Source organism: Vibrio sp. MACH09, from assembly GCF_033238805.1.
In the GTDB taxonomy this organism is placed as follows: domain Bacteria; phylum Pseudomonadota; class Gammaproteobacteria; order Enterobacterales; family Vibrionaceae; genus Vibrio.
On the sequence record NZ_BSFZ01000002.1, the window covers coordinates 1 to 56,743 of the forward strand.

Consider the following 56,743-nt stretch of genomic DNA (forward strand, 5'->3'; position numbering starts at 1 on the left):
AACGGTGATGCCAAAAATTTGGTTTATTATAAGGACAGGCGGTTAAACAAGCACCGCAGCTGGTGTTACTTTCATCCCAGTACAGCAGGCAACTCCGAGTATCGCAGTACCATTTTTCAATGCCTACCGCATGGGGTTCTCTATCGTGCCCTTCAGGTGGATACATTGATGGTTCAACATCTTTCGATATCGACTTAGACGGGCAGGCATCAGCGCAACGCTGGCATAGTTTACAGAAGTTCCTAACACCAAACGTCTTAGGTTTGTCGTACTCAACAAAGTCAATGTCTGTGTAGATCTTGGCCAAACGGATTCGCGGCCCTAGGCTATAATTGACCAAGATCCCCATACGGGAGCCTTCACCTAATCCGGCCGCAATAGCATAAGGGATCGACATACCTAAATCGTTACCAGCCGCAACAGCGTTATATCCAAGATTTTGTAAAAAGCCGGCTAACTGATACCCCGTATAGACCATTTTGTTGTAGCCTTCACCACAAGTAGCATCAGAGATATAAGTCGGGGCAGCACTATGGGCTTCATAGTCCATACCAAACCCGATTACGATGACACTTTTTGGTTTAAACGGAAAATCATCCCAAGTTTTGCTCTCATCCTTAAAAGCGTCATACAGGGCGGCGTAATCCCAGCGAGGATCCTGTTTGGTTATACCAACAACTTCAGCACCGTATAGTCTCGCAGCACGTTTAATGGCACTCGCTGCATCTTGTGGTGATTGAAACTGATAGGGTTCACCTTTCGCTTCTCTCTTCCAAGTCGTAAAGCCAACATCGTAACCGGTTCGAGAGGTATTGCCTGCAATCTCACGTTGCATATGCCACGCGCCGTTCGCCAGCGCCATATCCAGACGACCCATGCCGGGTGTTTTCTCATCGATGGTTTTACGCAGTGAAATCTTTTCTCTGTTACGAATAAAGCGACTGAATTCAGTATTTCTCTGGTCAAAAGGTTTATAGTCATTTGCCATAGGAATTGGGAAATCGTCATGCTCTTCTATCGTAACAGCATGTTCATTGGCTTCTGCTTTTCCAGAAGAAAAAAAGCCAGTACCCGCGGAAACGGCGCCGAAAGTACCTGCTATACCTGACATGGAACCAACTTTTAAAAAAGTTCTTCGCTTCAGGTCAACACTTCCGGTCATTTCCAGATTTTCTGATTCTTTGTTACTCATAGGCTGTCCATTTGTTTAAACAATTGAGTTCATGTGAATACACACATGAATTGTATGGATAATAACCATTCTAGATAGCGTGAAAAATTACAGTGGCAGGTGTTGAAGATCACAGCTTAACAAGTTAAATCACCTCCAAGGATTTAAACTCATTGTCGATAAGTCCTAGCTCTTTGCATATGCATATCAACTCCAGTCTGTTGTTTACTCTTAACTTCATAGAAAGTTGTTCGATATGGTAATCCACCCCTCGAGGGCTAATTGATAACAGCTCTGCGATTTCATTTCGTCGCACTCCTCTCGCAACCAAATTAACAATATTAATCGCCTTTGTATTTATCGCATTAGTATGAAGAAAAGGATTAAAAGTTTGATAATAATCTTGCTGCAGCTCGGTATGAATCATAAGAATCAAGCTGTAAATTCGATGTTGAATTTGTGGCAGATACTTTTGTATTTCCGAACTTTTCATATCGCTGTTCATTCGAAACAAGCCAACCCAATGGCGATTCGAGGCGATCATCACAGGCCAGTTCAAAATTGAGTTGATACCATGACAAGAAAAGTAGTCAGACACGGTAGTCAGATCGGATCCTTTGCTGCGGCTAAAGCTATGAATAAAAGGGCGTTGCAACTTAGTGCTTTGAGTAAAGTTTGTATCTATCGCAGCATAGTTGTTGTAATAAGATTTGAGAACTCGCTTTTCCTCACGATTAGAGAATATCGCCGTGCTACATCTGGCAAGGTGTTTAAACTTAAACAGCTGTTGTGATTGTGGCGCTTGCATATCAAACCGCATACGCAGGGGGGCGCCTTGATAAACAAACGAATCAAAGCCCATCAACTTGAGCTGTTCACTGAGCTCGGTAATGATGGTACCAATTTCTCGTTTTTGATCTGGCTGAACAAACCAGTCTGATACAGGAAGCTCTTGCATAACACTCTCTCTAAACAAATTCAGCAATCGGACATACTCGGTTGCACTCGCCATCATATCGTCCAACCTTCTTCATAATAGTGTGAAAAGTATCAGTGTTAATTCATTAGAACAAACTAGAATCTATCTATAAAATCGATGGTATAACCGTCGACAAATGTCATTATTGTCATGATTTCACTAACCTGCCGATCTAAGTGAGCAATGAATGAGTAATTTGAATATCAAGTATCTGGAAGCATTTGTGTTTACTGCCGAATATGGGACTTTCAGCGATGCAGCGCGAAAACTTGGCAAAGTTCAGAGTGTGATCAGCACTGCTATAGCCAACCTGGAAATTGATATTGGTCAGCAACTGTTTGACCGTAAAGGTCGCTATCCGGTGCTAACTGAAGCAGGACGATTATTACTCCCAGAAGCTAAACTGATATTGTCTAAATGTCAGCAGTTTGAGACCGCCGCCTTTTCTCTAAATCAAACACTTGAATCACAGGTCACGATTGCGATTGATGAACACCTGAGTGCGGGGGCGCTTACCCAAAGATTTGCCGAGTTCAGTGAAAAATACCCTTTAGTGCAGCTTAACCTTGTGCACCCTATTCGCCAAGGGGTAGCAGAAGTGGTTCGTTCTGGTGACGCTCATCTTGGCATTATTCAAAAAGGCACCAACATATTTAACGAGTTAAGAACGCTTCCTCATAGCAAGCAAAACATGAACATTCTTGTTCATAAATCCCATGCTCTGGTAGACAAAGAGTCTGTGGATTTGGATGATTTGGCAATGTTTCGGCAAGTGGTACTAAACCGTTCGGAAGAAGCCAAAAGGGACCCGATGGTCATCGCCAGCAAAGTATGGTTTACCGAAAGTGCTTTTACCGCAGCGAATATGATTTTGTCCGGTTGCTGTTGGGGCATTATGCCGGAGTTTATCTATACCAACTGGGCAAAAGCCGATCAGTTAACCTTACTTAATGTAAAAGAGACCATGTCTAGCTGGAATATGGATATCGACGTCATCTGGCATCGCAGTAGTAAAATAGGCCCTGCAACGAGTTGGTGGATTAACTCCCTGTCGCAAAAAAATTAAAACAGTTCAAAAGTCATTTGAGTCTGGGATAACTGTGTCATTCGCGCATTCACCTTTTCCGGATGACTCTCATTGTTGCTAATTACTGTGTGTATCGCATGTAATATCGCGCTCTTTAATTCCGGTCTACCACAAACATAGATGTGCAAATCTTCTTGCATAAGCCACTTTGATAACTTATCAGATTGCTCTTCTAACACATTCTGCACATACACTTTCTTCTGTTCATCACGAGAAAAAGCCGTATCAAGTTGCTCTAAAACACCCGTGTCCCGATAATGCTGGAGCTTAGATTTATAGTAGTAATCCCCCTGACTGTATCTGTTGCCAAAAATCAGCCAGTTATTACCTGTATGATGTTGTGCAACCCGCTCTTGCAGCATACTCATCATAGGAGCAATACCCGCTCCCGTTGCAATAAGTAAAAGTGGGCTATCCGCTTTTGGTAAGGATAAACCGCCTCCGACTCTAACTTCAGCCTTCAGTGTGCCGTCGACGTTAAGCTGTTGGGTCAAATAATTAGAGCAATGCCCATCACTCCATTGTCCATCAATACAAAAACGGTGCCGGGAGACACAGAGCTTGATGTGATTAGGACTCTCTGTCGGAGACGAAGCAACAGAATAGAGTCTCGGTCTATCTGATCCCGGAGGGGTAATCGCTAACAGACTATTCACTTGATAAGACGTTACCGCCGGCTTTACAACTTCAAGCAGCAACTCATAGGCTTCGCCCACTTGCGCATAACCGGTATTAAAAAGAGGTTTTTTATCAATGAGCTTAAGTTCAGTCTGAGTATTTATATTGGGAACCTCACCAAGATCCAACGATTGTTCAAGGTGACTCTCAAGCCACTGTGTCCAGACCTTGATCGGATTGCCGTTAACCAGAGTAAGATCTTCTCGTGAGCAACTGCCGATACGACAGAGTTGTTGGTGGAATAGCTTTCCAGCTAAACAGAACTGCCGATAGCTCTTATCACCCAGCGCTAATATCTGAACCTGAGCGGTAAGACGTTCAGTTCGTTCAAGATGCTTGAAAAAGGCCTCACCATTATCCGGTATTTTCCCTTCACCACAGGTGCTAACAATCATGAGAGTTAACGAGTATTGGTTTAGGTCTTCAGGAGAAAGGCGCTCAAGAGCTTCAACATCCGTTGCAATACCAGCGGAACTTGCCAGCTTACCTGACTCTTTTGCTAGGTGCATAGCGGTGCCTGTCTGGCTGGCATAACAGATCAATAACTGTTTATTTTCATTAACTGGCGTAAACAGAATACTCATAAGCATGTGTTTAAGGTTCATCATCTTTACTCCACCCTATGACAAATAATTGTTCGCGGAATCAACTAGAAACGCAACGATGACCATGGTTGCAAGCAGAATTATCGCTGATGCTAGCCACTCTTTAGTGGAGATTGCTGCTGACTTCATGATTTAACTTCCTTAACCTGAATAGATTGACTTGATTCTTTCCTAGTGGGTACTGCTGATACTAACCAGTTTCTTAACCGGATTAACTGCGTCAGCATCTCTCCTGCGGGGCAAAAAAAGCGACAGAACATGTCCGGAATAAAGAAGCAGCCAATGATGATGGCAGGAAGTATGTACCACTGAATACCTTCGCCCTGAAGGGAAAATATCATCGAAAATGGCTCGTATGATCCAGCGCTTGGTTTGGTGGTCAAAAAGCTGATCATTAATGCTGCCCATAAGCCTATTTTAGGGAAATAACCAAGATAACGAAGTAAGCGCGGAGGGATGGGCAACGTAATACCACTCAGTTTCTTAAGTAATAGCTGGATACCATGAAACGGGCAGACATTGCCGCAGTAGATATTTTTGCCCACGACCACAATGGCAAAGATTACCGATCCAAATAGCAACCAGAATCCGAGGTTTTCATGCGGAGCTGGAATATACCCCATCAAAATCCCCGCAAAACCACCACTGTTGATCATCTGATTAGCGGTGAAGCCTAGAACCCCAACGCTAGCATAGGTATATATCAGTTTTAACTTACTGCTTTTTAGCCAGATATTGATAAATGAAAGCACTATCAATGCAATCAAAGCCAAATGTAACCAACTAAAAGCGATTTGAGTCTGCATAGGCGCCGGATTAAGCTGAAACTGATCAATGGCTAAAGTGTGAGAAGCTTTGGTATAAGCTCGAAGAATAGCGTTAGAACTAATGGTTGCACCACTGACTGAATCCCACTGCTGATTTGATGTTAACGTAGTACCAATATCCTGCTTTTCAAATTGACGAAAATAACCCGCATTTCTCAGTTTCTGAATGTATGCCGGTGTATCTCCATGAGACAAGAGATGAACTTGTTTCACTTTTCCCTCAGAAGAACTGACACTGGCCAGAGTTAAAGGGCCACCAAAACTGGTATCTGAAGCGACGGACGCGAACAACTTATCTGCATCATGAGTTAATTGGAATTGCAGTCCATTGCTATCAATCTGCTGAATCTGATGGGCCGGATAGATCACTTTTAGCTGCTGATACCAATCTGGTTGATTCATCTTCTGTCCCAGATACCAAGCAAATAACAAACTAATTAGAGCTAACAGGCGAAACAGCTTCGTAAAGTCAAACCTCCACCTCACCTTGTGTAAAGAGTTTTCGTTTTTGCAGCGGGTTACACCACAACGTCTACAGCTCATAGAGCAATCCTCAAGAATAAATAACGGAATTATTCTTGCTCTACAAAGATAAGTCACTGTGAGACATCACAGTGCCCTCTGCGGAGAGTTCAAAGACAATGACCATTATAGAGAGTCTGTCCGTATAGAGGCGCAGGTGAGTAGACAACAAAAGTTAACGATTAAGAGCGTCTGTTGGCCTCATCCCTGTACCACTCTTTGGATTAGCCGTTCCCACCTTTAGAGCTTGATTGGCTCTTCCCAAGAAATGATAGAGAGATAATTGATGAACGAAGCTGATGTTTTATCCCTACCTGAGTTTAAACAAGCGGTAAGCCTTGTTTATTCCGAAGACTATTTGCAAGCGTCTCAAGTGTTAACTGAGCTATTAAACGTTTATCCGCAAAGTAGCTCTCTTTTATATAATCTGGCTATTTGCAACACCCAACTAGGCGCTTATGACATGGCGGCAGAGTTATTTGCAAATGTGTTGGAGATAGAGCCAGATTTTACTACTGCTATTATTAACTTCGGCAAAATGGAGTGCCAGAGAGGAAACGCGGAACAAGGGCTTGCCTTGTTTGAAAGAGCTTACAAGATAGAACCCGATAATCTCGATGCACGACTAGCCCGTGCGATGGCGTATCATAGTTGCGGACACATTAGCGATGCTCTGCAAGAGTTTGACGTCTTATTAACAGAAGAGAAATGCCGTGAGTTCGTATTGTACTTCCACATAAGCTGTTTGGTGCAATTGCAGTACTTCACCCGCGCACTGAATCAGATAGCCAAACTAGAAGCCAAAGGAGAGATCTCTTCAGAACTCATCGAAATCAAAGAGCTGTGCCAACAACACCTTGAGCATGATCAAGGTAGTATTGGACAGCACTCAACCAGCGACAAACAAGACAGAGTGATATTTCAACATGCCGTGTAATACCTGCACCTTTTCACCTAAATGCAGACTCGACTTAAAGTGAACCAAAACAACCAATAGCGACATAGGTAAATCAAATTGCCCAAATATTGTTACTAACCTTTAGCTGCAATTCTTAAATCGAGTGCGCGCTGGTTTTTCTTTTTTGCTGGGTGACGTAAAGCGTGTCTAATGACCCATTTAACCTCAGACGATACGCCTTGCTTAAGCCAATCTTCACACAACGAAAACACCAGTTCAGGATGGTCTTTTGCGATATCTCCAAGGTGATTGGCAACACTTCTTCTAACGTAAAGGGATTCATCGTTTTTAAGTGCATTAAGGAAAGGAATTGTTGGTTCAGGATCTTGAACGAAACACTGAAGTCTCTTACCCCAAGGAAGCTTAGGCCGCGTACCTTCAGAGCAGAGTCTTCTTACGTGAGGGCACTCATCATCAAGCCTCTTCTCAAGATAGCTAAGCGTACGCTCTGGTTGTTGGATGATAAAGTCTCGGATAGCAAACTCAGCGGTAAATCGCTTCGTCAGTTTGAACATGGCATCCATAGAAACCTCAAATGGGTCTTCTCCATCGTTGTGCGACTTATCCAACCCAAACTCTGAGATAAAAAATCCATGGGGCAAATAGAAAAAGCCAGCAAGACCAAACTCTTCGCTGTAAGCCCCTTCCGGGGTAAGCGAGTTCATCAATATGGTAACGGCTTTGGAATAATTTGTTGGCAAATAAGTTCTCAAAGCCATTGCAACATGCCTCCCTCTCTCCATTAAAGAGAGTGATTGCAAGCCTTGCTGAGCTGTTTTACAAAAGTCATCAACTTTGAACTGACGATAGTCATAGAAAATATTTAGTGCCAAACACTCAATGGCACTCTCATCTATCAGCAGTTTTAGAGGTACGCCTTTTTGAATCGATCGTGGAGCATCAGGAACCATAGGCGCTCTAACCTTCTTAGATTGGCTCATCGCTGGTAAGTCTCTAAAGAGACATACGTTTCCATCTCTTCTTCTGGATCAAAATTAGACAAATCCATTACCGAAAAGAAAGCAGAAGCCGCTTCAGAGCACTGCTCTTTTTCAAGGACATCTAGCATCTCCTGTTGACTGCTAAATTGCACAATATCCAAATACGTTCCATCAGGCTTACGCACCAGTTCACGACGCACTATGCCGGGTTGATTGACGACAAAATCACGTTGAAAGTTCTGAGAGGCGGCAAGCAAATCCTGTTCAGTATATCCTTTGGCAAGTGTGATGGGTGCAAGAATCGTTATTGCAGACATAGTATTTGTGGACATAGTACTTGTAGACATAGTAATAACCTAATAATCAGTGAATGTAGCAACTAGTCTATTCATAAACATGACAATTTATGTCATATTAAATCAATGACCAATGCAAATAATCGAATTAAACGGCTAGAAAAACTGTCTGCTGACCTCAAGCAGGATCGGCTGTGTACCTTAAAGGAACTGGCTTCCCTTCATGGTGTGAGCGAGCGAACCATAGCGAGAGACATCCAACTATTGCGAGAGCAAGGAGTCCCTATAGACGCAGATCGCGGCCGAGGTGGAGGGACACAAATCAACCGTAATTGGGGAGTTGGTCGCTTAAATCTCAGCTACATCGAAGCGGTAGAGTTGATGATAAGTATGGCAGTAGCTGAACAGATGGGTTCGCCGTTATTTTTAACTAATTTAGCGGCGATTAAGCGGCAGCTAGAAGCTTCCATGTCACCGGAAAAACGGCGAAAAGTCAGTGGGTTAAAATCCAGAATCCTTATCGGAGAGACGGCCTCAACCGACGTTCAAGGAGCCGTTTCAACCACTGATTTAGATGTGCAGCAACAGTTACAGCAGAGCTTTCTAGAAAGAACCACATTGTGCATTGAGTACCGCGCTGAAAATGGCGACATTACTCAGCGAGAAATCGAGCCTCACTTCTTATTACTAAATTACCCCGTTTGGTACGTATTAGCTTATGACCGCTTACGAGAAGCGCCTCGTACCTTCCGCTGTGATCGGATTTTAAGCACCTCATTAACAGGCAACCCGTTCAAACTGTTAGATAAGAGTTACTTTGAAGAAATCTTACAGTGGTATGCCTCTGCCAAGTGACGTGCCGGGCTCAAATACAGTAGATAAAATGCAGTAGATTAAATACAACGAAAACTATTCAACGCCCGACTTCTATTTATTTTTTCTTTACTAACACTCTATACCCCCAAAACAAAAATCATTAAAACACCTTTAATTACAAACAGTTAAAATTTCATTTCTATTTTACAAAAGCCATTAATAATAATGAACACACAATTCATTATTGACACGAAATAATAATGAATGCTAAGTTCACTATTAAGCACTAACCAGAAGAAAGAGATGATCATGGCTCAGATATTAAAAGAGAGTGTAAGAGAACTGATATTGGACGCAGCGACAAAGCTCTTTGCTCGTCTCTCCTATAAACAAGCAACGATGGGTATGATTGCCAAGGAAGCAGGAATAGCAACAGGAAACATTTATAAGTATTTTCCAAATAAAGATGATCTGTTTTACTCGATAGTGACGCCTAAGTTTGTTGAAGAACTAAGAAGCTTAACATCGGATCGAGTCTATGCATTAAATCAGCCTGAAAGGTTATCGGAACTAGACTCCATTACCGATCAAGAAGCAGGTAAATTATTGCAATTTTGGATAGAAAACCGCTTAAAAGTCATCATTCTTTTATCAGGTTCGCAAGGTTCAGATTATGAAAATTTTCGTAAAGAATATATTCAATCAATGTTTAACCAATCGATCACTCTCATTCCTCAGTTACAGCCCCATTTGCAAGACAACCAGTTGTTTCGCTTCACATTTAAAAACCAGCTTTTAGACACAGTAAATGGTGTCGTATCTATTTTAAAAGAATTTGAGAATGGCGATGACATTGCAAAAGCATTTTCATCCAGTTGGGCCTATCACCATGCTGGTATACAGGCGTTGATTCAATGGCATAGCAACGGTAATCAATAATGAAACAGATAAAACTTCTTCCTAGTGAATCTGAGCTTCACTGCAATGATGCAACAATAACATTAGCGACCATATTTGTCGGTGAAGCGCCTATTAATCACATAACTGAACGCCTACACCAAATAGTCGCCAAAAACCCTTGGTTAGCCTCGCGCTTAACTTCTAGCGATGCGAATAAACTAAGTCTTAGTGTCCCGTCTTATGACTCATTACAATCGCTGTTTAGCGTTCAAGAAATAGCCGACATTTGTGATGGCAGCAATATCGGTTCTTTGATTCAAGAGATCTATACTCCGCCACTAAAGCCTTCACTTGCAAAGCTATTCTCTAAACAGGGTTTCAAATGTATTGATAATGATGAACCGCTGTTTAAGGTAAACCTGTGCATCAGTGACGACAATACTTTTCTGCTCTTGCTATCAATGAGTCACATACTCGGTGACGGTGCAACTCTGTATCGAGTTTACCAAATGTTGTCTCAAGCAGAAGAGGTGATCTCCCTGTGTCCAGATCGAGTGATGGAGCATCACCACTTCCTAAGCGAAAGTGGATATATTGCTGGCAGTTGCTGGCTACCAGAAACATCAACATCAGACAGTGCTCAGATTGAAGCACTAATAAACTCTAGAGCGATGCGTTCAACACCTAACTCACGCTTTATCACCGGATTTAACAAAACACTAAATTCTTGCGATGGTCACGAGCGAGCGCTTTCATACTCTGGCGGTATGTTCCGCATCAACCCGGATAAAATAGAAAGTATCAAACAACAGCATCTGCCTACAGAGAAAGCTCCTTGGCTATCAACCAACGATATACTGAGCTCTTGGTTTTTAGATCTAAGTAATCCGAGCCTTGGTGTTATTGCTGTGGATGCGAGAAACCATAACGATCAACTAACTGCGATTCATGCCGGAAACTATCAAGTCGCCCTGCTGCAAAACAAAGATGAGTACTCAACACCTGCATCCGTTCGCGAAAGTGTTTCTCAGTTTCCAAACAAAAAACCGTCGGTTCCAGTTGCGGAAGCCGTAGAGACAGTGGCTTTAGTCAGTAATTGGGCAAGTTTTTACACCCAGATTGATATAGGCAGTACCTGTCAACAGATCACTCACTTCCCTATTGTGCCACCAGAGTTGGAGACACCAACCGTATTAGACGCAACCATGATCATTTTTAAACCAAACTTAAACGATCTAGCGGTAGCTATTGGTGTTAACGGTATAGAAAAATACATCCGTGATGGCATTCTTGGTGCGCCTCTTCTGCAATAGAAATAAATAGCATCGAAGATGGTTAGCCTTTTGAATTAAGAGAGAACTTAAGGCTAACCCGTTTATTAACAGTTCGAGAAGAAATCAATGAAAAAATGCCCGTTTTGTGGAAGTAGAATGCTCACTCTGCAATCCAAATTTTCTGCCTGGAATGATAAAAACCGTGAGTTACACATAATCTGTCAAGACTGCGCATGCTCCGCACCTGTTTATATCTGGAACAAAAGAACAGTAGAAAAGAGCCTAACGGCTTTGCAAAATGTTTCATTATCCAACAGATAAAAAATGTGTTTTTAAAACTTGGAGTCGCATCATGAATCTATTTGATATATTAGCTGAGAACCAAATAGCGTCTTGGGAAAAAAGAAAAGCAGAAGGTAAAATTCGACCGTCACGTAAAGATAATAAAGAACGAAAAGTCAGCTCGTTCGAGAGTCAAATGTGTGTCGATATTGAAAATATTTATGTTCAAATGAGTCAGCTCGATAGTTCGAGTGAAGAGTGGAAAAACTTAGAAGCAAAATCAAATGAGTTTAAAACGCACCTGATGATAGCAATGGAGCGTCAGGGGCTATTTATCTTAAGCAAAACCATATCAAACAAGCTTTCAATGTCACGTCAAAGAATCCTTGGCGATCAACTGACCTATTAACAGATATGTCTGGTACATTATCAGGCATTACAGTTTAAATATAACCCATTGTTTATTAAGCGAAATAATTAAAACCTTTTAGGCGACAGCCTCAAATTGATACCCCGTCAGAGAAGAACATCTGTCTACATTAGCACCGCTTGTAACTCATAGTAAGAAACCGTTATTAGTGTGACTGATGTCAATTATTCCTCTCCTATTAAATAAAATTATTGGTAACAACTTGCGCATAAATAAAAAATATGAAAACCTTACCACACTCAAACATGAAAACCTTTTCACATTTGAATGAAAATCTTTTCTTATAACCAAGGTAGAAATAGAATGAACCAGAAAATTGCCTCTAATTTACTTACTGCTTTAGGTGGTAAAGATAACATACGCGCACTTGAGCACTGTGCTACTCGTCTACGTGTCGTTGTTAAAGATGACAGTAAAATCAGTCCAGAATCTATCAAATCAACAGCTCAAGTAGCTGGGTATTTCTTTCAATCCGGGCAACATCAGATAGTACTTGGGACTGGATTAGTTAATAAAATTCATGCCCTTATAAGCAGCGAACTCGATGACACTTTAGAAAGTGCAAAAGGGGCTGCCTATGAAAACATGAGTGTATTCCAAAAAGCTTTACGATCTCTAGCGGACGTTTTTATCCCATTAATTCCCGTTCTTGTCGCGACAGGATTGTTTATGGGGTTGCGAGGGTTTGCACAGCAACTTGGCGTAACATTCTCACCAGATCTGCTTGTCATGACACAAGTAGTCACTGATACCGTCTTTATTTTCCTACCAGCTCTGGTTGTTTGGTCTGCGTTTAAACGTTTTGGCGGAACCCCTGTCGTTGGTATCGTTTTAGGCTTAATGCTTGTGGCACCCATGTTGCCAAATGCTTGGGCTGTAGCTGGCGGTGATGCTCAGGCTCTAACATTCGGAATATTCAAAGTCCAAGGTTTCCAAGGCACAATTATTCCTGCACTAATTGTTGGTATTTTAGGTGCAAACCTAGAGCGATGGATCACATCATGGATGCCGTCTGTAGTAGCACTCATATTTACGCCTTTTTTAACCATTACGATTGGAATGTTGGCTGGTCTTTTGATTATTGGCCCAATTTTCAACATCGTCGAACATGGTGTAATGATATCGTCAGAAACATTAATTAACTTACCTGCAGGTATTGGTGGCGCCATTTTCGGTGCATTACAACAAGTACTTACAGTAACGGGCCTGCATCATAGTTTAATGATTGTGGAACTTAATTTCCTATCAACACTTAAAGTGAATCCACTTAATGCTCTAATCACAGCCTCAATGGCTGGCCAAGCGGGTGCCGCAATTGCGTATACCATGTCTTTAAAAAATAAAGAGCAGAAAGCACTAAATTACTCTTCCATTGTTCCTTGTTTCTTCGGTATTACTGAGCCATTACTATTCGGTGTCACTCTCACCAATAGCAAAGTTTTTGCATCAGGTATGATTGGTGGTGCAGTAGCGGGGGCTTTTGCTACCATCATGCATATCGCTCCATCAGTAATGGGAGTCACCTTCATTCCGGCAATTCCTGCATATCTTGGCAATGGATTAGGTATGTACCTAGCTATGATTGTTATCGCAATGACTACGGCAATGGTTCTAACAAGAGTGCTCATTCGCCCTAACACGGTAAACGGAAGTGAAGCTATTTCAGCTAGTTAGCCTTATGAATTCGTAAGTACACGCGGAGCTTTAAAACAATAAGGCTCCGCATTTAACATTTCAATAATTGATTGAAATTGTGCGACCTACCCTTGTTAAACAATAAGCATTTATAATGACCTCATTACTCCATAAAGCCGACACAGTTATCGTTAATTCAGCACCTGACACAGAATGTCATTTGCGTCCTAAATTTCACATTTCTCCACCTAAAGGGTTACTCAATGATCCTAATGGATTTATAGAACACAACGACCAATATCATCTATTTTTCCAATGGAATCCTTTTGCGTGTAAGCACGGTGCAAAATATTGGGCGCACTGTGTCAGTACCGACTTAGTGCACTGGGAGTACCATCCAACAGCGCTGGCACCAGATCAGGATTATGATTTACACGGCTGTTACTCTGGCAGCGCATTTGATATTAATGGCGAGTTATACCTGTTTTATACCGGCAACTTAAAGAATGACCAAGGGGAGCGTTTTTCTACTCAATGTTTAGCAAAAGCAACGAACACCACGAATAAAGTTTTCACAAAACTGGGCCCCGTCATATATCAACAGCCTAAAGGTTATACCGCGCATTTCAGGGACCCAAAAATCTGGCAACACGACCAGAAGTGGTACTGTGTTTTCGGGGCCCAAACTATTGATTTGCATGGGCAAGTACTATTGTATAGCTCTGACAATGCCTACGACTGGGAGTGTTTAGGGCCAATCGCAGGTGATAACATCAATGGATTAAGCGACTTCGCCTATATGTTTGAGTGCCCAGATCTGTTTTCTCTTAACGACAGAGATGTCTTAATAGGTTGCCCCCAGCGCAATGAGCAACATGAAAATCGCATCAAAACTACACATAACAATGGTTATTTTATTGGAGATTTTGACTACCAAAAAAAAGACTACATACATGGGAGTTTTAGAACACTCGATCAAGGTTTTGAATTCTATGCCCCGCAAACAACAGAAGACAGTAAAGGTAGACGTTTGCTTAGTGCATGGGTCGGTATTCCAGACGAAAATGAACAACCAACGGTTGAAACTGGCTGGCTGCATACTCTAAGCCTAGTGAGAGAACTTAAACTTAAGAATAACAAGATTTACCAGTTACCAGCGGATGAACATAAAGTTCTACGTAAAAACAGACATAAGTTTAAGCTACCCGAAAGCAACAATATTGTTCTAGAAACAAACAATTGTTATGAGTTAGAGGTTTGTGCCAAAAACATTCAAAAACAGTTTAAAGTTCGGCTGGCTGAAGAGAATGACAACTACCTATCTATCGTATTTGATGCAGATACTCACACTCTAACGGTAGAGAGAGTTTGCTCCCAGCAAAAGACTAAATGCCGAAGCTTTCCATTGATAAAGGCCGAAGAGTTAAAACTTCAGGTCTTCTTTGATCACTCCATAATAGAAGTTTTTATTAATAATGGTGAAGAAGTCTTCACTAGTCGAGTCTTTCCCAAAGAGAACAAGTCAAAAGTGGCTATAAAAACGGATAACTCATGTATAATCACTCGTTTAGTGATATATGACTATTAATAGGAACAAGGTTGATGCCAACGATTAAAGAGATTGCAGGTTTAGCTAGCACTTCAATTTCGAGTGTTTCTCGTGTCATTAATAACTCTGGTTATGTCAGAGAAGAAGTGCGTGTTCGCATTCAAAAAGTACTCGACGAAACAGGGTACAGACCTAACGCTCTGGCAAAAGCTTTACACTCAAAAAGAAGTCAGACTATAGGTGTCATTCTACCTAAGATTAACGCAACATCTTCCAGCGAGAATGTTGCCGGTATTGACCAATATTTTAATGATAAAGGCTATAGCATCATCCTTGGCAACACCAATCACAGTGTTGATAAAGAGTTAAAATATTTAGATCTTTTTGCAGAAAAACAAGTCGATGGCATCATTCTAATAGCAACCTCACTGACAGCAGAACATGAGAAAAAACTCAAAAACAGTGGTAAACCTTTTGTTGTTATGGGGCAACGCACCAATAACTCAATTCCCTGTGTTCTGTTTGATGAGATTAAAGCAGCAGAAGAGATCACCAGTCACCTCGCAGAATGGAATCACAAGTCCATTGCTTTGATTAGTGTCCCTGAAAGCGATATTGCCGTTGGAGTTGATCGTAAGCAAGGGTATTTTAATGCGCTAGAAAAATACGGTTTAAGTAAAGATATGTCTCTTGTTGAGGTGGGTAACTTTACTGTAGAAAGCGGTTATGAGGCATGTAAAAGACTACTGAAAAAAGGTAAACAAACGCCTGACGCCATTTTTGCTGTCAATGACAAAATGGCAATAGGAGCGATTAATTATCTGATAGAACATGGATATAAAGTGCCTGATGATATCAGCGTATGTGGTGTAGGCGGAGGAACAGCATCAGCACACTACAACCCTAAAATCACGTCTTTAGTTTACGATTTCAGCGAATCAGGGCGAACTTGTGCTGAAAGACTGCATCATTTGATAGAAGGAAAAAACACAACTCAAACAGATGCTGTGAGTTTTATTCCATACCACCTCGCGGTTCGCGAAAGTACAAAAAAGAGATAGTTAACCATATTTAAAAGCATGGCTATTTACCACCGCTGTTAATCTACGCGACTTAATTCAAATCATTCTGCATACTTCATTTAAAACACCACCTATCGAAACGGTGGTGTTTAACGATTCGTCTTTATAAACATTACCCGCAAAGTAAAAACCTCAGAAATCTACGGCAAGTTTTATCTTTTTTGTACTAAATCATCTAGACACTAATCAGTAATACTGTTAAGTTAACGCTATTAACTTAATGGTGTTAACTTAATACCAGTAACCTAAAGTGATCTCTCAATTATGACAACTAAAAACAATAAAGGGCGACCAGCTCAGATTACCGAAACAGATATTATAGAGTGTGCATTAGAAATAGGATTACCCAATATTTCTATGAACTCCATTGGCAAATCGTTAGGTGTTAGCGCAACTGCACTTTATCGCCACGTTAGTTCGAAAGAAGATCTAATTGCTTCTTGCTGTGAGCATGTCATGAAAGAGATCACTGTTCCGAAAGATACCGACTGGGAGCAGTACCTCTATACTTTTGCCCGAAATTTTAGAACAGCACTTCTTTCAAAACCAAACTCTGTTGATTTCATTCGTCATTATCAAAACTTTACGCCTTCATCTAGTGTATTGGCTAATGACGTGTTAGGCATATTTCGCGAAGCTCAGTTCGACGCAGAAGTCGGTTTTATGGCGTTCGCTACTGTATTTACCCGAGTTACGGATATCGTCCAGCATCAAGAACAAGCCGGTAGAACAATCAAAAGTTCAGCAGAACAAAAAGCCCCGTCTATAGAAACAGAAAAGCTTCCCCATCTGGAATGGCTATTGAAACAGTCTAAAGAAGTAGATTACGAGAAGTATTTTGAGGACGGGATAAGAATAACGATCGAAGGTTTAAAAGTAGTTTATAACCAATCAGATAACTAAAGAATAGAGAGCTTAAGATGTCAATTTTCATAGATAATGCTATTGCCGGTTGGATTCGTAACGCAGAAAAAAGTGGCGAATTAAAAAACAACACATACAAAGGAAAAAAAATCGATTTAGAAGATTACTTTAATACTCCAGCCGAACATCGACTTGGAATGAAGATTTTGAAGGACGCAAATTGCCTTCCTCCAGCAGTACAACTGATGAAAGATATTGAAAAGAAAAAAGAACAGTGTGACAGCACTGTAGACCCAGCTAAACGAGAAGAATTAAGGCAAGAGATAATAAAACTTGAGTTAAAAAGAGATCTTCTTTTGGAAAACCTATAACCAAAAACCTAAGCATATTAACCGTGGATTTACCCTATGCTCTCCCCCTCAATAACCACGTTATTTTGGGGCAGAAGCATGTTAGTTCATTTGCTAAGTTGGCAATTCACCAATTAACTCTGTTGCAGAAAACTCACTTAATTAAATATCGAATATCTATATCAACACTTTCAAGCAGTTTATTATATACTTCCGAAGACTCAATATGAGATATCCAGCAATATAAGGTGTCTGTGTTGAAAATCGCCGATATGTAGTAGAATTCCACCGACAAATATCTGATTTACCTGTATATTATTTACTTTATAACCCTATGGCCGTAGTCATTGAATGAATCAATCAAAATTACTACTTGATGTAAGTACCCACGCCTTATTGCACCTGCAATTCAAAGCGCTAGAAAAACGGCTAAACGTATCAGAACGGAATCAGCTACTGGTTCAATTCTTAAAACGAATAATAAGATCCAGTCGATATCGCAGTATAAAAAAACAGACGAAGCAGTGGCTCCTCTCGGCGCGTCAGCAAGGGGTGAACTTTGAATCTATGCTCACACAAGAGCAGAGCCAGCTATTTCGACAATGCTCTACTGATCTTCATCATTTTGTTGAGTTAGTGAGCAAAATAGAAAGCAAACTTAGGACTAAAGTTCAGTATTCACTAGCAAAAGAGTTGGATCTCAACTCTAGGTATGGGGATGTTTTAATTTGCATCATCGATAAAGACTTGTCATCAAGGTTTGACGAAGAAGGCTTGATGTTAAACTCAACCCAGATTTTAATCGTTGGGGATAATGAACAGCAAATGGCGTTTTCTAGCTTATTAGACAGTAGCGGTTATTTTCAGTCGGTAGTCGCGTATCAGGACGAAGGCCACCTACGCGTAGAAATGTTTCGATTGTAGTTAATACTCTTTTGTTGTTTAGCTATGCTCACGCCGGTTTGGGACAAAACGATTTATGAACACTGCATGAAAAGGAAACTAAAGGCTCTGAACTCACAATTGGCACTTTAGGTAAGTTATCCAAACTCAGCTTATTTTTCATTGTTTCTATGCCTGTTTAAAAACCCCAGTTTCATACTGAACAAATTCTTATATCTGATGGATTTTGTTATTTTAATTAGTTGGTCGAATATTATGAATGTATTATCAATAAGCCTATAAAAACATCGAATACCATGACCACTTAGTTCAACCATCAACAAATCTTCTTGAGTGGCTTTTGTTGATTTTTTAGCACTAGGAAAAGGCATAGTAATTGATTTATATTTGTGCTTTCTTATATTACTATGTTTTTTAGTCATTAAATTAATCCTTAAATCATAATCTAGCCAAATAAAAAACCAAGTATTTAGGGTGAATTTTTATGTATTGACAATAATTATCTTACAAGATAATTTTATTTCATCAATAAAACGAAATTAAAAGGCCATTTCATGAATAAAAAGGAAGTTAACTGGAATGACTTGCAGCTTTTTTTAGTCGTAGCTAGAGAAGGAGGATTAAGTTCTGCCTCGAAAATGACTAAGCAAAGCCCTGCTACACTTGGCCGTAGGATGCATAAGCTGGAAAGAGATTTAGGCAAAGAACTGTTTATTCGGCATGATCGTGGTTATCAATTAACGTCCGAAGGAATGAAACTCTTTGACGAGCTTGCATTAATTGAAGATCAAATATTACAGATGGCGTCATTACGTGATGAAGAAGAAAAGCGTTTAGTTAAAATATCTGCAGGAACGTGGACAACTTTATTCTTAATTTTGAATATGGAGAAATTGCTGGGTGATTCTTTGGATATTCGTTTACGTTTTATTTCAACTGAACGAATACTTGATATTACTCATAGAGAGGTTGTTATTGGGTTTAGAAATAAACGTCCAACAAAAGAATCGCTTGTTTGTCGCCGAATGACAAAAGTTGAATTTGCAGCATATTCAACGATAAATGCCCCACAAATATGGATAAAGGTCATCGCAGATACTCCTTCTGCTTTATGGGTGAATAAACATATTAATTCAGAAAGTTTTTACGAGGTAAATGAACCTAGAAATAGTTTAGACCTAGTGCTATCTGGCAAAGGAATAGCTGTACTGCCTACTTTCATTGGAGACACGCAAGAAAGCCTCGTCCGTCAAGGAAATATAATCGAAGAATTGAGTCATGACCAATGGCTAGTTACTCATCAAGTAGATAGATTTCTTCCTGAAGTACGATTATTAATTGATAGATTAGAGGGTGTATTTTCAAAACGGATTATTTGACATTAGCATGCCACCGTATAAAAACTCTAAGAAGGAATTATACAAATGATAGGACATTTATCTAATAATCTGAGTCACCTTTAGAGTCGGTTTGCTAATAACTATTTGTATGTACGTTATTAGCAATGAGAAACCAATCATTTCTCCATAATTTTAGTAGGTTATTGAGCTTACTCTCCACTTAAAAGCTGAGAATTAAAGGGCATGCTTTTGAGCTGAGATAGCACCCAATCGGCCCTTTGCTCAATGCTTCCCCAAGGCACATCGACCACTTCGTAACTCAACTCACGATAGGTCTTTACCAGTTGGCGATGGATCTCCATGGATTCAGCAAAAGTGTGTGGCCGCTCTTCATCTTGGACATAAATATCAGCATGTGGTGCACAAACAAACACCGTAGGGAAATAACCCTTGGCCATTGTCTGGTAATGAGCATCAACCGCCACTCCTCCAATCGTTAGATAGGCGCAGATATCTCCAATAGCCCTGTCGACAAATGCAGGTATGGTTCCCCGTAGAGCCTGCTCACGCTGGCTACTCATTGAATCAAGGCACATAGCAGCAAACCTAGGTAAATCAGTCCAAGGCAGGATACCATCAGGCATCGCCGCTTGTTCACGGATTAACGTTCGAGACACCTCGGGAAAGGTCATATACCCACGCCGGGCTAGCGCATCAACCAACGAGGTTTTTCCCGCACCAGCGCCACCGGAAATAATAATAGGTTTCATAGTCGTTTTTCTATCTTGTAGGGTTCGGTCATAACCAACCGCTATGGTAACACCGATGAGCAAGCTGAAAACAAAAATGAGTAACTCTTAGTAAGGAAAATTCACATAAACAGGCGCTAAATGATAAGGAGGCATAACCTTGAACAGTTTTCTACTTATTGGTAGCAGCATCAGAAGCTTCGTCCAACAACGGTAAAATCTCTCCGTCTGTGTAAACAAATCCTACTTGAGCATTGTTTTCATTGACGTAACTAAGCTGAATGTAGTTAGGCTCAACTTTCTCAATATTGATTTCATTAGGATTACAAGATACTAGCTCTGAAACTTTATCTAGCGCTTCTTTTACTTGAAACCTCATCGTTGCCTCGTCCAGTACACAAAACCATAATTAGCAGTTTATTCATTATATTGTCCATGTGTAAAGTATTAATAAAACAGGACTGAAGGCAGAAAATTGTTAGCGTAAAACATAAAGCTATCTTCTAACAAAGTGCGGCTGATGTTATATAACCTCAGCTTGGGTTAATTTGGGAATAACGGCAAATCCACCTTTCACATCGTTGATCCAGTTGCCATCCTAAAAAGCACCGAAAATTACCTCTTCGGTGCTTTACCTATTCAGACCTACTCTAGATCTTGCTGCTTATAGTGATTCAATAACGTCAACAAAAACAAGCGGATCTCGTTTTCTGTGGCGTTATCTAGGTTACTGTTGGTGCTGGCGTTTAAGATAAAGTCTTCGACTTGCAGGTAAAAATCAGGTTCTGAAAGGAGTTTCGTTAATTGGGTCATGGAGACCTCCGTCGTTGATTTTTTCAGGAGTTCACCATCGAGTGAGATTTCGGGTGGTGAACTGAACAAGGATCTCACTACCGCATCAACGAAACGGCCAACCAAAGGTTGCCTCGCCCAGCCCACCATTATTGTCACGTAGTCTGCTAAATAGACTAATGTACAGGTGTGCCGAAGCCGCACATAAAAAACCAGCAAAATGCTAGCATCAATATGCCGTTGATAATATCTGGGGAGTGAGAAGCCCACTGACACTGGATTTTGCCAGTGCGGGGTAAGCATATGTTTTATTTACTTGAAGTGTCAATGTGTTAATAAAAAGTTTGGCGATACTATTTGTCAACAGTTCAATAAGAAGCAGCAACTAGGATAGCGTCACCTCGTCTTTCTCTATACTGAACCTTACACATTAACTGGTCGGTCACGATGAGGTCTGAAGTGAACAGCTGCTTTCTTTCTACTTGGGGAGCATGCTGGCCTGATTTATAAATGAGAACTAACTTCAAAATACTTATGCAATTTTCTTTAGGTTTGTGAACAACGTTAATCTGCGTAGCACTAGGAGCAAATTATCGCTTTTAAAGAATTATTTCTGATTACGTTTTCTCATTAGAGAGTTGAGTCCCTTAGCAAAGCGAAGCAAGTTATTGCCCCCTACAAGGTAAGACAGCTCACTTCTTAGTTCACTCTCGTGTTTTTCGTATGCTTCACAGCTGTTTTCGGCATGTATTGTTCCTCCAATACGCTCAAACCCCTGAGATAACAATTGGTCTTTTTCTTCACCGTAGGCTTTACTGTCTATGTCTAAATGGGTCTTTGTATCTCCCTTGATAAAAAAATGAAATCTACTCATCTATACTCCTTAACTCTACGCCTAATTATAACCATACATATCATAAGGTTAGATAAATTCACAATGGCTGAACTACAAGCGCTCGTCAAGTAATATTGAAGATAATTTAGAGTATTCTGAGTTACGTGAGTTTTTCATCATCGTTCTCCGTTTTACTTAGTTTAAACGGAAGAACTCTAAATCGGAATACACCTATTTTAGGGGATGGTTACATTTCCGCACGCCACCTTAATCACTAGAATAAACGCATAGTGAAAATGCCACGCGTTGCGAATCACTCTTTAAGCGTTTGTTATACATTTCTTACCCACACGGATCCGACAACCCAGAACTCCATGCTTCAATAACATTTCCGGGATTCTCTATTTTGTAGCAAGCCATAAGACTTGAAGGAGATTTGATGCCTAGCACAATCCCTTTACCCTCTACTTTCCCGAAGCTGTCTCGATAAACCGATAAAGCAGGTTGAATTATATTTTTCCTGTAAACATCGACCAGCTCGCTTTCACTCGTATATTTAAGGCTTTCGGATAACTTACTGGAACAAAATAACGTGTAAAATGTTACACCACCAGATGACATAACCGATGACTCTAGGGAGCAATTAAGAAGATTACTTTCACCTACTGAAGTCAAAAATGGTTCCAACTCACTTCCAGCGGCACTTAGCTCTAGCTGAATATAGGTAAAAGGTAATAGTGTCGTGACAACTAAGAGCAAACCCATACGAAGCTTATTGCCAGAGTAATTTTTAAACGCGTGATAATAAGTGAAAGGAAATAAGAACAGCCCTAAGAAACCCAACCATATTTTTTGCTTAAACATGTCTACAACGACTGTAAAATACAAAACTATCCCTATAAAAATCAGCAAAATAGACAAAGTTAACATAATTGTGATTCACTTCCTTTTTAATGTATAACGCCTCAAGAAGGGGCGCCGATTACGGCGTCCCGCTTGCTCGAATTGTTATATTTTTATAATTACCATTAAACTATTATAAAAATTCAATTTTATCAATAAGTTGGGTTAGTTCTTTAATTTCTAGCTCAGACGAATAGGTTAAAACAAAGCTCAATACATAGCCCTTAATTCTTGTTGCGTAATATTCCTGAGATACAGTCATAGCACCCATACTAATTTCGGCGGGCATTACATCAAATGAAACACCTGATATTTCTTTGGTGTATGTCTCTTGGGGGAATGTATATCTTACTTGCCCAGCCTGAAGTATCCTTTTGACATGAAATAGATAGTCAGAACCTCTTTTTATACCTGGCATGTAAGTTACACGCTCTGCTACAGCTATAATGCTTGGGTTAAACTCTACGGGAGAACCTTGTTCATACTTGAAGAATGCAAATAAATTGACAGTTTGTTTTTCTGCTTCTTTAATGGCGAGTTGTAAATTTTTATCTTCGCCAGCAATCAAGTCACCACCACGATCGGATATTTCTTCTATTGCAGCTTGACTTTGAACAGCCCATCCCTTAGGAACCGATATTGACATATTGAAATATTCATTTACATATACATCGCCTGTTATTTCACCAAAACCAATATCATTAGCAAAAACCTGATTACTCCCGAACACAAAAAAAACAATTAATGTGGTAAATGTAAATATTTTTTTCATTATTAGGCCCTCTATAATTTGTAGATAAATATAACGCCAAATTAAGGTGTGAACAACGCGAACCACCTAACCTAAACCATTGTGCCATAAACACAAAACTGACTTGAAATGAGGGCGCCAAGCGTTGTGAATCACTCTTAAATTTCTTGTTATACGTTTTTGTTAAGATACTCTCTAACGCCCCTTGCAGCTTCCTCAGATAAGCCTTGAGAAAACTTCTTCGGATCGACAATACCATTACAACCTCTAGCTGCATTGAATGCCCTAACTATTCGCTCCAGCTCTGATTGAACTGATTCTGTTCTAGGCTGTAAAACTAGGACTAGATGGTCATTATTGGAGATAGAAACTTCAATATGCGCATTCATATCCGCACTAGCCGAAAGGCGATATTTAGTTCGAGTGAAGTAACCTTTGTCACGGTATTGAAGAAACTCAGCTAACTCCATATTTAGTAGTTCCTGCCTTTCATGGCCAATAGCTTCAAGGAGCAACTCAATATTGTCATCTAAAGGCAGTTCTACCTGTATCATTATTACCTCAAACGTATAACATTCTTACTATACGCTTTACTCGAACTCGTATGCAACGGTTCCATCAGATCTGATGAACACAGTTATAACTTCTGGTGTATTACCGTCCTTACCATTTAATTTCATTAACTCATGCGCCGCATTAGGTGGACCAAAAACATTGTTTGTTTGGAACTTAACCCATTCGTTATCAGCAAGCTTGGCTTCGTACAATGACTGCTTTTTAGTACGCCCATCGTTCGTTGTCACTGAGAATTTAGCGATTATATGTTGCCAGCCTTCCGGTGCGTCAACAGTTACATTTTCGTATATGAAGACTAACAAGTCTTGAGAAGTGTAATTATTAGACATGGCCAAATTACTCCAGAGTAAAAGAAATAAAACTAATGTCTTTTTGAGCATAATTTTCTCCTATGCACATAACATTCTTAATAACAGGCAGTCTCGTTTTTCTGTCTACTTGACTTTCCATCAACTTATCATAACTCACTAAAAATTAAAGCAAATACATCGAACTATGTATTCTGTCATCACATAAAAACGCGCCAGCGTGTTATCACTTTTTAACAGTGCGTGTTATCTAAGGTATGATCATCACCAAATCTTCTAATGAACAATGACTTATTAAATCCTCTATCTACAAAGCGAGACTAAGCACTCAACAAAACAAGCCATCTTTCATATTCAAACCAGATTCAAACCTAATAAACTGTACGGATATACAGAAAGGGATTTACGCAATGATGATGTATTAAAAGTGATATGAGAAGCAGTACTAAACTGAAAAGGGGCAAAAGTAAGCTAACCCTAGCAGCTAGCTCACTATTGAACAGAAGCAACATAAATGAGATTAAAAGCTTTATTTGCCAATCTGAAAGTGATGGCTTAGCTCTTGATAACCTTTAGGCGTAATCATTACTTCACGGTATCCCGGTACGCGTTCTATCCAATTATAGGTTTCAAGAAATTCGAGTAACGATGATCCTAAAAATCCACCAAGGTGATACTTTCGCTCACTCCAGTCTAAACATGGGCAACATTTTTTACGTTTAGTTTTTACGTCGAGGCGAATACCGAGCTTTAGAAACTTGGCTTTCCCTTGCAGGGTTAGATCACTACCATCATTTTCAAGCCAACCGTTTAAAACTAGTGAGTCGTATAATTTTACGGCTATGTCTCCGGCTAAGTGGTCGTAGCAAGTTCTTGCTGTCAGTAGTTCTTGAGGAACTTTCGAGCGCGCAGGATTATTTGCCTGAAAAGTCACTCCCATCATACCTTCCAACAAGGAGGCTATGTTGTTGTTAGACAAACGAAAATATCGATGCCGTCCCTGAGATAAGCATATCAAGAGGTTCGCTTTTACCAAACGTGATAGGTGAGAACTGGCTGTCGATGCTGCAATACCAGCAACAGCGCTTAACTCCGTTGCTGTCCAAGCTCTTCCATCCATAAGGGCACATAGAATCTTCATCCTTGAAGTATCAGACATGGCTGCCGCTAGTGCTGCCATATCGGCTTCTTGACTGTAGTTTTCTAGCTCACCTGAAAGGTTATCTTGCTTGCTCAAATTTAGGGCGCCTATGTCTCTATGGTAGATGCAGTCAATGTATAGTGACTGGTGACAATGATCAATTTCGTTATATCATCCATGCGCGTCGACACTATCTTTAGGGGCTTCAGAGCGATGGTTCATGCCATAATCTCTTATAACGCCCGCCACCCTCAATCTATAGTCTTTAAATACGCCACCGCGCCCTTTAGTTTGTGCAAATCTATGCGACTCTAATGCACGCCACTCTTGAATCGCGTCTTCATTTTCCCAAAACGATAAGGAAAGCACCTTTCCATCATTGGTCAGGCTTTGAAAGCGTTCAACGGAGATAAAACCATCAATGTCTGCTAATTGTGATTTTATTTCATTGGCAATAGCTAAGTATTCTGCTGTTTTACCCTCAGCAATCTGAACTTCAAAAATGACAGCAATCATATTTTATTTCTCTTTGGTCTGGCTCAACTGATTTGGTCATATTAGCAGACGGATTTCTTGATACTTCGTTGGTGGTCGAAGTATGGCTGTATTTAGCTCTACGTCCTGAGACTTTCATCTTTAGCAACTAAATCTCTACTACGTTCTGCTCCTGATAATGATAGAATCTCCGCATCAGAATTACCGAGAAACTCTATGTTTATCCATCATGTAAACGGTATCGACTGGCTGGTGATTACAGCTTTTGAAGAACTGAAAACTCTATTTATCGAAGATGCCGGTGCGATTCCCTTATGCTTCTCTACCGCCAGCGAATTGAACTTGATTGATCAAGCCAAGCGCACTTATGGATATTTGCCTACACTCAGCGGCGTAATCACCGATACTGGCACTTTTCAAAGCCCGGATAATGAAGAAGATTTGAATCCACAACTTGCCTGCCTAGTTGAGGGGCGTGGTCGAGTGTTTATCTATTGCGACGGTTTTGTGGCTTTTGTGGATGACGAGCAAACCTTTATTACTCGAATAGACTGAAAACTATTCAGTAAGTTGAAATCGGCGAATTGGCCTCCCTAGTAAGGAATGGGGCAATTCCTCGTTAAAAACGCCAACTGTTATGGTTCAACAAAAAATGCAATCTAACACCAAACAGATTCAACATTAGGCAAAACTTGTTAGGTGTCGAACGTAAACTGATGCTATGCATATGAACCAAGAAGATAGAAAATACCATCCGCTTCCTGTATTGGCTGTAATACTTGACTGCGTTCTATAGATAATTCACCTCGAATAATGAATAGACTGAGCACAGCAATTCATTAAAATACAAAACAAATTAACCAGTAGAAGTCACCAATAATGTCATTTCCTCCTTGTCCCAATTGCCGCTCTGAGTATGTTTATCAAGATCAAGCTCACCTCGTTTGCCCTGAATGTGCCTATGAGTGGAACCCAATTGAAGAAGCTGAAAATCAATTTACGGTACATGATGTCAACGGAAAGCAGCTCGAACAGGGTGATAAAATTACGCTAGTGAAAGATCTCAAAGTAAAAGGCAGTTCACTCAACCTTAAAATAGGCACCAAAGGCGTAATAAAACGTATTATCGAAGGAAAGGACCACCAATTAGATTGCAAATTGGATGGTGCTGGTGAGATGTTGGTCACCGCAAAATATGTTAAAAAAGCTTAGTCGATAAGGTTACGCAAGTTGTTCGATATGGGTTGCATGAGAATAAGACTTAACTCAAAAACTTGTGGCTTGTAGGTTGAGTGAACAATTGTACGCTGATATTCTAGCGTACAACTGTTCACTCAAATGGCATATGGAAAATGGATTCGAGTAGTAAACCACCTTTAATTTGGTTAAATGTTATTGTTTTTCTGTCGGTCGCGTTGCTGGCATTGGTCGCCGCTCCTATATATGGCTACTACAATGGTTACGGATGGTCTCACGCGATTTGGTTCTTTATAACCTTTAGCTTTTGCAACCTTTCTATAACCGCTGGCTACCACCGGTTATGGGCTCACAAAGCCTATGAAGCTCATGCCTCTCTGCGTTGGATCTACGCAATTGGCGGTGCATTCGCTTTGCAAAATAGTGCCTTGCACTGGTCTTCCGACCATAGGCCACACCACAAATTTGTCGATGATAACCATAAAGACCCCTACTCTGCGAAAATGGGATTTTGGTACTCGCATATTGGTTGGATGCTTCGTAACTATAACCACGCCACTTACTCCGACTATAGAAACTGCCGAGATCTGCAAAAAGATCATATTGTTATGTGGCAGCACAAATACTATTTGGCACTGGCGGTATTAACCAACATCGGCATCCCTCTTGCGCTGGGAATAATCTACAACGATATTATCGGTATGCTACTCATTGTCGGAGCCGTTCGACTGTTCCTTAGCCACCACTCTACTTTTTTCATCAACTCACTCGCTCACATTTGGGGAACGCAGCCTTATACGGTAAAAAATACCGCTAGAGATAACGGCATTCTCGCGATTTTCACCTTTGGAGAGGGGTACCATAACTTCCATCATATTTTTGAGGGAGATTACCGAAACGGCATCTTATGGTGGCAGTACGATCCAACCAAATGGCTAATTAAAAGTTGTCACTGGCTAGGTTTGGCAAAAAACTTGCGGGTAACGCCTAAGCTTAAAATTGAAAAAGCGAAAGCACTTGTTTTATTAAGCAAAGCGAAAAACAATTTGCAAGCTCGTCCTAACCAACAACTGATAGTCACCAAGCTACAAGAGGAATTTGATACGCTCTTTTCTCACATGAGTGAGTACTATTCAGTTAAGAAAAAGCTACTTTCATACAACAAAGAGAAACTATCTCAACGTTATGAACACAGCGTTGCTAAGCTTGAGTACCAGCAAATCAAGTTGCGTGTTCAACAACAACGTATCCTGTGGAATCAACTGGTTAAGCAGTACGCATAGTTAAATGTAAAGTGCAAAATGCTCACTCCATTTTGCACTTTTTCCTCCCTTCTTCTCTCAACGTCAAATAGCAATGAGATAAAGATTCTGTCAGTAAGCTGTATCTCTTAATATATTAAGTTTATTATTTCCTCAGTTAAACAAACACTTTAATACCTGTATAGGAAATACTGATGACAGCATTAACCATAGTGGCAAACATCATTGCCAATGAAGACAAAGTTGAATTCGTTAAAGCAGAGCTGCTTAAGCTGATTGACATTACTCGCGCAGAAAAAGGTTGTATCACTTACGACCTTCACCAAAACAATGAGAATCCAGCACATTTTGTTTTTTATGAAAACTGGGAATCTCGCGAGTTATTACAAGCTCACTTAGAGAGTGCCCACATAGCAAAATACGTAGCGGCAACCGAGGGGCTGGTGAAGGAATTTACTCTCAATGAAATGACCAAAGTGGGTTAACACTGGGCAGATGATGCCGGTAGCAGCTTTAGATCAATGCACTATTATCTAAAGCTGACTTACTTTATGGGCGTTATGGCTTTCTCTTTCTCTAGCAACTCTTTTTTTCTTTCCTGCCCCCAACGATAACCACCCAAACTGCCATCGCCTCTTAGCACACGATGACACGGGATTAGAACAGCAATTCTGTTTTTTCCACAAGCAGAAGCCGCCGCTCTAACTGCTCTAGGTTTATCTATTCCAACTGCAACATCCGCATAGCTGACGGTACTTCCATCTTGAATGCTTAATAGAAAACGCCACACCTGAATCTGAAATACCGTTCCGCGAATATCCAGAGGCAGCTCAGGTCTTGGTGCCCCTTGATCAATATGTTGCTCTAGAGCGTCAATCCAATGGTCTAGCTCAACACTATCTTTGGCTAAAGAGAGCGTAAGTTGGGCTTTAGGAAACTCCACTTGCAGTTGAGTGAGCAACGCCGGTTCATCATCAGCAAACTGCACAAAGCAGACTCCTTTCTCTGTTGCGGCCATTAGCATAAAACCCAACTGAGTTTGACGGACAGCATAATGAATGACCTCTCCTGTCCCTCCGTCTTTATACGCTTTTGGAGACATACCTATATTTCGCGTTGCTTCGCCGTAAACTCGGCTTATGGACCCAAATCCAGCAGCAAAAATAGCTTCTGTTACACCGTCACCTTCTTTTAGCGATCTTTTGAAATGTCCCATCCGAACTGCATCTTGATAATGCTTTGGAGAGACTCCGAATGCTTGTTTAAACTTTCTCTGTAAAGTAGATGAGGACAAATCAAACATCTCAGCCAGCGATGCTAAAGTCATCTGCTCATCACCATGGTTCTCAATATATCTGGCCACTTTAATCAGGCAGTCCATTTTCTCATCGCGTCCAGCGGGACAACACCGTTTGCATGGTCGATACCCGGCTAACATGGCCTGCTCTACCTCATAGAAAAATCGTAAGTTCTCCGTTTTAGCTGGCTTAGATGAACATGAAGGTCGACAAAAAATCGATGTTGTCACTACGCCATAAACAAATCGTCCATCAGCCGATTTATCACGTTTAGCAATAGCCTGTTCCATTTCGATTTCAGATAACATATTTATCAGCCCGTTTTCATGTTTCGTACTGTCATTAAACCTCAGGTTACACTCTTGTTCCATCCGATTCTGGTCAACCTAATTTAAAATAGTCGGCTTTAAATGCGCTATGTTGCAAAAATCAGATGTTACTACCAATAAAAATCCACTAGCATAATAAGAATTAACACCAGCAAATAAACACTCATTATGAATGATGAAACGCTTCGCCAAGGTATGACTGCGCTATGTAATGTCGATGAAGACATTGCCAACGCATATAAAGAGATCGGACTGCCACCACTACGTACTCGACCTCCAGGCTTTGAAACCTTTCTTTCCACCATTATCAGCCAGCAATTATCAATAAAAGTTGCCGCGGCAATACAGCAACGCGTTGAGTTATTGCTTGGGGATGTTACCGCTCAAAACCTCTTAGCAGTGTCAGATCAGCAGTTAAGAGAGGCCGGATTATCTTGGAGAAAAGTAGAATATGCCAAAGGCTTAGCAGAAGCAGTAGTCAGTGGCACATTTAATATTGAGGAGCTTGAACAACTCAGTGACGAAGAGGCGATTGCGTCTATCATTCAATTAAAAGGGTTTGGGCGTTGGAGCGCAGAAATCTACCTACTCTTCTCCCTCTCCAGACAAAACATCTTTCCCGCTGACGATTTAGGGTTGCTGATTGCACTGGGGGAGTTAAAAGGGCTCGAAGCTAAACCCACTGCAAAACAGGCAAGAGAGCTCATTAAGCATTGGTCCCCTTGGCAAAGTGCTGGGGCACTATTTCTTTGGCAGTATTATCATCGTGATAAATAGTTACTGCTTTTAACAGGCAACACATATTCATACATACGCTGTAAACAAGATCTCGATTAGCGCAGTTAGCTAGCCTTATACAATTAAATGAAAGCGCGGTTTCTAGTACGCGCTTTATCACTTAGCGAATCTTCAGGCCACTTAGTTAATCTTCAGGTCACTTGGTTAATCTGCAGAATGATTGAGATACGACAACATCTCCTCAACAGGAACCATTCCTCCTCCGGTTGCCCAAACCAGATGCGTAGCATGCTTCATTTTGTCCGGTTCAAGCCCTAAACGCTCTTTGTATTCTCGGGCTTGCTCCACTTTTATCGGCCCGACTAACCCTGCTAGGGCAGAAGGTTCCAGTTGAATATCTTCCAACTCACTCAGTTGTGCAAGGTGCTGATACATACGCTCATCGGTTATGGTGTAGTAGCCATCAAGCAAACGTTCCATCGCACGCCCCACAAACCCTGAAGCGCGTCCAACCGCTAAACCATCCGCCGCAGTGATATTATCAATGCCAATTTCTTGTACTGAGATGCCATCATGTAAACCAGTGTGCACACCAAGCAACATACAAGGAGAGTGTGTCGGCTCAGCAAAAATACAGTGCACGTGATCGCCAAATGCCATCTTTAATCCAAACGCCACCCCTCCGGGACCACCACCCACACCACAAGGCAAATACACAAATAGCGGATGCTCACTATCTACTTTGATGTTTAAATCCTCAAACTGCTGCTTTACTCGTTCTCCGGCCACGGCATAACCGAGAAAAAGTGTTTGCGAGTTTTCGTCATCAATAAAGAAACAGTTCGGATCACTTTCCGCCTCCTTACGGCCTTGTTCAACGGCAACGCCATAATCTTCATCATACTCAATGACATTGACACCATGTTTTCGGAGTGTTCTTTTTTTCCACTCTCGCGCATCGGAAGACATATGAACCGAAACAGAAAAGCCCAACTTAGCACTCATAATACCAATTGACATACCAAGGTTACCTGTTGAACCAACCGCGATGCTATGTTGTTTAAAAAACGCTTTGCATTCATCCGTCGCCAGCTTGCTGTAGTCGTCCGTTATGGTGAGCAAATTCGCTTCTATTGCCAGTTTCTCTGCATGCGTGAGTACTTCATAGATACCCCCACGGGCTTTAATTGAGCCAGAAATAGGCAAATGGCTATCCTTTTTCAGCATCAATCGTCCCGAAATGGCAGTATCGTACTGCTGCTCCAAGCTGGTTTGCATTAATGGAATGTCTACAACGTCAGACTCAATAATCCCCTGACTTTCCATCGTTTCAGGAAACGTTTTTGCTATAAATGGAGCAAATCGCATTAATCGATCACTTGCCTGTTGGATATCAGTTGCGTCCAAGCCTACATAGGGCAGCCCCTCTTTAAGACAGGTGATATTTGGATTAAACCAACTCACTTCTTCAAGTGCGATAAGCTGATTAATGATGGGAAATGTCTGGGAAAGTTTTTGGATGTCTGGCATTACCATTACTCTACTTAAGCTCAATTGAGACTATGTCCATTCGTTTAGTTAATGTAAGGCATATTCAGAAAAAGTGAAGAGCGTTATTTAACAATAAAGTTAAGATGAAGCTTCTACGCATTTTCTAAAGCAATGCAGTAGAAATCCAACGGGCCTTTTAACATTTCAATATTCAGCGATAGTGACTCACCATTGCAATTAAGTGCAAGCGCGTAACCGTGCAGATAATCCACGAGTAAATCCAACGCATTTTTTGCCGATGGTTTATCCAGATCTAGAGGCTCAACAACCAAATGAAACCTATCAATAAAGACTTCTGCAGGGCTTTCTGAGTTCATAGCGAGGAGCGTTTCTAACAGACCGGGATAGTTGCTTAACAGAGTTAAATAACTGATACACAGCTCATGCAATTCTGCTTTCCACTCTTTGCTCACCTTAGGTTCGTAGATATCTTCGATTAATGAGGTAGTGATAGATTCTAATAGTTTGGACTTATTATCAAAGTAATAATAAATCGCCATAGCATCCACTTGTAAACTGGACGCGAGTTTACGAATGCTGGGGATTTTTCCCTCTTCTTGCATTAATTTCTTCGCCATCATCATGATAGCTTCAGAACTTAACTGACTCCCCGATCCTTTAGGGCGACCTCGTTTTTTCTCCTTGACAGACATTGACTCTCCTAGCTAGACTAATATCAATTTCTACAGTGTAGAATAGTCTAGCTTATATCTCACCTTAAACAAAGAGAAATCATATGAAATGTTCTGTATTTATCGCCACCAGTGTTGATGGATTTATTGCAAAAACAGATGGCAGTGTTGATTGGTTGCATACGGCAGGAAATCCGGAGGCAGAAATGGGGAATCAAGCTGATATGGGTTGGGCAGAATACATGGCCTCGGTTGACTGTCTTATCATGGGCCGAAAGTGCATGGAAGTGATTTCAGCCATGAACCTCACTCCTGAACAGTGGCCTTACGGGGATATGAGAATCGTGGTTCTCAGCAATACCCTTACCGAAGCGCCAGACAATATGAAAGAGAGAGTAGAGCTCTACTCTGGTGATCTCAATGACCTCGTCACCATGCTTGAAGGCGATGGACATAAGCATGCCTATATTGACGGAGGTAAAACCGTTCAGGCTTTCATTAATCTAAAACTGATCAATGAGATCATCATTACTCGTGCCCCTATATTACTAGGAGAAGGTATTCCCTTGTTTGGCAAAGTTGCGCATGACATCAAGCTGGAAAACGTAACAGCAACTGCATTTGCCAATAACTTTGTTCAAGTTAAGTACACAGTCACCTATCAGTAATAAGGTCACCGCTCACTAAATTCTAGTTCAGCGAAACCGAAAAAGTTCACTTGTATCGCCCGATATACAAGTTGAAACCTGTGAATGCATCTAGTAAGATGATAATGATTATCATTTACAGAAAGAATATGATGCACTCTCTTATTCACCAAGACTTATGGGTTGAACCTGAACTAACGCTTCTTGATGGCACAACACCAGTAACGTTTACTCTACAGGACTGTTTTAATTACCACGGCTACGATGCCGTGGGTGGTGTAGTTCTTGGGTTTCGCTTACTGCAACTCTTCCAAAGCCTAATATCCGATGAGCAATTAGTGCAAAGACGAGATATTGCATTATTCACCTCTTTTCCGGGGTTAGGTGCACGAGATGTGTTTGAGCTTTGTACCAGAATGTACACTGAGCATCGCTATCACTTGGATGAGAATTATCATCACCCCGACGCCAACGAAGGCGTGACCGGTGATCTCTATTTCAAATTTTACTGCCTAAATACAAACACACCAAACACCAGCTACCAACTGACGGCGTTAGCGGGCAGCCCTAGTAACGATTTTATTCAAACGGGAAGAGCAACTAAAAGGCCGAATACCGACGACGCGGTATTAAAACAGTGGACCGCTCTAAAATATCAATTGGCAAACACACTGCTGCAAAACAGAGCTCAAGATGTGCTCCGCCAGATATGAAAAACAAAGTCAAAATCATAGCTACTCCAGTCCTTATCTTAATCTACTGGCAACTGGTTTCTAGTTCAGGGCTGGTCTCATCGTACCTTCTTCCACCGCCTTATATGGTGGCAACAGCTGCTCAAAACATGCTGGAAAATGGTGTTCTAATAAATCATATTTTGACTTCATTAGAACGAGTATTTCAGGGTTTTCTAATTAGCTGTTTTCTTGCTTTTAATGTTGCATTGTTAACACACTGGTCCAGCACCCTTGAGCATCTGGTATCGGCACCACTAGCGCTACTGCGCATGATTCCACCTTTGGCCATGACACCACTATTAATTTTGTGGTTAGGCATAGGCAATGCTACCCAGCTTTCGATTATTGTTCTCGCGTCTGTATTTCCCATATATCTCAATATACGTGACGGTCTGCAACGGGTGCGCCCTGAATACAGGGAACTTGCTTCATCATTAGGTTTATCACCGCTACGATTTTTTACCTTCATTATGATTCCAAGTGCGGTGCCCTCTATCGTTACGGGGGTACGGCTAGGGTTTGGTTATAGTTGGCGTGCATTAATTGGTGCTGAACTTATTGCGGCGTCTGCAGGGTTGGGGTTCTTAATTATTGATTCTCAAGAGATGATGAGAACCGATGATGTCATGGTGGGAATTCTAACAATAGGGCTTATCGGTTGGTTGTTAGATACTCTGTTTTACCGTGTTGTTTGTGGTCGAATTACCCACCGATTTCCAGAGGTGGCGAAGTAATGGCTAGCTTAAATAAAATATGTAAACGTCTAGGTAATCAAGATGTTATCAACAACCTTAGCCTTGATCTCTCTACCTACTCCATCACCTCACTAGTCGGTCTTTCCGGTTGCGGAAAATCAACATTACTTCGCATAGTTGCAGGTTTGTTACCTTTAGACAGTGGTTCCGTTGATATAAATGATACCTCTCAAAGCGTCGTTTTTCAGGATCCTCGGTTACTTCCATGGCTTACTGTCGAAGAAAACCTATCCCTTGCTTTACCTTTTCGAGATGCCCAAAAGAAAAAACGTATTTCAGACGCTCTACATAAAGTCCGACTTGATGGTATCGAACATCAGTTCCCCAGAGAATTGTCTGGAGGCATGGCACAGCGTGTCGCCATTGCTCGCGCATTGATGCGAGATGCAAAACTGCTGTTAATGGATGAGCCTTTTGCCGCTCTAGACGTTAATACGAGATCAGAATTACAAAAAATGTTGGTCAAGCTAATAAAAGAGAACCAACTTAACTGTCTATTTGTTACCCACGATTTGCGAGAAGCAAAATTGATAAGCGATCAACTTGCCGTCATGCAAGGTGGAAAAATTATAACGACATTTATTAAAAAACCATCCGGATATCCAGAAAACATGGTTCCGGAAGTCCAAAAATATTTTGAAATGAGGTAAAAAATGAATAAAAAATTGGTCTCTATTGCACTCTGTGCACTGGCATTTAGTTCACAGGCTCTCTCTGAAACATTAAATATCAGTTATGTGCGTTCACCATTTAATCTTCAGATGATGGTAATGAAAGAGCACGGAATTCTCGACAAAGAGATGGCGAAACAAAATGTTGATGTGCAGTGGCATGAAATAACATCAGGTGCAAAACAAGCTCAAGCCTTAGCCAGCGGTGATCTGCATATTGCCGGTGTGATGAACACTGCATCGGTACTAATGGCAAATGGCGCAAATAACCCCGTAAGAGTGATTGCGGGTGTATCTCGACCTACGGACACATTTGCTATTGTTGGAGCAAAAGGAGGACCAAAATCAGTAGCGGATTTAAAAGGTAAAAAAATCGCTGGGCCAAAAGGTACTGTGCTACACCAAACTTTGGTGGCTGCGTTGGTAAAAGAAAATATGACCATTCAGGATGTGGAATTTATCCAAATGGGTCTGCCTCAGGCATTTGCAGCGCTTCAGTCTGGACAAATTGATGCGGCTCTTCTAGCCGCGGGTTTTGTAATTAATGCGGAGAAAGATGGAGCCAATGTCATTACCACAGCAACAGGGTTAGTTGTTCCCAAATTAGTTATGGCATCCAGCGAAACTATCATCAACCAACACCCTAATTGGATTGAGGCAGCCCGAAAAGCACACGATGATGCGGCTAAATGGATAAAAAACAATCCACAGGAAGCGATTGAACTTGGTGCTAAGCTTCAACAAATAAGCATTGAGGACGCAAAGAAACTGTATGATTGGGCGCACTTTACTCAACGACTCAATGAAGAAGACATGAAAAGCCTAGCTCTAGATATGCAATTTATGTTGGAAAATGACATGATGCGTCAACCTGTTGATATTAAGAAAATAGTACAAGTCAAAGCGTTGGAGGAGTAATGATGACAACACATTACTTTGAGGTTAGTGATCAAGATGGCGTCATCACTCTGAATAACCAAGACCTTCTTAAATATACCGGGCCTGCCAATGTTATCGCCGCAGCTTTGATGACAAGGCTGTGCAAACATGCATTTGCGCTTTTATCTCCAGATGAACCCGTGATGAGACGGAAACTATACTGGACTTTGGGGTTCCCTGGGCCGGGCATTGTGGATTGCGTTGAAATGATTAGCATGGCAGTTAGAGAAGGCCGATGTTTGCAGAAGCCAATGAGCAACCACCCTGATGCACCGATGTCCATAGGTGGGCAGTTTGTTTTTGATATTCATTACTCCGATAGGGCACTACGTATATGGCCTTCTGCCGATATCTTTGATGATGAATTTCGTCAACAAGTGTCTAAGTGGCAAGAAGCAGACCATACACACGAACGTCAACATTATCTGCAGTATAAGCAAGCAAAGGTAGAACAAATACTATCAGAGCCAGAGTCTCGCCTGTTTAATACTCAATGGATAAAGTAAAGTCACTAACCAAGGCGCATAATTCTATGCGCCTTTTAATTTGGATTACCAGACATATTGTTCTATTGACTTAGCGTTAACACTCTTCAACTGCGCGCTCTTCTTTGCGAAGGCGGCCAATAGTAATGCACAAAACCGTGGCATTGAAAAAGTCGTTCATAAGCCCGCCATATGAACCAACAATAACAGCATTGATCATCCAGATCAGGGTGCAAATTAAGAAGGCGAATCGCATCCGCTTCCCTTCAGCACAAAACAGCGCATAGCAGCTAAACAAAGATGCAATTGCCGGCAAAACATCTCTAGGTTCACTGTAGAAATAAGCGCTCATAACCAGTTGAATTACAACAAATACAAAAAAGACCTTGGTGCCTTTGAACCTCAAAGAAACAAATGCTCTAAATGAGTTCACAAACAGATTCATCCCCGCCACAAATGCCCCCAATAAGGTGTAGTGGATAGAAAAGGTTAAGCATGACAAGCAGATAATGGCTCTCATGCGATTATCATTTGTGGTTGAAGCGGCAAGAATATTAAAACCGAATGCCAGAAAGCCTAGTGCTTGGATACCATACTCATTCATTACTGCCTGCCTATTTCTGTGATTTTTTATAAGATGTGTCAACAATTCAGATGTAAATGTCCGCAATTCACAAAGCCAGTTTAGTAACTGAAAGTGATTCCGTATAATGAAATAAAATCTCAATCTGAGTCTTAATTGGAATGGAAATAGATCAACTTAGAGCATTTTGCCAACTGGCTCACGACAAAAACTATCGCATTGCATCGGAGCACCTTTGCATTACTCAATCGGCGCTAACTAAGAAAATAAAAAGGTTGGAGCAACAGCTCAATGTGGTTCTTTTTGAACGAGGAAGGCAAGGAACGGATTTGACTCAAGTAGGAAGAACTTTACTGCCTGAAGCTTGGCGTATGATAGAAAACGTTGACTCTTTTCGGACATTATCAAGTTTTGTCGCAGAAGGGACATACGGCTATCTAAATATCGCTTTTGGTATATCTACTTACCACGAAGCACCAAAATACATCGCCATGTTTAAACAACAATACCCTAATGTCCACGTGACTCTTAACGACATGCCTTCTCACAAGCAGATAGATGAACTACTAGCCGGCGGCATACAACTGGGCTTTGATAGAATCCCAATAGAATCTTCACTGGCGGCTTTACCTCTTTTTTCAGACCAACTGGCAATCGCAATAAATTACAGTGAAGATATTGATGAAAATAACCTTTGGGCGTCACTCAGCCAGTTAAATTACTTGAGTTTAAGCACACGAAAAAACCCAACGATAACTCGACAGATACATACTTACCTGCACAATATTCAGCAAAAACCACACACCATACAAGAGACAGATCATATTCTAACTCTACTTGCTCTCGTCTCTGCTCGCCTTGGCTATTCCATTGTTCCTGCAAGTGTAGCTCGTATCAGCCAAGGCCAAATTCGATTTATTCCTTTAAAAGGGTCATACGCTAAATGGAGTATAGGGTTACTATGGAACCCACAAAGGCCGGATCCCGTAAAAGAGAAGTTTATTGAAACTGTTGACCTAACTGTCACCAAAAATGACGTTTGTTAATCACTAAATTTCTTGCTCTTTAGGCTCCTAACAGAGGTAAATGATTCACTCTTTTATAGGTCAAGGCGAGTGTTAAACAGTGACGAAGCTCTTTTTCTGGCAAAGGTTGCGTAATATTCATCACTATGGCTCTGTTGCCTTGAAACTCTAATTCAGATTCATACAGCTGCCGAAACGTATCCACCAGCTTTGTTTGGCAATTAAAGTAGAGATAACAGTGATTAGGCGTCTTCAGCTTCCAATCCATCCGCACTGGACTACCGGTTTTAACGTGATAACTAGGGTCTGTTGACCTTTCGCGACTATTTTTGCAGCTTTTTGTTGGTGCTTTATACAAGGCAGCACCTGTGAAGTGTAGTCATCTACACAAATCAGGTGATAACGCAGTAGAAAGTGCCAACAAACGCTGCCCGAAGGGTTCATCTGAAAACGCCTTGAGCTGTGTTATGAGTCGTTTACATAGAATAACTATGCTGCTCTCCTCATGCCTTACTCAAACCGCTTTCAGATTGAACAAAATCTGTTCTCGAAAGGTCAACAGACCCTGAGCTCTCCCCATTTTGTCGTCTCGGTAACGTCCCCGAGTGCCAATTCTGACGCTAGCTCAAAAATCAACTCTCTTAACTGCACCATAAATGGTTGAACATCTTGCGGATAATCGTTAAACCTCTGTTGAACTGCCTTGTCCATTCTCTTCCCCTTATAGCTCACGCTTATCCATGGTGACAATACACCCTTTAGCTTCGGCGTTGTTTTCCAGCTTACATACCCAGCCATAACTCTGGCATATTCGCTCTACAATAAGCAGCCCTAAACCATGCTCTGTTTCTGGTTTATCTGTCAATCCAGTTCCAGTATCAACCACTTGAATTCTGGTAGAACTAATGAAAATATTGATGCGGCCTGTTTTGGTAAAACGAATCGCATTTTCGACCAGATTATTGATCACCATCCGCAATACGCTATCAGGTAAGTTTATCTGCGTGTTCTCTTCAACCGTTAATTGCAGCTCTACATTTTCCGCTAACTTGTTTTGATAACTCGACAGGTCAAATGACTGGTGCGTGACAGGAAAAAGTCCCTGTCTACTGCTGGCATTCTCCTGTTTAACAATATTAAGAAGCACCTCGACTGTCTCATGCATACCCGTCGCGGCGGTTAATATTCGTTGTCGCTGCTTCTCCTGAAAGTCTTTATCTTGCTTCATCGGTTGCAGATTAGCAGCGCCAAGCACCACAGCAATCGGCGTTTTTAGCTCATGACTGGCATACTTTGCAAACATTAACTCCTGTTTAGCCACTCGCTCTTTCATCTGTCGATATTGGTTCAGATGAGAGGTTAACTGTTTTAACTCGTCAATAGCGCGATCGGATACTGAGAATTCGGCGTCTTGAGAACGAACTAATTGGCCATTCAGTTCTGATACTGGTGACATTAATCCATCAAATACCCGTCGAAGAGAGAATCGCAAGACCAGAATCAAAAACACCATCAATAACATGGATACACCCATCAAATCTGCCCAACTGTCATCACCAAACTCAATGGCTCTAGAGTCAATCGTTAAGTACATCGGAACCGTTTTATCTCCGAAGTTGAATTCACGATGAAAGACCATATAGCCATCGCTGTTATACGAACGAAATCGGCTTACTTCATCTAAAGCATATGGGTAATGATTCATGAATTTTTCTGGCAATGCCTCTGCACCATAATACGCGGTAACATGCGCACTTAATGAGGCTTTCTTCACTGGATTAAGTTGATAATAATCGACAGCAATATCTTGAAATGAGGTTAAATGGCTTTCTATCTGGCTATCTTCAAAGACGACTAATCGAATTGAAAATGCGAAAAATACGATAAATGAAGTCGTTAAAGCGATAAACGAAAAAGTAATCAGCAAGCGAGCCTTAACATCTTTGATGGAGCTGCCCCGATACGCTTTAAACACCTTTTTTAACGCTATCATTGTGCCACCAATTTAAAACCAAATTTAGGCACCGTGATTAACATAGGAAAATCAAAAGGCTTATCCAGCACATTTCTCAGCAAGTAAATATGGCTTCGTAACACATCTTTATCCGGAATCTCTTCTCCCCAGAGCTGGTATGTTAGAGTCTCTCGAGAAACGACCTCTCCCTGTGCTTTCACCAACTCGAGTAAAATCTGATACATCGCAGGCGTCGTTTCTAATAGAACATTAGCCCTTTTTACAGTATGAGTTTTCGCATCAATCGACAGCTCACCATAAGTTAACCGAGTCTGTGCCACTTGCCCTTTGTAACGCTTTATCAAGGAAACCAATCTCACCTCAAGTTCTGGAAACTGAAAAGGCTTGCTTATAAAGTCATCGACACCGGATTCAAACCCAGACAACAGATCTTCCTGCCCATTCAATGCTGTCAACATTAAGATCGGCGTTGTACAACCGTTTTCTCTTAGTTCCTTAGCCACTTGCATACCATCTTTTCTTGGCAGCATCACATCAAGAACAATGGCATCAAAGTCATTTGCTAGCGCTAAATCCAGCCCAAGGACACCATTACCGGCAAAATCTACATCGGCACCTTTCACTTCCAAAAAGTCAGCCAAGATACCTTGTAACTCTTCATTGTCTTCTACTACCAGAATTCGGCTACCTTCAATCATCTTCTACCCCTGTAACGGCCTATCACCCATGCTGAAACAACGCTTGTCGAATAAATGTCAAATTGAGTGTGAGGCAATTTTTTTCTTCTGTCGAACCCAATTCGACAAAAACTCGACATCCTCCAAGACAAACTTGCTTCATCAGATAAGAGGAAAATGCCATGCAAATAAAAACACTTAGCATCTTTGTTGCAAGTTTGGTCATCACTTTACCCACCTTAGCGATTGACCTTTTGGGACAAGTTGAAAGCAAAAATAAACAGAGCGTCGTAGCAGAAGTTAACGGCGTTATTGATCTTGCCCATATGGAGACAGGAGATGTTGTAAACAAACACGACATACTTGTCAGCATCAAAACCGAGGATTTCGACTTCGATGTTGCAAAAAAACAAGCAAGTTTGTCATTAGCACAAGCGGATTTACAGTTAAAACAAGCAACATATCAACGCTATACAGAGCTTGTTAGCAAAAAAAGCCTATCTGAAAATGATTTAGATATTGCTAAAGCTGAATATCTCAATGCCAAAGCGAGTTTAGAGCTTGCTCAAATTGAACTAAAAGAAGCAAAGAAAAAAAGAAACAATACTCAAGTGGCCGCCAATATTGAAGGGGTCGTTGTGACTCGAAATGCAGAAAATGGAGCATGGGTTAATCAAGGTGACCTTCTCTATCAACTGGTCAATATCGATACCTTAACTATTCGCTTGCTGGCAAGTGAACACGATATCACTAAATTATCCATTAATCAGCCTATCGAACTATGGTCTGAAACGGCGCCAGAAAACAAAATCCAGTCCACCATTAAACGAATTGGTGTTGAGATGGAAAACACCACCCATGCCTATCCTATAGAAGTCGAAATACCCAACGCAGACCATACGTTAAAACCCGGGATGTCTATTTACGCTTCTACTGACGTTAGCCACAACTCGAGTTCTAATCAAAGTCACTAATAGGAACACAATATGTCATCATTCATTGCATATTTCGCCAAACGGCGCTTTTTAGCACGTATTATTACCGTTATGGTGCTTATTACGGGTATCGCTTCACTATGGACTCTAAAACTGCAAGAGTATCCGGATGTCGCGTTTGAATCTGCCGACATTCAAACCTTCTACCCGGGAGCAACCGCACAAGATATTGAGCTAAACATTACCAACCCGATAGAAAAAGAGCTTCGTAGCGTTCAAGGAATAAACTTTTACTCTTCAGAGTCAAGTGATGGTGCTTCTTTCATTTCGCTTGAATTCCTACCGGGAGAAGACTCTGTCAAAGTTATGCGTGATATCCAGCAAGCAGTAGATCGAGTAAGTGGCCTGCCTAAAGATATCACGGCTCCTCCTGTTGTGACTCAACGACAAACATCCTCATTTGAGGTGTTCACATTTGGCGTCAGTCTGATCGATAGCAACGGTGATCAATCCATTTTGCAACAATACGCACGGCAGTTAGAGAAGAAATTACTCAATGTTTCGGGAGTCAGTACGGTCAGTATGAGCGGCTATAACGAACGTGAGTTCTGGGTAGAAATTGATCCAGACAAAGCCAGCCGCTACCTTGTCACACTGCAAGATATTAGTTCTGCGATTGAACAACACAGTTTGTCACAATCAGGAGGTGTCGTTGAATCTTGGAGTAATGAGCAAAAAATCGTCACCATGACTCAGGTTCAGTCAACCAGCGATATTGGTAACATTGTAATAAAGGCGTTGGATAACGGCACAATTGTTAAGATCTCTGATGTGGCCAAGATTGAAGACACCTTCGCTAAGGCAACTCAGCAAGGGGTTATTAATGGTCAGTCCGCCATACTATTTTCTGTGACTAATTCTGGAAATGCAGACATCATTACCACCGTGGACAACATCAAGGCACTAATTAATGAGATGCAAGATGAAACCGATCTCTATCAGTTTGAGCTAGGATTAAACCTTGCTGATGATATGAACAGCAAGTTCTCCATCGTATCTACAAATGGCATGATCGGCCTTATCTTAGTGTTGCTCGTTCTCAGCTTAATTTTAAAGCGCCAAATTGCATTTTGGGTCTCTCTATCCATCCCTTTCTGTATTTTAGGTGTGATGATTGTATTGCCTTTGGCTGGCCTTAATCTGGATAGTGTTACCCTGGCGGCTTTGTTGTTGGTTATTGGCATTATTGTTGATGACTCGGTGATTGTTGCTGAAAGTATTTACCAGCAAAAAGAGCGAGGAGAAACAGGCGTTGATGCGGCAATATCTGGCACCAAAAAGGTTATCAAACCGATTCTTGCGAGTTTAACCACAACCGCTCTCGTATTTATTCCAATGATGTTTATTCCCGGCTCTATGGGAAAAGTTGTCATGGTTATCCCTATAACCGTTATTGCCGCTCTGCTCTTCTCTCTAGCGGAGTGTACATTTACCCTGCCTGCGCATTTATCCAGTTCATTAGAAAGCAAAAACAACAGCCATGATGAAGACCGCTTAAAAGTTGTCAGTGAGTGGTATCAGAGAACATTACGTCTCTGTTTAAGTTATAAAAAATCCGTGGTCATGATTGCGCTTATCAGCAGTGCAGCAAGCGTTGGTATGATTACAAACTTAAAGTTAGACATATTTCCAGTTGAAGCCGCAAAATACATAGAGATAGTTAGCGAAGTGAAACCGGGAACACCATTATCTCATGTAAGAGAAGCTCACAATAAGATCGAAGAAGCGATAAAAGCATTACCAGACAATGAACTGGTCAGCTATCAAATGGCCTACTCTTCTCCTATCAGTTCGGGACAAATAAACCTTACCGATTATCAACAGAGAGAGCGCACAGCAGAAGAGATAATTGCTCAACTGAATAGCCAAATTGGCCAGTTAAGTGATGATATGTTTGTTCGATTCTCAGTGGATGCGGGTGGACCTCCTCCCGGTGACCCCATTGCAATCCGAGTATTGGGTGGAACGACGGCAGAGCGAGACAGCGCTGTCATGTTAGTCACACAATGGCTTGAACAACAAGATGGCATTAGTGATATTACAAATAACGAAGCACTTAAAGACCCACAGCTCAATGTCGTGCCTCAATATGATTGGCTAGCAAAATATGGGTTATCTGTTTCTGACTTAGCCTCTACTCTACGAATTGCTTTTGATGGTAATAGCGTGAGTTCCACTTGGTTAGGTGATCAAGAAGTCGATATTCGTGTTATTTTGGATGAACCATTCCGAGAGATAAATAAGCTTAAAGTTACCAAAATTTACACCAGTGATGGTCGTCAGGTTCCATTAAGTCGCTTAGCAAAAGTGGAACAGATCGAAGCACCTCGATTAATAAAACATTACAACGGCGAAAGAGAAGTGACGGTGACGGCACAGATAACAGATGACGCCATCTCTTCCGTGACTTTGTCAAACGACTTAATTGACAGTATCAAAGGTAAATACGCACAAAACGTCACCATTGATATTGGCGGAGAAGCAGAAAGCACAAATGAAACTATGAGTGGTTTCTTGGTGGCATTCCCTTCCGCTATGGTCGCCATCTATTTCGTATTGGCAATAATGTTTAACTCACTGCTGCAACCATTACTTGTTATGGCGGTTATTCCATTTGCTGTCATTGCGGCGCTAATGTCTCTGGTTGTTCACATACAAGCGCTTTCTATGTTTGCTCTTATTGGCGTTCTTGGTATGACCGGGGTAGTTGTGAATAACTCGCTGGTTCTCATCAACCGAATAAATGAGCTACGAGCAAATGGTATTGCCCCGTTAGAGGCGGTTATTGAAGCGTCAGTAAGCCGGTTAAGGCCAATTCTTCTTACTTCCATTACCACAGTAGTAGGGTTACTACCTTTGGCTTATGGCTTTGGTGGAACCGATGTCTATATGGGTCCTATGTCGTTAACGTTGGGCTATGGGTTACTCTTTTCATTACCTGTGGTGCTCTTGGTTATACCTGCGCTGTATGCATTGTGCTTTGCTCGTAAACAGACACCTACGAGCTAGCGTCATAGTAATATTAGCGCCATAGTAATAAATGGCATACCATAAAAATAAGCCCTCAATAGTGCATTTAACTATTGAGGGCTTTTTAGGTTGTCTTAAAGTGTTTTAAGCTGACCGGTTATTAGTTTTCTTCTTGTAGCGTTAATACTTCTTCTTGCTCAGCCGTTTGCTCATGTACATCATCAGGGTTATTAATCCACTTAAAGAAACCATAAAGCATGATAAAAATAACCACCATCAGCGGAAGCGAAGTCACAATCGCCAGTGTTTGAATCGTACTTAACGGCGCATCAATGAACATCATGGTTAATGGAACCGCAGCCAAGATCACACACCAGAACAGACGTAGGAATGTCGGTGGGTTAGCATCTTCATCAAGCTGGTTTGCCGCCGTGGCCGCCAACGTAAACGAGGCAGAATCTAATGTTGTGGCGAGGAACAGCGTTGACATCACAGCAAATATTACAATAAACAGTGAACTCATTGGTAAGGTACGAAGTACCTCTATTACTGTTGCGGCGCCCCCAGATTCGGACAACATCCCGGTGACATCCACCAGATCATTTAGGTGAGTACTCATGCTGTAGCTACCCAAAACACCGAAGAAGATAAAGCAACCCGCACTTCCACCAAGAACCATACTGATGATCACTTCTTTCAGCGTACGTCCTTTAGATACTTTTGTTACAAACAGAGCCATAAACGGAACGTATGTCATCCAGTAAGCCCAGTAGAATACTGTCCATGAAGTCGGGAAAGAACCACCTTCAATAGGGTCAGTCCACAAGCTCATGCGAATGAAATTTTGTAGCATCAGTCCGTAGCCATTGGTCATTTGGTCAATAATAAATGACGTAGGACCAACAATCAGAACCAGAAGAACAAACACAACAGCCAGCTTGGTGTTCATATCACTTAGCTTAGCCATTCCTTTTTCAATACCAACGTAAGAACTGACAGTAAATAGCGCAGTAATTGCCAGCATTAAACCTACGTTCATACCAAAGCTGTTTTCGACACCAAGAAGTGAAGCAATCCCGGCAGAAACCATAGGAACACTTAAACCAAGTGTAATTCCCATCGCGCCAACACAGCTAAAGATAAAGATGGTATCGATCAGTTTACCAATGGCATTGTTGTAAAAACGCCCCATTATGCTTTCACATACTGCACTCAATTTAAGCTGAGGGTTTTTGCGAACATGGAATGAGTAAGCAACAGGTAATGATGCAATGCAATATAGCGACCAGGCTGAGATACCCCAGTGGAACATGTTGTAGCTTGTCGCCCACTCCGCAGCAGTAGCACTGTATGGTTCAATACCCATTGGTGGACCCATATAGTAGTAAGCCCACTCTACAAATGCCCAGTAAACTGTGGCAGAACCTAAACCAGCGCAGATCATCATGGCAAGATAGTTAAAAAATGAGTATTGAGGTGCGCCTTCACCAAATTTTATGCTGCCATGTTTTCCAAAGCCTAACCAGGCAAGAATGATGACGCTAAAGAAACCAAACAGAAGGAAAAGTTCTCCAAACTGCTCCGTTAAAATGGTGAATAGTGTTTTAGCTATCGCATTCCCCTGTTCAGGAAATAACGACAACCCAGCAACAATACCGAAGATAGTAGATAAACTTATTACCATCAACGGCTTGTCTATTTGTCGATTATTTTGTTTCATGTTAATTATTCTCTGTGTAATTATACGCGAAGGGTCATCAGACCCTAAGCATCAACGCGGAACTGCTCAATGATGGAATCGCTAAGTTCTATCCCCAGTCCAGGTTTATCCGGAACAGGCACAAAACCGTTATCAAATAGCAGTCGATTAGTGACAAGGTCAGTAAATAGAGGGCTTTGGCTTTGCGAATACTCCATAAGAGTGCCGTGCTCACAAGCAGCCAAAAAGTGAACGGAAGCAGCCAATAAAATACCCGTGCTGAAACCGTGGGGAACAAGTTGGACACCGTGAAGCTGGGCCAAATCGTAGATTTTTTTCATCTCAGTGATACCACCACAACGTGTAATATCCGGTTGTACAATATCCACCTGAGAATGTTCCAAGAAGGATTGGAACTCATAACGAGTGGTTAATGACTCACCACCAGCCAGTTTTGCATCCACCTTATTTGATAGTTTTGCGTAGCCGGATAAGTCATCAGCTAGAACAGGCTCTTCTACCCAATTGAGGTTAAACTCAGCCAGTTCTTTACACATGTAAGCAGAGTGACCAGACGTACGCCACTTGGATGCAAGGTCAATTTGGACTTCAATATCATTGCCCACCGCTTCGCGAACATGCTTAACGATTTGATAATCCGTTTCAGGGTCATCCCCAAAAACACCGCCACCAAACTTAATACTGGTAAAGCCTTGCTCAACCAAGCCTTTAGCAATTTGACGGTTATCTTCTGGTTTACTGGCAGGAATAAAGGTGCCGTATGCACGAATCTTATCGCGATACTTTCCACCCAGTAGTGTGTGGACAGGAACGCCATAATACTGACCGGCGATATCCCACAAGGCGATATCAATAGCACTGATGGCGTGAATGCCCGCGCCACGGCGACCAAAGTAGTTTGATGCCCAATACATTTTGTTCCATAGCTTTTCAATTTCTAATGGGTTCTCACCCATAATCAGTTGCTTTAGGCCATAGCAATATAAATTTGAATTGGTCGTTTCAATACATGCTCTTACTACTTCTGGTGAACTGTCCGCTTCACCAATTCCAATAATTCCTTGGTCGGTATGAACCTTGACAATAACGGCGTCTTCGCCCCATTCACACTCTTCATTTGCCGCCGGAACTCGAAGACAAATCACTTCTACATCGGTAATACGCATATCTTTATCTCTCACGATACAACGGTGAGAGCTCCATAGAGTTAGGAAATAAAATTTATAATGATTCTTTACAGATCAACTGCTCTAAACGTTGGTCTTTTTGATACAGGGAACAGAAGGCATAACCGATATCTTCAATAACGGTTTTTTCGCCTTGGATAATGGTGTCTAAACAACGTAATACTGCTTTGCCACCATCAACAACACTCAGTTCTGCCGACATAATGCCGCTTACATCAACATCAATGTCTTCGGTGATTTGGCTAGCATTACCGCTAACACGAATGACAGGAACAATTGGGTTGTTGAAGCCAGCACCGCCTGTTGTCCACAAGATAATATGTGCACCTAAAGCAGCGAAATGCATTCCTGAACCGCCACATAGGTGGGTAACTTCAGACAGATAAAAACCAGTTGCTGAGGGCTTTTGAATACCTTGAGGGTTAATTTCCAGCACATCTTGAATGTCTCGAGTACCGGTTTTATGAAGTGCCCCAAGCGCTTTTTCTTCTAGCGTGGTTAGGCCACCGATACTGTTGCCGATACTCATTGTTTCGACATCAGTGCCTTCGATATGCCAACGGCGCTCTTCTTCCATAATGAGTCGCTCAATTTTTTCAGCAACATCACTATTCACCGCTCGTTTCTTTAATATCTCTTCGCAGGTAATTAACTCGATCAACTCTCCGGCGATACAGGTCGCACCTAAGTCAACCAGTTGATCTGCGGCATAGCCAACCGCCGGATTTGACGCGATACCAGAACTGGTGTCAGACCCGCCACACTTAATACCAACAACCAATTCGCTGATAGGGGTTGGTTCTGGGGTGGTTTGTTCAGCAATGCTCACCAACTCGTTTGCCAGTTGCACCCCTTCGTTTATGGTTAATCGAGTCCCTCTTGACTTAATGATGGAAAGATTAAAAACTGGCTTTTTAGCCGCTTTTATCGGGGCAATAATTAGCTCAGGGTCAATACTTCCACAGCCCATATTAAGCACCAACACCCCTGCAATATTCGGGTTTGTAGCAGCGCCAACCATGACATTAACCATCTCTTCATTTCCACCATACATACAGGTGTAATGGTTAGTTACAATGACTGTTTCTGGCACTTTTTGCTTAATTGCCTGAGCAATGCCTTCCGCACACTCATCAATAGCCAAAATCAAAATGTGGTTGCGGATACCCACTTGTCCATCCGCACGCCTATAACCTTGAAAAACCTTCATACTTAACACTCTATCTGCATCTGCTGAATGATTTGTTGAATGATTGGTTCAGGAATATCAACCCGCGTACTTCTCACATTTTGTACGTGGACTAAATTACCAATCGCAATGAGTTCAATCGCAACACCGATGGAATAATTGGCTTTTGTTACTTCTTGCCCTTTATTTATCTCTGTTAACGCAATTTTGTTGCCCATCGAAATGACTTGCAGCGCCTCTAGCTCAGCAACAAATTTGTTGTTCTCATCAATGACATCCACCTTGTCACCCTTTGCGACGTCCGCCAGCAATGTTGCAACGTTGTCGCATGACGCTAGGCGAATCGCTTTAACTTTATTGTTTGTTTTTTTATCCATTGAGGATTGTCCGACAATCTACAGTGGGGCAATTATACGAAAAAAGGACTTTAGAAATGAGAAATAGATCATATTTATTTCATTTCTGGCTTTTATTGATAAATTGTTGGACAATCGTCACAATAAATTCTGTGACAACAAACAGAATGAATTTCTATAATTCCAGTAGAAATATGTTTATTAATAGATAGTTAGTAATAAAAACAACGATGGTTTGGTGTAATGGCGAAATTTAATAAAAGCAGTCTTGAAGAACAGGCAGCCGGGTATTTACGAGATCTAATCCTTACTGGCAGCTACAAAATGGGTGAAAAAATCGTGGAAAGTACGCTTGCCAAAGAGCTTGAGCTATCCAGAAGTACCACACGAATGGCGCTCAACACCTTGTCTCATGAAGGTTTAGTGGTACAGATCCCATATGTTGGCTGGCAAGTCATAGAGATCGATGAGCATGATATTTGGGAGATTTACCATTTAAGGATTGCCATTGAATCACGTGCCGCTTGGTTGGCCGCGACAAAAGTAGATGATAAAGACAAAGCGAAACTGACAACATTAATGCAAGAGTTTGCACAAGATGTTGAAAAAAATCAGATAACCACGCAGCGTAAAAGTCGTTTCGAACTGGATTTCCATTCACTCATAGTGTCATTAAGTGGAAATAGTCGCCTGATCAACATCTACCGAAACTTATCCAATCAGATGTTACTGTTCTTTTCTATCGACTTAGAAACCTATGATCCAAGAACAATAATAAAAGCACATCAACCTTTGGTGGATGCTATTTGCGCCAATGACCCACAAACTGCCGCCTATCATGCTGAAGAGCACATATCCACATTCAAGGATGTAGGCAAAAAACTTCCCAATAGAACACAGCAGTAATAGAGAAAATATAAAGCAGCCAGATCTTCAATAGTGAAGATGTTGGCTGCTACATCTCTTATTTAGCCGCCTAATAACGACCGCCAGTTTTCCTCAATACTTTCGTCATACACCGAGCGTTCGGGCCTAATACCGAAAGGGGGACTGGAGGTAACGCCTTGCGAAAACCTTTTTTAAATGCAGGGCGGGACTCAATGCGTTTGATCCATTGCTGAATATTTGGATATTGTGAAAAGGAGTAGCCAAGTACCCGTAATACCAACGTATTAGGAAACCAAGCTATGTCTGCCAATGAATACGTATTTCCTACGAGGTAATCTTTATCTTCTAACGCTTTTTCAAGTTTAATAAATTGTTGGTACAGCACCTGATCTGCCTGCTCTTTATCGTTAGCAACCAAACCTTTTCTTCGGTTAATGTGAAATTGAGTTCGATGAGGTATATGAGCTTGATAAAACTTCCAATCTCGCGGCGTTGGCAGTCGGCCATAACCGTTAGCATATACGTAGTTCACCACACCAGATTCATGAGATTTAGCCGCTGCATCTAACCACTCTTCCATCTCCTCTCGTAGATCATCTTCTAAAGGGCTTAACCTGACTTGCGGAAATTCTTGTTCGAGATATCTTAGTATATCCACCGACTCATGCATCGCTTTACCGTTGTGAACAATGGCAGGTACTTCCCCTTTGGGATTGACAGCAATATATTCATCGGTTAGTTGCTTGCTTCTCATCAAGTCGATCAGATGCTTCTCTACATTTAACCCTTTCTCCTCAATAGCTAATAGTACCCTTCCTGCACAATTTGAAAGCGGATGATAATACAGCTGTAGGTCTGTTACTTTTTCAGAATAAATAGTTTGCATTGATATAACCTTTAAAGCTCTGTTAATAAATACGTTGTTTTAGGAAAGTGGATATGTACCAACCCCGTTGCTTGATTTTGTTTCGCGATTATCCAGCGTTCATCATTTTCACCTACGAGGCAACCATGAGTTTCACCTACCAATACATCCGTGGTGGCAACCGAGACACGCTTACCTATTCTCGCGCTCTGAAGCATGTCAGGAGCCAACACTCGTGGCTGGGCATTCTTAGCCTCTGATATCGCATCAATTGCAGAGATATCTATCGACTTTCCATGATTAAAGTTGGTCATTTTTTGGTACCAGCTTTTTAACTTAGCTCGACGTTTAAACAAAACGGAGCCTTCCATTCCCATTCGAAACCAAATCAGGTGAACGGCACAAAAGTCCACATACTGAGGCTCTTTTCCCGTTAAGAAATCGTTAGTCAAGCTCGCTTCTAATTCATCAAGATACTGCTGCCATAGCGCTTTGCTCTCTGCTCTGCTACGCGCATTAGCAATCAAATCAGGGTGGCTGTTTTCATAAAGAAACTTCTTGTCAGACAGGTAATTAACTAGTTGATTTAAAGGAATTTGAGATAGCATAGCTCGTACCAATCCCAGCACGTTTAGAGAGTTAAGCGCTACCTGAAATATGTCACTTTCAATGTATTCAGCTCGCCGCCAATGTTGTTCTGATTGTGCAAATGGGTTCAACTGAGGTTTGTCCGTTAATAACGCGATCTCCGCTGAGATTATGCGGGTGTCACAAAACACATCGGCGCCAATCTGAGCCACTGGAATCCGACGATAACCGTCAATAAGCGTATCTAAAGAGAGTCTTGGTGGGGTTAAAGGGACAAGAACAGATTGCCAGTGGCACTCTGCATAGCCCAACATCAAACGAATTTTCTCAGAGTACGGAGATACGTTTTTGTGATGGAAGATAAGAGGTGCGTTGTTAGTCATTGTGATGTCGCCTTATTCCGCTAATGGTTTAAAATTGCCATTCTTTTTCATGGCTGACTGATACGCTGGTCTTGATCGCATACCTGCTAAGAATTTTTCTATGTTTGGATAGTGGTGACCTATCCCAGTACGTACTTCTGCAACTTCTAAGCAATATCCCATGACGATATCTGCTGCGGTAAGTTCTTCTCCTGACAACCAAGTGGAACGAGATAGCTCTTGTTCCATATAAGTAAGATGACGGTGATAACGTACCCACAAATAACTATCGCGAACTTTATTTACGATTAAAGCGATCAAGGGGCGAATGAAAAAGGGAGACTTTGAGATCATGCGCTTGAAAATCAGCGCATCCAGTAGCAAAGGCATAAAGCTAGCTTGAGTTGCATGTATCCAATACAGATAACGTGTCCGCTGCTCAGTTTTTGGCGCTGGCCTTAACGGGCTATCAGGGTACTGATCAAGGATGTAATCAACGATCGCCCCTGTTTCTGGCAACACTAGATCACCATCGGTTATGATTGGTGAAGTGCCTATAACATGAAGTTTTTTATACTGTTCTGGTGCAAGAGTTTGAGGCCCAACACGCTGATAGTATTGAATATCGTAATCCACTCCTAATTCTTCTAGTAACCACAAAATACGTATTGACTGCGAATTTTCTAAATGATGAATGGTCAACATTTGTAAACCTTATTGGTTAGGACTTGAACAATCGAAATAATATATTCCATGGAATATAAATACAAGGAATATTTAATTACAAGATAGTAGATGAGATAGATCTAGATGTGAGATAAAATGGCTAGCGACTAAAAGGGAGATATTTCTTGGCAAATAAAAAAGCAATTATCGACGCGGATTTGAGCGTAGAGACAAAACTTATCGGCTTGCTCACCTGCATCGGGCAAGAGTTTAAAAGTGAAATAGCTCGCCGCTTGACGCCTATGAATATCTCAATGATCCAGCTAAATATCTTACATGCTCTTTCATTTGCTCCAGAGCAATGCCTAACAGTGAATCAGATTAAGCAAACAATGATCGACGATAGTCCCAATGTATCTCGGGCATTAAACAAATTAATGGCCGCAGGCTTAATTGAGAAACAACGCAGCTCAGAAGATCAGCGTATTGTTTACATTCATTTGACAGAGCAAGGCAGTAACGCTCATATCGACGCAGACAAACAATTACTGGATATGAAGATAAACGGGTTAACTGAAGAAGAGTCAAAGCAGCTCTATGATTTAATTAAAAAAATCTAACACGGGCTCATGACAACTCTTTATCCCAGTACCCAGATCCGCCGCCCAACTTTTGCTTAATAAACTGAATAAACACTTTTACTTTTTCAGGCAGATGCCGTCTTTCAGGGTAAACAGCGTAAATGGCATGCTCAGGTAAAGAGTAATCCTCTAGCAACCCTTCTTGCGCCAGCAATAATGAATGCCGAGCGTAGTCTGAACAAATAAGCTAAAGCACAAAACTGCTCATAGTGGATGAAACTCTCTCAACTCCATGTGAAAAAATAAGGGATGGAGCAGAACAGCGCCATCCCTATTTCCGGTATTTGTATTTTCGCTATTTTTGGTAGGTAGTGACGACTTTTTCTAACTCAATCACCTCTGGGTCAGGAATGATTTCATCAGGAAATTCCGCTTTAACTTTTTCAGTCAGCGCTTTGGCGAACACTTGATACAGCACTCTTGTTTGTATCGTAATTGGGTAATCGATATTGTCAGGCAATATAAATTGTTCATTGCGAGTCTGTCCCGATTTAATTCGAGTATCTTTGCCAATTTTTACATAACGCCAAAATAGTTGCCCAACGGGTTTACCATTCTTATCGACTCCAACTTTGACAAATTTACGTGAGTCTTTAGGAATGTAGCCGTCTTTCATTACACCAGATTCAAAAACACGCGCCCCACTAACATCCGTCGCAATCACCTCTAACCAGACCTGACGACGCGCTCCTCCGGGCATATCATGCCCAGAATTAACATTCGTCACTTTTGCGGTAAATAACGAACCTTGCTTTTCAACGTCCAGTTCCAAGGCCGTTTTTAGAATATCTGTACTTAGCTTTTTGTGCTCTGGGTTACGCATTCCAGTAAAGTAATAGTTGCCTCCGACAAAATGGTGCGAGCGCATATTGGATTTCATTGGCCCATCATCCGTGGACTGCCCTGCGACCTTGTTATCGAAATCCGTCACATCTTGGGTCATGTGGCAATCTATACAGGTTTTGTTTTTGGCAGGATCATTAGGTGCATTAAATGGAGAGGCTAACCACTCACCAAAGTTATCATTGATGTTTGCCCCCTGACCGGTAGTAAATTCATTGTGGCAGGTCGCACAATACAACGAGCTTTGATACAACTCCGGATTTGAGTAGGATGCCTTGTGTTCTTCAGGTGACGCATTGATCTGTTTTTCCGACAGCCACTTAAGCAATGTATTGTTTGCATCTTCAAAAACATAGCTTTGACGATCCTTAATATTTACCGTCATGTCGGTATTACCACCAGCATCTTCGGCTTTAGTCACACGGTGACAGAACACACAACCTGTCCCTCTTTCACTCACCGATTGACCATGTGCAAGCGCCAACTTAAGAGAGTCCCCTCCTTTTTCATACATGTCACCAAACTCTTCTAGGGGGCCATTATCGTCATTAATCACCATTTGTGGTGCGTGGCATCCGCGGCAAAGAACCCGAAACTCCTCTCCTTCTTCCCGAGCAGCAAAGTTCTCATGTTGGCGATAATACGGATGATCCATGTTCATGCCATGGTTAGAGTCCGCCCACTGATCATAAATAGTGGTATGACATTGCGCGCACTCAGCCGAGTTGATCCACTCATCTGGATGGGTGTATCGCTTAGAGTCATCCAAACGCAGCCATGTTGACAAGTAGGGTAAGTTTTCTTGAGAGCGAACATATTCATTTAGCGCACTCATTAATATCGCCGCTTCTACCGGAGGATTCTCAACGCTTATAGGTTCTGGCGCATCATCCCGCGGATCGCCTCCCATACCACCTTGCGTTTTTTGGATGATATCAATGTAGGCTCCGACCGGGTCACCCGCAATCATCTTCCTTACATCAACATGTCCAGTTAAGGCGTTTTCAAAACGGTCTTTTTTACCGTCTTCCATTAACTGCTTATTGGTAAAATTAAATCCATCAAAATGGCAGGAGTTGCAGCTCATCCAAAAATCACCCGCCATTGGCATATCTGCATTTTCAGCACTGTTTGCGCTATTAAAAAGTGTTTTACCTAACCTTAATTGCTTGGTCAGAGGATCATTCGTCACCAACTTCGCAAACTCTGCCTGAGTGAGTTTCAATTTCGCAAATGGGCCTACTGCTCCAGTATCAAACTTAGCAACATCTAGAGACATCGCATTTTGTACATAGAGTTCTCTGCCAACAATGACAATGCCTTTAGGGTTATTACCCGGAACATTTCGGTAGATCTGTGTGGCCTTTGCGCCACCTTGGAATTTTTTACGGCGGTGGCGATTTTTGTTCTTCTTACCTTGGCGAGAAAGGTCAAACAGCATCAAGTCTTCTGAGCCCGCTAAAGTAAAGATGACTTTTTTTCCATCGTCAGTAAACGCTCCATCGTGTGGATTAGAGACAATACGAATACGGTTGCCGCTTTCAACGATATTAATCTGCTTGAACAGTTGTTTTCTCTGGTCTATCAGCTCTTGCTCGTTATCTTTTTCTAAATCAAGAATGGAAATCGTTGGAAATACCGTCGACTGAAACTGAAAGTCATGGCCAAAGGACCACAGCACATGGGGAAGCCATGCGGTTTTTCCGTCTGGCGAGATAACGATGTTATCCAACAATCTAGGTTTGCCCTGTGGAACCGTTTTGGATTTATTTTCTTTACTATCCACCAGTTGAATAACTTTATTCAGTTGAGGAATGGCATTATTAACATTGAAAATAGAGACCTGCCCTGACAACGAGTGCGTCACTAGCAGACGGCCATCATCGGTTAATGCCAATCCTCTTGGGGTCGACTCAGTGGCAATCGTTCTAACTAT

Annotated in this window: 61 protein-coding genes and 2 pseudogenes (1 of these 63 cut by a window edge); 29 read left to right on the plus strand and 34 right to left on the minus strand. The window is 41.5% G+C overall.

Going from position 1 to position 56,743, the window contains the following annotated elements; genetic code table 11:
- A partial coding sequence (locus CHJ_RS15135) for a reductive dehalogenase (protein WP_317918127.1) occupies positions 1-1,192 on the minus strand: 1,192 nt, incomplete at its 3' end.
- 124 nt (positions 1,193-1,316) lie between these two features.
- Positions 1,317-2,186, minus strand: a complete 870-nt coding sequence (locus CHJ_RS15140) for a response regulator transcription factor (protein ID WP_317918128.1) — start codon at positions 2,184-2,186, stop codon at positions 1,317-1,319.
- A 151-nt stretch (positions 2,187-2,337) separates the two neighbouring features.
- Between CHJ_RS15140 and CHJ_RS15145 the strand changes: the two genes are divergently transcribed.
- Positions 2,338-3,216 (plus strand): LysR family transcriptional regulator, encoded by an 879-nt coding sequence (locus CHJ_RS15145; RefSeq protein ID WP_317918129.1) that lies wholly within the window; start codon positions 2,338-2,340, stop codon positions 3,214-3,216.
- On the opposite strand, the gene CHJ_RS15150 is transcribed toward CHJ_RS15145, so the two are convergent.
- Positions 3,213-4,523, minus strand: a complete 1,311-nt coding sequence (locus tag CHJ_RS15150) for a flavodoxin domain-containing protein (RefSeq protein ID WP_317918130.1) — start codon at positions 4,521-4,523, stop codon at positions 3,213-3,215. The genes CHJ_RS15145 and CHJ_RS15150 overlap by 4 nt on opposite strands.
- Positions 4,524-4,645: 122 nt before the next feature.
- The gene (locus CHJ_RS15155) at positions 4,646-5,749 is read right to left on the minus strand and encodes an FMN-binding protein (RefSeq protein WP_317918131.1); all 1,104 of its coding nucleotides are present in this window, start codon (positions 5,747-5,749) and stop codon (positions 4,646-4,648) included.
- A gap of 406 nt (positions 5,750-6,155) precedes the next feature.
- Here CHJ_RS15155 and CHJ_RS15160 point away from each other — a divergent pair, with 406 nt between their 5' ends.
- On the plus strand, positions 6,156-6,806 hold the full coding sequence (locus CHJ_RS15160) for a tetratricopeptide repeat protein (protein ID WP_317918132.1): 651 nt from the start codon (positions 6,156-6,158) through the stop codon (positions 6,804-6,806).
- Between the two features lie 95 nt (positions 6,807-6,901).
- Here CHJ_RS15160 and CHJ_RS15165 read toward each other — a convergent pair whose 3' ends face one another.
- Both CHJ_RS15165 and CHJ_RS15170 read right to left on the minus strand, forming a co-directional pair.
- Complete coding sequence (locus tag CHJ_RS15165; RefSeq protein ID WP_317918133.1) at positions 6,902-7,768, minus strand: hypothetical protein; 867 nt, start codon at positions 7,766-7,768, stop codon at positions 6,902-6,904.
- Entirely contained in the window at positions 7,765-8,115 is a 351-nt protein-coding gene (locus CHJ_RS15170) for a hypothetical protein (RefSeq protein WP_317918134.1), read from the minus strand. The genes CHJ_RS15165 and CHJ_RS15170 overlap by 4 nt, the downstream gene beginning before the upstream one ends.
- A gap of 75 nt (positions 8,116-8,190) precedes the next feature.
- On the opposite strand from CHJ_RS15170, the gene CHJ_RS15175 reads away from it, so the two are divergent.
- The 10 genes from CHJ_RS15175 (at position 8,191) to CHJ_RS15220 (ending at position 18,170) form a co-directional block, all read left to right on the plus strand.
- Positions 8,191-8,919 carry a helix-turn-helix transcriptional regulator gene (locus CHJ_RS15175; protein ID WP_171753852.1) on the plus strand — a complete coding sequence of 243 codons (729 nt, stop codon included), beginning with the start codon at positions 8,191-8,193 and terminating at the stop codon, positions 8,917-8,919.
- Positions 8,920-9,189: 270 nt separating this feature from the next.
- Entirely contained in the window at positions 9,190-9,819 is a 630-nt protein-coding gene (locus CHJ_RS15180) for a TetR/AcrR family transcriptional regulator (protein ID WP_317918135.1), read from the plus strand.
- A complete protein-coding gene (locus CHJ_RS15185) occupies positions 9,819-11,093 on the plus strand; it encodes a hypothetical protein (protein ID WP_317918136.1) in 1,275 nt (424 codons plus the stop codon). The genes CHJ_RS15180 and CHJ_RS15185 overlap by 1 nt, the downstream gene beginning before the upstream one ends.
- Positions 11,094-11,406: 313 nt before the next feature.
- Positions 11,407-11,745, plus strand: coding sequence for a hypothetical protein (locus CHJ_RS15190; protein WP_317918137.1), 339 nt, complete (start codon positions 11,407-11,409; stop codon positions 11,743-11,745).
- A 324-nt stretch (positions 11,746-12,069) separates the two neighbouring features.
- Positions 12,070-13,440 carry a PTS transporter subunit EIIC gene (locus CHJ_RS15195; protein WP_317918138.1) on the plus strand — a complete coding sequence of 457 codons (1,371 nt, stop codon included), beginning with the start codon at positions 12,070-12,072 and terminating at the stop codon, positions 13,438-13,440.
- Positions 13,441-13,555: 115 nt separating this feature from the next.
- Complete coding sequence (locus tag CHJ_RS15200; RefSeq protein WP_317918139.1) at positions 13,556-14,989, plus strand: glycoside hydrolase family 32 protein; 1,434 nt, start codon at positions 13,556-13,558, stop codon at positions 14,987-14,989.
- Positions 14,990-15,003: 14 nt separating this feature from the next.
- The gene (locus tag CHJ_RS15205; protein ID WP_317918140.1) at positions 15,004-16,011 is read left to right on the plus strand and encodes a LacI family DNA-binding transcriptional regulator; all 1,008 of its coding nucleotides are present in this window, start codon (positions 15,004-15,006) and stop codon (positions 16,009-16,011) included.
- A gap of 285 nt (positions 16,012-16,296) precedes the next feature.
- Positions 16,297-16,935 (plus strand): TetR/AcrR family transcriptional regulator, encoded by a 639-nt coding sequence (locus tag CHJ_RS15210; RefSeq protein WP_317918141.1) that lies wholly within the window; start codon positions 16,297-16,299, stop codon positions 16,933-16,935.
- 17 nt (positions 16,936-16,952) lie between these two features.
- Positions 16,953-17,267 carry a DnaJ family domain-containing protein gene (locus CHJ_RS15215; RefSeq protein ID WP_317918142.1) on the plus strand — a complete coding sequence of 105 codons (315 nt, stop codon included), beginning with the start codon at positions 16,953-16,955 and terminating at the stop codon, positions 17,265-17,267.
- Positions 17,268-17,597: 330 nt separating this feature from the next.
- Entirely contained in the window at positions 17,598-18,170 is a 573-nt protein-coding gene (locus tag CHJ_RS15220) for a DUF2913 family protein (protein WP_317918143.1), read from the plus strand.
- Between the two features lie 131 nt (positions 18,171-18,301).
- Here the strand turns inward: CHJ_RS15220 and CHJ_RS15225 are convergent, their stop codons facing one another.
- Positions 18,302-18,571 carry a hypothetical protein gene (locus tag CHJ_RS15225; protein ID WP_317918144.1) on the minus strand — a complete coding sequence of 90 codons (270 nt, stop codon included), beginning with the start codon at positions 18,569-18,571 and terminating at the stop codon, positions 18,302-18,304.
- Positions 18,572-18,703: 132 nt separating this feature from the next.
- On the opposite strand from CHJ_RS15225, the gene CHJ_RS15230 reads away from it, so the two are divergent.
- Entirely contained in the window at positions 18,704-19,528 is an 825-nt protein-coding gene (locus tag CHJ_RS15230) for a LysR family transcriptional regulator (RefSeq protein WP_317918145.1), read from the plus strand.
- Positions 19,529-19,698: 170 nt separating this feature from the next.
- Here the strand turns inward: CHJ_RS15230 and CHJ_RS15235 are convergent, their stop codons facing one another.
- The 10 genes from CHJ_RS15235 to CHJ_RS15280 form a co-directional block, all read right to left on the minus strand.
- Positions 19,699-20,259: an AAA family ATPase gene (locus CHJ_RS15235; RefSeq protein WP_317919192.1), complete on the minus strand. Its 561-nt coding sequence runs from the start codon at positions 20,257-20,259 to the stop codon at positions 19,699-19,701.
- Positions 20,260-20,410: 151 nt separating this feature from the next.
- Positions 20,411-20,617 (minus strand): hypothetical protein, encoded by a 207-nt coding sequence (locus CHJ_RS15240; protein WP_317918146.1) that lies wholly within the window; start codon positions 20,615-20,617, stop codon positions 20,411-20,413.
- Between the two features lie 266 nt (positions 20,618-20,883).
- On the minus strand, positions 20,884-21,051 hold the full coding sequence (locus CHJ_RS15245; protein WP_317918147.1) for a hypothetical protein: 168 nt from the start codon (positions 21,049-21,051) through the stop codon (positions 20,884-20,886).
- Positions 21,052-21,637: 586 nt separating this feature from the next.
- Positions 21,638-21,904 carry a hypothetical protein gene (locus CHJ_RS15250; protein ID WP_317918148.1) on the minus strand — a complete coding sequence of 89 codons (267 nt, stop codon included), beginning with the start codon at positions 21,902-21,904 and terminating at the stop codon, positions 21,638-21,640.
- A gap of 303 nt (positions 21,905-22,207) precedes the next feature.
- Positions 22,208-22,729 (minus strand): hypothetical protein, encoded by a 522-nt coding sequence (locus CHJ_RS15255; protein WP_317918149.1) that lies wholly within the window; start codon positions 22,727-22,729, stop codon positions 22,208-22,210.
- Between the two features lie 172 nt (positions 22,730-22,901).
- On the minus strand, positions 22,902-23,540 hold the full coding sequence (locus CHJ_RS15260; protein WP_317918150.1) for a hypothetical protein: 639 nt from the start codon (positions 23,538-23,540) through the stop codon (positions 22,902-22,904).
- 149 nt (positions 23,541-23,689) lie between these two features.
- The gene (locus CHJ_RS15265) at positions 23,690-24,073 is read right to left on the minus strand and encodes a hypothetical protein (protein WP_317918151.1); all 384 of its coding nucleotides are present in this window, start codon (positions 24,071-24,073) and stop codon (positions 23,690-23,692) included.
- 36 nt (positions 24,074-24,109) lie between these two features.
- Positions 24,110-24,475 carry a hypothetical protein gene (locus CHJ_RS15270; RefSeq protein WP_317918152.1) on the minus strand — a complete coding sequence of 122 codons (366 nt, stop codon included), beginning with the start codon at positions 24,473-24,475 and terminating at the stop codon, positions 24,110-24,112.
- A 457-nt stretch (positions 24,476-24,932) separates the two neighbouring features.
- Positions 24,933-25,583 (minus strand): winged helix-turn-helix domain-containing protein, encoded by a 651-nt coding sequence (locus tag CHJ_RS15275; RefSeq protein ID WP_317919193.1) that lies wholly within the window; start codon positions 25,581-25,583, stop codon positions 24,933-24,935.
- 132 nt (positions 25,584-25,715) lie between these two features.
- Positions 25,716-26,060, minus strand: coding sequence for an antibiotic biosynthesis monooxygenase family protein (locus CHJ_RS15280; protein ID WP_317918153.1), 345 nt, complete (start codon positions 26,058-26,060; stop codon positions 25,716-25,718).
- A 195-nt stretch (positions 26,061-26,255) separates the two neighbouring features.
- On the opposite strand from CHJ_RS15280, the gene CHJ_RS15285 reads away from it, so the two are divergent.
- From CHJ_RS15285 to CHJ_RS15300, 4 genes are all read left to right on the plus strand, one after another.
- Positions 26,256-26,594, plus strand: coding sequence for a cytosolic protein (locus tag CHJ_RS15285; protein WP_317918154.1), 339 nt, complete (start codon positions 26,256-26,258; stop codon positions 26,592-26,594).
- Positions 26,595-26,918: 324 nt separating this feature from the next.
- Complete coding sequence (locus CHJ_RS15290) at positions 26,919-27,251, plus strand: zinc ribbon domain-containing protein YjdM (RefSeq protein ID WP_171751610.1); 333 nt, start codon at positions 26,919-26,921, stop codon at positions 27,249-27,251.
- Between the two features lie 140 nt (positions 27,252-27,391).
- The gene (locus tag CHJ_RS15295; protein WP_171751609.1) at positions 27,392-28,519 is read left to right on the plus strand and encodes an acyl-CoA desaturase; all 1,128 of its coding nucleotides are present in this window, start codon (positions 27,392-27,394) and stop codon (positions 28,517-28,519) included.
- A gap of 173 nt (positions 28,520-28,692) precedes the next feature.
- Positions 28,693-28,983 (plus strand): putative quinol monooxygenase, encoded by a 291-nt coding sequence (locus CHJ_RS15300; RefSeq protein WP_171751608.1) that lies wholly within the window; start codon positions 28,693-28,695, stop codon positions 28,981-28,983.
- Between the two features lie 59 nt (positions 28,984-29,042).
- On the opposite strand, the gene ada is transcribed toward CHJ_RS15300, so the two are convergent.
- Positions 29,043-30,104 carry a bifunctional DNA-binding transcriptional regulator/O6-methylguanine-DNA methyltransferase Ada gene (gene ada, locus CHJ_RS15305; protein WP_317918155.1) on the minus strand — a complete coding sequence of 354 codons (1,062 nt, stop codon included), beginning with the start codon at positions 30,102-30,104 and terminating at the stop codon, positions 29,043-29,045.
- Positions 30,105-30,293: 189 nt separating this feature from the next.
- Between ada and CHJ_RS15310 the strand changes: the two genes are divergently transcribed.
- Complete coding sequence (locus tag CHJ_RS15310; protein ID WP_317918156.1) at positions 30,294-30,902, plus strand: DNA-3-methyladenine glycosylase family protein; 609 nt, start codon at positions 30,294-30,296, stop codon at positions 30,900-30,902.
- 165 nt (positions 30,903-31,067) lie between these two features.
- On the opposite strand, the gene CHJ_RS15315 is transcribed toward CHJ_RS15310, so the two are convergent.
- The gene (locus tag CHJ_RS15315) at positions 31,068-32,399 is read right to left on the minus strand and encodes a D-serine ammonia-lyase (RefSeq protein ID WP_317918157.1); all 1,332 of its coding nucleotides are present in this window, start codon (positions 32,397-32,399) and stop codon (positions 31,068-31,070) included.
- 107 nt (positions 32,400-32,506) lie between these two features.
- On the minus strand, positions 32,507-33,067 hold the full coding sequence (locus tag CHJ_RS15320) for a TetR/AcrR family transcriptional regulator (protein ID WP_317918158.1): 561 nt from the start codon (positions 33,065-33,067) through the stop codon (positions 32,507-32,509).
- Between the two features lie 83 nt (positions 33,068-33,150).
- Here CHJ_RS15320 and CHJ_RS15325 point away from each other — a divergent pair, with 83 nt between their 5' ends.
- The 6 genes from CHJ_RS15325 (at position 33,151) to CHJ_RS15350 (ending at position 37,298) form a co-directional block, all read left to right on the plus strand.
- Complete coding sequence (locus tag CHJ_RS15325) at positions 33,151-33,714, plus strand: dihydrofolate reductase family protein (protein WP_317918159.1); 564 nt, start codon at positions 33,151-33,153, stop codon at positions 33,712-33,714.
- Positions 33,715-33,818: 104 nt separating this feature from the next.
- The gene (locus tag CHJ_RS15330; RefSeq protein ID WP_317918160.1) at positions 33,819-34,406 is read left to right on the plus strand and encodes a hypothetical protein; all 588 of its coding nucleotides are present in this window, start codon (positions 33,819-33,821) and stop codon (positions 34,404-34,406) included.
- Positions 34,403-35,161: an ABC transporter permease gene (locus CHJ_RS15335; protein ID WP_317918161.1), complete on the plus strand. Its 759-nt coding sequence runs from the start codon at positions 34,403-34,405 to the stop codon at positions 35,159-35,161. Before CHJ_RS15330 ends, CHJ_RS15335 begins: the two co-directional genes overlap by 4 nt.
- Positions 35,161-35,832 carry an ABC transporter ATP-binding protein gene (locus tag CHJ_RS15340; protein WP_317918162.1) on the plus strand — a complete coding sequence of 224 codons (672 nt, stop codon included), beginning with the start codon at positions 35,161-35,163 and terminating at the stop codon, positions 35,830-35,832. Before CHJ_RS15335 ends, CHJ_RS15340 begins: the two co-directional genes overlap by 1 nt.
- 3 nt (positions 35,833-35,835) lie before the next feature.
- Positions 35,836-36,771: an ABC transporter substrate-binding protein gene (locus CHJ_RS15345; RefSeq protein ID WP_317918163.1), complete on the plus strand. Its 936-nt coding sequence runs from the start codon at positions 35,836-35,838 to the stop codon at positions 36,769-36,771.
- Positions 36,771-37,298 (plus strand): hypothetical protein, encoded by a 528-nt coding sequence (locus CHJ_RS15350; RefSeq protein ID WP_317918164.1) that lies wholly within the window; start codon positions 36,771-36,773, stop codon positions 37,296-37,298. The genes CHJ_RS15345 and CHJ_RS15350 overlap by 1 nt, the downstream gene beginning before the upstream one ends.
- A gap of 76 nt (positions 37,299-37,374) precedes the next feature.
- Here CHJ_RS15350 and CHJ_RS15355 read toward each other — a convergent pair whose 3' ends face one another.
- On the minus strand, positions 37,375-37,881 hold the full coding sequence (locus CHJ_RS15355) for a YgjV family protein (protein ID WP_317918165.1): 507 nt from the start codon (positions 37,879-37,881) through the stop codon (positions 37,375-37,377).
- Between the two features lie 140 nt (positions 37,882-38,021).
- Here CHJ_RS15355 and CHJ_RS15360 point away from each other — a divergent pair, with 140 nt between their 5' ends.
- Positions 38,022-38,906, plus strand: a complete 885-nt coding sequence (locus tag CHJ_RS15360) for a LysR family transcriptional regulator (protein ID WP_317918166.1) — start codon at positions 38,022-38,024, stop codon at positions 38,904-38,906.
- Between the two features lie 19 nt (positions 38,907-38,925).
- Here the strand turns inward: CHJ_RS15360 and CHJ_RS15365 are convergent.
- From CHJ_RS15365 to CHJ_RS15380, 4 genes and pseudogenes are all read right to left on the minus strand, one after another.
- Positions 38,926-39,192, minus strand: a pseudogene (locus tag CHJ_RS15365) (DUF1801 domain-containing protein); the annotation flags it as partial.
- 248 nt (positions 39,193-39,440) lie between these two features.
- Entirely contained in the window at positions 39,441-39,596 is a 156-nt protein-coding gene (locus CHJ_RS15370; protein WP_317918167.1) for a hypothetical protein, read from the minus strand.
- Positions 39,597-39,606: 10 nt separating this feature from the next.
- Complete coding sequence (locus tag CHJ_RS15375) at positions 39,607-40,878, minus strand: sensor histidine kinase (protein ID WP_317918168.1); 1,272 nt, start codon at positions 40,876-40,878, stop codon at positions 39,607-39,609.
- Complete coding sequence (locus tag CHJ_RS15380) at positions 40,875-41,558, minus strand: response regulator transcription factor (protein WP_317918169.1); 684 nt, start codon at positions 41,556-41,558, stop codon at positions 40,875-40,877. Before CHJ_RS15380 ends, CHJ_RS15375 begins: the two co-directional genes overlap by 4 nt.
- Positions 41,559-41,719: 161 nt before the next feature.
- Between CHJ_RS15380 and CHJ_RS15385 the strand changes: the two genes are divergently transcribed.
- Both CHJ_RS15385 and CHJ_RS15390 read left to right on the plus strand, forming a co-directional pair.
- On the plus strand, positions 41,720-42,511 hold the full coding sequence (locus CHJ_RS15385) for an efflux RND transporter periplasmic adaptor subunit (RefSeq protein WP_317918170.1): 792 nt from the start codon (positions 41,720-41,722) through the stop codon (positions 42,509-42,511).
- A gap of 12 nt (positions 42,512-42,523) precedes the next feature.
- Complete coding sequence (locus CHJ_RS15390; RefSeq protein ID WP_317918171.1) at positions 42,524-45,541, plus strand: efflux RND transporter permease subunit; 3,018 nt, start codon at positions 42,524-42,526, stop codon at positions 45,539-45,541.
- 121 nt (positions 45,542-45,662) lie between these two features.
- Here CHJ_RS15390 and CHJ_RS15395 read toward each other — a convergent pair whose 3' ends face one another.
- From CHJ_RS15395 to CHJ_RS15410, 4 genes are read right to left on the minus strand one after another with little or no spacing between them, the layout of a single operon-like run.
- Positions 45,663-47,222, minus strand: coding sequence for a BCCT family transporter (locus CHJ_RS15395; RefSeq protein ID WP_317918172.1), 1,560 nt, complete (start codon positions 47,220-47,222; stop codon positions 45,663-45,665).
- A 44-nt stretch (positions 47,223-47,266) separates the two neighbouring features.
- A complete protein-coding gene (locus CHJ_RS15400) occupies positions 47,267-48,388 on the minus strand; it encodes a mandelate racemase/muconate lactonizing enzyme family protein (RefSeq protein WP_171751587.1) in 1,122 nt (373 codons plus the stop codon).
- Between the two features lie 55 nt (positions 48,389-48,443).
- A complete protein-coding gene (locus tag CHJ_RS15405) occupies positions 48,444-49,619 on the minus strand; it encodes a UxaA family hydrolase (RefSeq protein WP_317918173.1) in 1,176 nt (391 codons plus the stop codon).
- A gap of 2 nt (positions 49,620-49,621) precedes the next feature.
- The gene (locus tag CHJ_RS15410; protein ID WP_171751585.1) at positions 49,622-49,975 is read right to left on the minus strand and encodes a UxaA family hydrolase; all 354 of its coding nucleotides are present in this window, start codon (positions 49,973-49,975) and stop codon (positions 49,622-49,624) included.
- Between the two features lie 222 nt (positions 49,976-50,197).
- Here CHJ_RS15410 and CHJ_RS15415 point away from each other — a divergent pair, with 222 nt between their 5' ends.
- Complete coding sequence (locus tag CHJ_RS15415) at positions 50,198-50,860, plus strand: GntR family transcriptional regulator (protein ID WP_317918174.1); 663 nt, start codon at positions 50,198-50,200, stop codon at positions 50,858-50,860.
- Positions 50,861-50,930: 70 nt separating this feature from the next.
- Here the strand turns inward: CHJ_RS15415 and CHJ_RS15420 are convergent, their stop codons facing one another.
- From CHJ_RS15420 to CHJ_RS15430, 3 genes are read right to left on the minus strand one after another with little or no spacing between them, the layout of a single operon-like run.
- Positions 50,931-51,728 (minus strand): glutathione S-transferase family protein, encoded by a 798-nt coding sequence (locus CHJ_RS15420; protein ID WP_317918175.1) that lies wholly within the window; start codon positions 51,726-51,728, stop codon positions 50,931-50,933.
- Positions 51,729-51,739: 11 nt separating this feature from the next.
- A complete protein-coding gene (locus CHJ_RS15425) occupies positions 51,740-52,678 on the minus strand; it encodes a glutathione S-transferase family protein (protein ID WP_317918176.1) in 939 nt (312 codons plus the stop codon).
- A 12-nt stretch (positions 52,679-52,690) separates the two neighbouring features.
- The gene (locus tag CHJ_RS15430; RefSeq protein ID WP_317918177.1) at positions 52,691-53,362 is read right to left on the minus strand and encodes a glutathione S-transferase family protein; all 672 of its coding nucleotides are present in this window, start codon (positions 53,360-53,362) and stop codon (positions 52,691-52,693) included.
- A gap of 146 nt (positions 53,363-53,508) precedes the next feature.
- Here CHJ_RS15430 and CHJ_RS15435 point away from each other — a divergent pair, with 146 nt between their 5' ends.
- Complete coding sequence (locus CHJ_RS15435; protein WP_317918178.1) at positions 53,509-53,943, plus strand: MarR family winged helix-turn-helix transcriptional regulator; 435 nt, start codon at positions 53,509-53,511, stop codon at positions 53,941-53,943.
- A 7-nt stretch (positions 53,944-53,950) separates the two neighbouring features.
- Here the strand turns inward: CHJ_RS15435 and CHJ_RS15440 are convergent.
- Positions 53,951-54,100: pseudogene (locus CHJ_RS15440) on the minus strand (LysR family transcriptional regulator); the annotation flags it as partial.
- A 159-nt stretch (positions 54,101-54,259) separates the two neighbouring features.
- Positions 54,260-56,743, minus strand: partial view of a cytochrome D1 domain-containing protein gene (locus CHJ_RS15445; protein ID WP_317918179.1) — the 3' portion only. Its footprint extends 432 nt past the window's final position; 2,484 of the gene's 2,916 nt are visible here — the last part of the coding sequence; the start codon falls outside the window, past its right edge; its stop codon occupies positions 54,260-54,262.

Bases quoted from the DNA above. Each gene is read 5' to 3' on its own strand.
- CHJ_RS15230 (WP_317918145.1), top strand. From the start codon at position 18,704: ATGAATAAAAAGGAAGTTAACTGGAATGACTTGCAGCTTTTTTTAGTC.
- CHJ_RS15160 (WP_317918132.1), top strand. From the start codon at position 6,156: ATGAACGAAGCTGATGTTTTATCCCTACCTGAGTTTAAACAAGCGGTA.
- CHJ_RS15175 (WP_171753852.1), top strand. From the start codon at position 8,191: ATGACCAATGCAAATAATCGAATTAAACGGCTAGAAAAACTGTCTGCT.
- CHJ_RS15330 (WP_317918160.1), top strand. From the start codon at position 33,819: ATGATTATCATTTACAGAAAGAATATGATGCACTCTCTTATTCACCAA.
- CHJ_RS15150 (WP_317918130.1), bottom strand. From the start codon at position 4,523: ATGATGAACCTTAAACACATGCTTATGAGTATTCTGTTTACGCCAGTT.
- CHJ_RS15200 (WP_317918139.1), top strand. From the start codon at position 13,556: ATGACCTCATTACTCCATAAAGCCGACACAGTTATCGTTAATTCAGCA.
- CHJ_RS15190 (WP_317918137.1), top strand. From the start codon at position 11,407: ATGAATCTATTTGATATATTAGCTGAGAACCAAATAGCGTCTTGGGAA.
- CHJ_RS15250 (WP_317918148.1), bottom strand. From the start codon at position 21,904: ATGAGTAGATTTCATTTTTTTATCAAGGGAGATACAAAGACCCATTTA.
- CHJ_RS15215 (WP_317918142.1), top strand. From the start codon at position 16,953: ATGTCAATTTTCATAGATAATGCTATTGCCGGTTGGATTCGTAACGCA.
- CHJ_RS15360 (WP_317918166.1), top strand. From the start codon at position 38,022: ATGGAAATAGATCAACTTAGAGCATTTTGCCAACTGGCTCACGACAAA.
- CHJ_RS15140 (WP_317918128.1), bottom strand. From the start codon at position 2,186: ATGATGGCGAGTGCAACCGAGTATGTCCGATTGCTGAATTTGTTTAGA.
- ada (WP_317918155.1), bottom strand. From the start codon at position 30,104: ATGTTATCTGAAATCGAAATGGAACAGGCTATTGCTAAACGTGATAAA.
- CHJ_RS15205 (WP_317918140.1), top strand. From the start codon at position 15,004: ATGCCAACGATTAAAGAGATTGCAGGTTTAGCTAGCACTTCAATTTCG.
- CHJ_RS15335 (WP_317918161.1), top strand. From the start codon at position 34,403: ATGAAAAACAAAGTCAAAATCATAGCTACTCCAGTCCTTATCTTAATC.
- CHJ_RS15185 (WP_317918136.1), top strand. From the start codon at position 9,819: ATGAAACAGATAAAACTTCTTCCTAGTGAATCTGAGCTTCACTGCAAT.
- CHJ_RS15420 (WP_317918175.1), bottom strand. From the start codon at position 51,728: ATGCAAACTATTTATTCTGAAAAAGTAACAGACCTACAGCTGTATTAT.
- CHJ_RS15285 (WP_317918154.1), top strand. From the start codon at position 26,256: ATGTTTATCCATCATGTAAACGGTATCGACTGGCTGGTGATTACAGCT.
- CHJ_RS15300 (WP_171751608.1), top strand. From the start codon at position 28,693: ATGACAGCATTAACCATAGTGGCAAACATCATTGCCAATGAAGACAAA.
- CHJ_RS15380 (WP_317918169.1), bottom strand. From the start codon at position 41,558: ATGATTGAAGGTAGCCGAATTCTGGTAGTAGAAGACAATGAAGAGTTA.
- CHJ_RS15155 (WP_317918131.1), bottom strand. From the start codon at position 5,749: ATGAATCAACCAGATTGGTATCAGCAGCTAAAAGTGATCTATCCGGCC.
- CHJ_RS15350 (WP_317918164.1), top strand. From the start codon at position 36,771: ATGATGACAACACATTACTTTGAGGTTAGTGATCAAGATGGCGTCATC.
- CHJ_RS15255 (WP_317918149.1), bottom strand. From the start codon at position 22,729: ATGTTTAAGCAAAAAATATGGTTGGGTTTCTTAGGGCTGTTCTTATTT.
- CHJ_RS15165 (WP_317918133.1), bottom strand. From the start codon at position 7,768: ATGAGCCAATCTAAGAAGGTTAGAGCGCCTATGGTTCCTGATGCTCCA.
- CHJ_RS15425 (WP_317918176.1), bottom strand. From the start codon at position 52,678: ATGACTAACAACGCACCTCTTATCTTCCATCACAAAAACGTATCTCCG.
- CHJ_RS15275 (WP_317919193.1), bottom strand. From the start codon at position 25,583: ATGGCAGCACTAGCGGCAGCCATGTCTGATACTTCAAGGATGAAGATT.
- CHJ_RS15210 (WP_317918141.1), top strand. From the start codon at position 16,297: ATGACAACTAAAAACAATAAAGGGCGACCAGCTCAGATTACCGAAACA.
- CHJ_RS15370 (WP_317918167.1), bottom strand. From the start codon at position 39,596: ATGGACAAGGCAGTTCAACAGAGGTTTAACGATTATCCGCAAGATGTT.
- CHJ_RS15225 (WP_317918144.1), bottom strand. From the start codon at position 18,571: ATGACTAAAAAACATAGTAATATAAGAAAGCACAAATATAAATCAATT.
- CHJ_RS15315 (WP_317918157.1), bottom strand. From the start codon at position 32,399: ATGGTAATGCCAGACATCCAAAAACTTTCCCAGACATTTCCCATCATT.
- CHJ_RS15340 (WP_317918162.1), top strand. From the start codon at position 35,161: ATGGCTAGCTTAAATAAAATATGTAAACGTCTAGGTAATCAAGATGTT.
- CHJ_RS15415 (WP_317918174.1), top strand. From the start codon at position 50,198: ATGGCGAAATTTAATAAAAGCAGTCTTGAAGAACAGGCAGCCGGGTAT.
- CHJ_RS15280 (WP_317918153.1), bottom strand. From the start codon at position 26,060: ATGATTGCTGTCATTTTTGAAGTTCAGATTGCTGAGGGTAAAACAGCA.
- CHJ_RS15430 (WP_317918177.1), bottom strand. From the start codon at position 53,362: ATGTTGACCATTCATCATTTAGAAAATTCGCAGTCAATACGTATTTTG.
- CHJ_RS15410 (WP_171751585.1), bottom strand. From the start codon at position 49,975: ATGGATAAAAAAACAAACAATAAAGTTAAAGCGATTCGCCTAGCGTCA.
- CHJ_RS15385 (WP_317918170.1), top strand. From the start codon at position 41,720: ATGCAAATAAAAACACTTAGCATCTTTGTTGCAAGTTTGGTCATCACT.
- CHJ_RS15235 (WP_317919192.1), bottom strand. From the start codon at position 20,259: ATGAAACCTATTATTATTTCCGGTGGCGCTGGTGCGGGAAAAACCTCG.
- CHJ_RS15345 (WP_317918163.1), top strand. From the start codon at position 35,836: ATGAATAAAAAATTGGTCTCTATTGCACTCTGTGCACTGGCATTTAGT.
- CHJ_RS15180 (WP_317918135.1), top strand. From the start codon at position 9,190: ATGGCTCAGATATTAAAAGAGAGTGTAAGAGAACTGATATTGGACGCA.
- CHJ_RS15325 (WP_317918159.1), top strand. From the start codon at position 33,151: ATGAAATGTTCTGTATTTATCGCCACCAGTGTTGATGGATTTATTGCA.
- CHJ_RS15405 (WP_317918173.1), bottom strand. From the start codon at position 49,619: ATGAAGGTTTTTCAAGGTTATAGGCGTGCGGATGGACAAGTGGGTATC.
- CHJ_RS15145 (WP_317918129.1), top strand. From the start codon at position 2,338: ATGAGTAATTTGAATATCAAGTATCTGGAAGCATTTGTGTTTACTGCC.
- CHJ_RS15290 (WP_171751610.1), top strand. From the start codon at position 26,919: ATGTCATTTCCTCCTTGTCCCAATTGCCGCTCTGAGTATGTTTATCAA.
- CHJ_RS15265 (WP_317918151.1), bottom strand. From the start codon at position 24,073: ATGATACAGGTAGAACTGCCTTTAGATGACAATATTGAGTTGCTCCTT.
- CHJ_RS15195 (WP_317918138.1), top strand. From the start codon at position 12,070: ATGAACCAGAAAATTGCCTCTAATTTACTTACTGCTTTAGGTGGTAAA.
- CHJ_RS15390 (WP_317918171.1), top strand. From the start codon at position 42,524: ATGTCATCATTCATTGCATATTTCGCCAAACGGCGCTTTTTAGCACGT.
- CHJ_RS15310 (WP_317918156.1), top strand. From the start codon at position 30,294: ATGAATGATGAAACGCTTCGCCAAGGTATGACTGCGCTATGTAATGTC.
- CHJ_RS15355 (WP_317918165.1), bottom strand. From the start codon at position 37,881: ATGAATGAGTATGGTATCCAAGCACTAGGCTTTCTGGCATTCGGTTTT.
- CHJ_RS15245 (WP_317918147.1), bottom strand. From the start codon at position 21,051: ATGACCCAATTAACGAAACTCCTTTCAGAACCTGATTTTTACCTGCAA.
- CHJ_RS15270 (WP_317918152.1), bottom strand. From the start codon at position 24,475: ATGCTCAAAAAGACATTAGTTTTATTTCTTTTACTCTGGAGTAATTTG.
- CHJ_RS15240 (WP_317918146.1), bottom strand. From the start codon at position 20,617: ATGAGGTTTCAAGTAAAAGAAGCGCTAGATAAAGTTTCAGAGCTAGTA.
- CHJ_RS15295 (WP_171751609.1), top strand. From the start codon at position 27,392: ATGGATTCGAGTAGTAAACCACCTTTAATTTGGTTAAATGTTATTGTT.
- CHJ_RS15400 (WP_171751587.1), bottom strand. From the start codon at position 48,388: ATGCGTATTACCGATGTAGAAGTGATTTGTCTTCGAGTTCCGGCGGCA.
- CHJ_RS15375 (WP_317918168.1), bottom strand. From the start codon at position 40,878: ATGATAGCGTTAAAAAAGGTGTTTAAAGCGTATCGGGGCAGCTCCATC.
- CHJ_RS15220 (WP_317918143.1), top strand. From the start codon at position 17,598: ATGAATCAATCAAAATTACTACTTGATGTAAGTACCCACGCCTTATTG.
- CHJ_RS15260 (WP_317918150.1), bottom strand. From the start codon at position 23,540: ATGAAAAAAATATTTACATTTACCACATTAATTGTTTTTTTTGTGTTC.
- CHJ_RS15170 (WP_317918134.1), bottom strand. From the start codon at position 8,115: ATGTCTACAAGTACTATGTCCACAAATACTATGTCTGCAATAACGATT.
- CHJ_RS15395 (WP_317918172.1), bottom strand. From the start codon at position 47,222: ATGAAACAAAATAATCGACAAATAGACAAGCCGTTGATGGTAATAAGT.
- CHJ_RS15320 (WP_317918158.1), bottom strand. From the start codon at position 33,067: ATGTCTGTCAAGGAGAAAAAACGAGGTCGCCCTAAAGGATCGGGGAGT.